This is a genomic window from Wenjunlia tyrosinilytica (assembly GCF_014646055.1).
Classification (GTDB): Bacteria; Actinomycetota; Actinomycetes; order Streptomycetales; family Streptomycetaceae; genus Wenjunlia; species Wenjunlia tyrosinilytica.
Genome location: NZ_BMMS01000029.1, coordinates 1 through 57671 on the forward strand (window position 1 = coordinate 1; position 57671 = coordinate 57671).

The window sequence follows — 57671 nt, forward strand, 5'->3', positions numbered from 1 at the left end:
CATCTCCTCGTTCGCGCGGCCCGTCAGGATGAGCCAGGGATCGCAGATCATGCTGGACGACCTGATCCATGTCCTGAGCGTGAGCGAACTGCGGTCGGCGGCCGTGTCTCCGGACCTTCGGGACCGCCTCGTGACCGCGGCGGAGAAGTGCGACCGCATCAAATCCCTGTCCAACTCCTACTTCACCTGCTACGCACACGAGACGAACCAGCCTGTCGCACGGTCGGGCCAGATCAGGTCCCTGTGGATCAGTGAGATGGCCGGCCATGTCCCCGGCTACGCGCAGTACCGCCTGCAGCTCTTCTCGGGACTGCTCTTCGACAACCACTACGAGTACCAGCGCGGAATCGCCGCGGACCGCCTGGGACTCGAGGTGGCGCACCCTCGACTGGAGGCCACGCTCCGCACCTATGTCACCGGGGCGGTCAGGGATCTGCCGCTCCTTTTCGCCGGATGGTTCTGGCTCGCTGTGGCGCTGGTGCTGGCACTCCGCCCCGGCAGGGGGATCTTCTCGATGCCGGTCCGGGCCCTGGGGGTCAGCTCGGCCGCGTATGTGCTCGGCTATCTGCCCCTGATGCCGACGACCGACTACCGGTACGTCTACTGGCCGGCTATCGCGGGGACCCTCGGCCTGCTCCTGGCGTGGGTGGGGCGTGGCACATCCGCGCCCGAAGGCGACAATGGCGCCAAGGATATGACGGTGGATCAGCCGACCCGCTCCAAGGACGGGTCGCCGAGCGCATCCGCCGGCGCGGAAGGCGCAAGCAGTACGGCATGACCGCGCGGCGGTCCTCCTGATCACTCGGCCCGGGCGGTGCGGTTTCCTGGCATCGCTGTATTGACATGACCATGGTCAGGACTCGACACTCGGGCAGCGGAAGGTCCATACCTTTGGGGCGGCCCCCGCCCCTCTGCCACTGTCTCCCAGTCACTTCCACCCGCGCCGACGCGGTCGGCCGCCTTGGCCGACAACGTTGTCTGAAACGGAGAGCAGGCATGCGACGCAAGAAATCCCTCTGGACCGGACTGTCCGTCATGGCGCTCGTGGGCAGTACCGCGTTGGGTCTGCCCTCGGCGTCGGCCGCGTCGACCGCTGCCTCGGCGGACAAGGTCGAGTACTCGGCCGGCCTGATCCACGCCCTCCAGCACGACCTGGGTCTGACGGAGCGTCAAGCCCGTGTGCGTCTGAAGCGGGAGAAGGCGGCGGCCGAGCTCGCGCCGAAGGCGGAGAAGGCCGCGGGCGGCGCGTTCGGGGGCTCATGGTTCGACCCCGGCACCGGCAGGCTCGTCGTCGGCGTCACCAGCGCGGCCAGGGCCGCCAAGGTGCGCGACGCGGGGGCCGGTGCCGTGATCGTCGCGCACAGCGCGAAGGAACTGGCCGCCACTCAGGCCGTACTGGACGCCCGAGCCAGGGCGCACAAGGCCCCGGCCGGCGTGGCGGGCTGGCATGTCGACCCGCGCTCCTCCACCGTCGTGGTCGATGTCGTCAAGGGCGAGGAACGCACCGCGCCCGTCCGAGAGTTCATCGCCGCGGCGGACAAGGCCGGACCGGTGACCGTAGAAAGCAAGGCCACCGCGGCGCCGCGGACCTTTGCCGCGGGAACGGTCGGCGGCGACCCCTACTACACCGGGAACGTCCGCTGCTCCATAGGCTTCTCGGTGTACGGCGGCTTCGTCACCGCCGGCCACTGCGGCAGTCCCTGGCAGGCCGTCTACGGCTGGGACCGCTCCTACATGGGCAACTTCCAGGGCTCGTCCTTCCCCGGCAACGACTACGCCTGGGTGAACGTCGGCAGTGGCTGGTGGACGGTCCCGGTGGTGCTCGGCTGGGGTACCGTTCCCGACGCGCTCGTGCGTGGCTCGTGGGAAGCTCCGATCGGCTCCTCGATCTGCCGCTCCGGTTCCACCTCGCACTGGCACTGCGGCCAGGTCCAGTCGAAGAACGACACTGTCAACTACGCCCAAGGCGCGGTCTACGAGATGACCGGCACCAGCGTCTGCGCCGAGGGCGGGGACTCCGGGGGCTCGTTCATCACCGGTGACCAGGCCCAGGGAGTGACATCCGGCGGCTACGGCAACTGCTCGTCGGGCGGGCGTACCTGGTTCCAGCCCATCAACGAGATCCTGCGCGTCTACGGGCTGAGGCTGCACACCGCCTGAACGGATCCCTCGACCGGACAGGACGGGACCGGGCGCGCCGATTCGAAGGCCGGCGCGCCCGGACCATTGGTGCTCGGCACCTGAACCCCCGCTTGCGGAACCGGCCGCCGGTGAGTGGATGTCTCACTCACCGGGCCGCGGCGGACGATCGGTGCGGCCTGGAGACGCGCCTGCCGCAGTGGCCGAACAGGCGTCCACCCCCGGGAGGTTGCGAGTGCCCAGGACCGGCGTTGCCCCTGACATGACGGCCGCCGCTCCCCAGCAGCGGCCGCCGGCACGGCGACGCCGCCGGCGGACAGCCGCGCTGCTCGTCTGCGTACTCGCCCTCGTGGCGGAGTCGGCGCTGGTGGTGGTGCGCCTGGCGGGGCTGGACACCGGAACGCCTCTGGCCGTCGTGGTCGTGGGCCTGCCCCACGCCGCGGTCGCCGGGGTGCTCATCCTGCTCACCGTGGCGGCTCTGCGCTCCTGGTGGCTGACGGGGATCGCGGCCGTCCTGGTCGTCGTGGAACTGGTCTGGCTGGTGCCCCGGTTCATCGCGGACGATGTGTCCGTGCCCAACGGTGCGCCGAGATTGAGGGTCGCCACCGTCAACACCCATGTCGCCAAGGTCGACGCCGGGGCGCTGGTCGGGCTGGTCCGCAGGGAGCGGGTGGACGTGCTCGCCGTGGAGGAACTGACGTCCAAGGCGGGCTCCGCCTTCGACAGGGCGGGGTTGGCGGAACTGATGCCCTACCGCGAAGCGCACCCCGAGGCGGGCTCCGCCATCTACTCGCGCCTGCCGCTGTCGGGCGGCGGTCTGCTGCACCGTGACACCACCTGGCCGCAGCCCACCGCCCAGGTCTTCCTCGGCGGTCGCGGGGTGCGGCTGGTCGCGGTCCACACCTTCTATCCGCTGGGCAACGCCAGGCGATGGGCTCAGGACATGAAGGCGCTGCGCTCCGAGGCCGCGGACGACGCCCGGGACACGGTGTTCCTCGGCGACTTCAACGCGACGCTCGACCACGCGTCCATGCGGGACCTCTTGGACACCGGGCTGACGGACACCCACGCGGAACTGGGCCATGGCTGGGCCCCGACCTGGCCCGCCCATGACTCACGCCTGCCACCGCTGATCCAACTCGACCATGTCCTGCACGGCAGCGGTCTGGTGGCGGTCTCGGTGAGTGAACACACCCTGCCCGGCAGCGATCACCGAGCGGTGGTCGCCGAACTGGCGTCGGCCGGGAGCACCTCGTGAACGGACCACGCCGACGGCAGGATCCGTGCCGGCCACGCCCTGCTCCCCTCCGGTGTCGGAGTCCGAAGCCGTGCCCGTGCGGCGCGGACTACCGCAGGTGCCCCAGCACGGATCGCACCGCGCGCTCCACGGCGTCGCGTGCCTCCTCGGTGTGGTCGATCGCCTCGAACCCGTGGCGGCCGTGCGGCACATCGACCACCTCCACATTGGCCTCGCAGTCCTCGGCGGCCGACAGGAACTCATCGACCGTCACCGCGATCTCGGCACGTTCCAATCCCACCCGGGTCAGCACGATGGGCAACCGCCCCGCGTTGCGCACCGCGACCGCGGGGCGGAAACGTGAATCGGTGAGACCCCAGTTCGGCAGCGGCGCGAGCATGGGATAGGACGCCGCCACACACCGCAACCACGGCGCGGGCGCCGCGAGCCAATCCGCCGACAGCAGCCCGCCGCCGGAGAAGTACCACAACGCGACGCGTCCGCCGTCGACACGCGGATCGGCCCGTACGAGCTCGACCGCCTCGGCGACATCCTCGGCGGCGCGCCCGTGGTCGCCGAGATCGTGCAGCCGGTGGTCGACCACAACCCCGACGACTCCCAGGCTCGCCACGTACTGGCCGTAGCCGACCAAGGTGGGCCAGTCCCGCGGCGTCGGCTCCACGTCCGGGGGAACCGGGCCGCCGTGGACGAACACCACCGCTGGACGAGGGCCGTCGGCGTCGGGCAGATGGAGATCGACCCGTCCCACCCGTTCACGACGCCGCTGCGGCACGTCGAGGAGGAATGGCCCAAGATGCGCGGGCCTCCCACTCACCGCCGCGGCCACTCGGTGGCCCTCTCCCGCGGCGCCCTTGAGCAGTACGCCGGCCAGCTCGCCGGGGACGGAGAGCATCGGCCAGTGCCCGGTGTCGAGCTCGAAGAAGCCCACTCGGGGATCGGTGAGCGCCCGGAAGCGCGGATCCCCCATTCCCACCAGGGCCTCGACCAGGGCGATGCTGGACCCATTGGCGGTGCACAGGACGCCCGTCGTCGGCAGCTCGGACGCCGCCCCCGACAGCCGCAGCGGCTGGGAGAGAGTGCCCAGAGGCTGCGGTGCTGCCAGGCGGTCCAGCCGCGCCAGAGCGTCGGCCGGGACTCCCGCGACGCTGCCCCAGCGGGGCCACTGCTCGCGTGGCGGTGGGGGCAGCAGCCAGTCCTCCTCGGTCGGCCCGGTCCGGTCCAGCCGCTCGCGGACCGCCTGGTCCGGCACGAGTGCGAGGGCAGGGTCGCCGTCCTGGGGCATTCCCGCGTCCAGATGGACGATCCCGGCGATCCTCTCCGGACGCCGGTCGGCGGCGCCGAGCACCGGGTGGATGCCGTAGCCGTGACCGACCATCACCACATCCGGCGCGTCCAGGTGGTCGATCAGCTGCGTCAGATCCTGGATATGCGTCTCCAGGTCCGTATCGGGTCCCGCAAGATGACGGCGGTCACCCATGCCCGTGAGCGTCACCGGGTGTGCCTCGGCCCCCGACTCCCGCAGCGCCGCGGCCACTTCGCGCCATGCCCAGCCTCCGGTGAAGGTGTCGCAGACCAGTACCAGTGCAGTCATCGCCATCTCCTCGCATGCCTCGGTCCACGGCCCGGCCGCACAGGCCGCCCGCGCTCGCCGGTACGGTAGGAACTCCCCCTGAGGGAGGTTCAAGTCGTGTCGCCGGACAGCATGTGGAGCATCGGAGAGCTCGCCGAGCACGCCGGCGTCTCCGTCAAGACCGTCCGCTTCTACTCGGACCGCGGTCTGCTGCCCGAAGCCGCCCGCAGCACCGGTGGCCACCGCCGGTACGGCCCCGAGGCACTCGACCGGCTCCGGGTGATCCGCTCGCTGCGCACCCTCGACCTGCCGGTGCCGGACGTCGGACGGATCCTCGACCAGGAGGACGCGCTGGAGGACGTCATCGCGGGGCGGCTGCGGGAGATCGGCTCGCAACTGGCCGCCCTGCGCTGGCGGGACGCCGCCCTTCAACTGCTCCGTGACTGCGCTCCCGAGGACCGCGCGGAGCGGCTGCGCCTGATCGGCGCCGTGTCCGTGCCGCCCAGCACGGCGGCACTGGCGCGTTTCTGGCGGCGCTGGCTGCCGCCGCGGCTGCCGTCCCGGTTGGTCGCCTCCATCCTCGAAGAGGCGATTCCGCAGCCGCCCGCGGAACCCACTCCGTCCCAGGTGCTGGCCTTCGCCGAGCTGCACACCCTCGTCTCCGACGGCTGCGGCAGCGACGATCCCTGCCAGCCGGCGGCGCACCGGACCGAAGAGGGCTACCGCCCGGCGGTTCTCTACGACGGTCTCCGCGAGGCGTATGCGCTGGCGTCGCCGCGGATGCGGGGGCAGCGGCCACCGCACGAGGGCGAGGCACTCGACTGCTTTGTCTCCGCCTATGCCCGGGCACGCGGCGCGCGTGACACTCCCGATTTCCGTCGGCGGCTCAGCACCGTGCTCGCCGCGGATCCCCGGATCGACCGCTACTGGCAACTCACCGCGGAACTGTCCGACCCGTCGGAACCGACCGCCGGCGCCGCCCACGACTGGCTCTGCGCCGCCCTGGACACCCAGGCCGTGCGTTCCTTCTCGGCCTGAGCGGGTGCCGCGTGGCGGCGGAGACCACCGGCATCCGGCAAGGCCGAACGGCGCCGCGCAGGCGCCGGACCGGCCACTGGGCGTGTGGCTCCGCAACGGGCGTGTCCCAGGTGGGTGACAGCATCCTGTCCGGGGCGGGGGGAGTGTTTCCAGCCACTGGCGTGGCGTGCGAAAGTACGGCTCGGGAGCGGCCGGGGCGGTCGCTCGGGGGAGGGGAGATCTCAGATGCGCGCCATGACGTTCGGATCCGTTCGGCGGGGGGCGGTCGCCGCTTGCGCGATGGGCACCGCGATGGTTGCGGTCACCGCCTTGACAGCGGGCGAGGTGCACGCCGCCGGGACCAAGCCGATCGTGTTCTCGCGCTACACAGCCGGCAAGCCGGTCGAGGACCTGTACAGCATCTCCTCCACCGGCGGTACGTTGACCAAACTGACCAACACCCCGCTCGTCAGTGACGTCATGCCGTCCTGGTCTCCGGACGGGAGCAGGATCGCTCTGCTGCGCTACGGATCGGGCGGGGCCATCGACGGCATCTGGACGATGAAGTCCAGCGGCGGCACCCCGGTGCACATCAAGGGCACCGACGGCGCCGCCGATCCTTCCTGGTCCCCGGACGGGCACCGGATCGCGTTCTCCAAGCCGGTCGGCTCCCACACCGAGATCTTCATCTCGGGAACCGGCGGCACCCCGCTCACCCGCCTCACCCACAACTCGGTCGACGACAACAACCCCTCCTGGTCGCCGGACGGCAAGTACCTGGTCTTCTCCCGTACGACCGCCGGGGGGCACAGCCACCTGAAGCGCATCCGCGTGACAACCCACGCCGAGTCCACCGTCACCTCGGTCGGCTCCACCTACGACAGCGCGCCCGACTGGTCGCACGGCAACACCATCGCGTTCAGCCGCTCCGGCTCCTCCGGCATCGCGCACCTGTACGTCGTGCGCCCCGACGGGAGCGGGCTGCACCGGATCACCTCGGGTCGGCTGAACGACATCACCCCCTCCTGGTCGCCCGACGGCACCCGCCTGGTCTTCACTCGCGGTGGCGGTGACGACGCCGACCCCCAGCACCTGTTCCTCGTGAAGTCCGACGGCACCGGGCTGACCCGGCTGACCAAGACCGACTCCCACGACATCGAGGCCGACTGGCGCTCGTTCTGACACCGGGACTCCCTAGCCCGACGGGGGTCCGTCCGAGAGTCCGACGGAGTAGGCGAGGATGGCTGCCTGCACGCGGTTGGTCAGCCGGAGCAGCCGCAGGACCCGGCTGACCTGTGCCTTGACCTGCGACTCCGTCAGGCACAGAAGGGCGCCGATCTCGGCATTGGACAGGCCCCGGGACAGCAGGGCGAGGACTTGTCGCAGTTCCTCGGGCAGAGCGGCGATTTGGTCCTTGACACCGGGCGTCGAGCGGGCCGGGGGCGGGGTGAAGCGCTGGATCAGGGAGCGGGTCATCGACGGCGAGATGATGGCGTCGCCGTTCGCGACGGCCTTGACCGAACTGAGCAGGTCGTGCCGCGAGACGTCCTTGACCAGGAAGCCGTCCGCGCCGGCGCTGAGGGCGGCGTAGAGGTATTCGTCCAAGGCAAAGGAGGTGAGTATGATCACCCGCGGCCGGTGCGGCAGGAGCGCCAGCGCCCGCACGGCTGTGAGTCCGTCCGTGGTGGGCATCCGAATGTCCAGGATGGCGAGATCCGGATGGTGCCGACGGGCGCTGTCGACGGCCTGGGAGCCGTCGACAGCCTCGGCTACGACGGTGATCTCGTCATCGGAGTCGAGCACCAGGCGGATGCCCTCACGTACCAGCGGCTCGTCGTCCGCCACCAGAACCCGGATCATCCGGTTCTCCAAGCTCCCCCGGCGCTTCGGGCGTGCCCTGCGGCGGGATGCGTGCGCGCAGGCGGAAGCCGCCGTCCGGGGTCGCGGAGGCACGCACGTCTCCTCCCGCCCGGGTCACGCGCTCGAGCACGCCGATCAGCCCATGGCCGCCACCGGATGTCCGCGGGGCGATCGGAGCGGACGGGGGACCGTTGCATACGCTGATCTCCAGGCCCTCGGCGCGGACAGCCACCGCGACGCGGACGTCGGCGCCGGGGGCATGTCGGACAGCGTTGGCGACGCCCTGCTGGACCACGCGGTAGGCGATGTCCAGGGCCGCCCGGTCGGCCTCCTCCGGTTCTCCGCTGACCTGCCACGTTACTAGTACGCCGGCTTGGCGGACTTCGTTCAGCAGAGCTTCGACGTCTTCCCGCCACGATCCGGTTCTCCCTGCCGCCTGCACCCGGACGTCGCTCCGCCCGTCGTGCCCTTCGCGTTCGCCGCTGTGCAGAATGTCGAGCAGGGCGCGAAGCTCTCCCATGGCCCGCCGCCCGAGGTCTGCGAGCAACTGAGCCCGCCTGTACGCGTCGGACCGAGGGGGCACGCCCACCTCCAGCGCTCCCGCCTGGATGACGATGAGTCCCACGTAGTGGGCGACCACGTCGTGGACGTCCCAGGTGATCCGGGCGCGCTCCTCCAGCCGAGCGTTGCGCGCGACCAGGTCCTGCTCGCGCTCGAGCTGGTCCGCCCGTTCCCGCAGGCCGCGGATGAGCGTGCGGTGCGCGCGGACCGTCGCGGCCACCAGCACCGGAGCGACGACCATCGGCAGCAGATGGCCCACCGCCGCGTCTTCGACGAACAGCGGAAGGGACGGCCGATCGCCCGGCATCAGAAGGAAGTCGATCGCAGGCACGGTCGCTCCAGCCAAGGCGGCCGCCAACGCCCAGCGGGTCCGCCCGCCGACGACAAGGGTGTAGAGCCCGACGGGGTACGTGACTCCCAACCCGCCCAACCACATGTCCACCAGGGAGGCCGCGACCAGGGCGAGGGGGACCCTGCGGCGGACGATGAGGCACAGAGCCGCCAGGATCTCCACCGCTGTGGTGGCAACGAGGAGGCGCTCGGAGGGCGCGTCGCCGTACAACTGCGGGTCCGTGCGCCGCAGCGGTACGAGGACGAGCGGTTGCAGCAGGCTGTACACGGCCGCGGTCGTCGCCAGAGCCGTGTCGATGACGACGTCACGTCGCAGGTTGGCCGGCACTTGATACTTGCGGGGTGCGCGGGCGAAGAGGCGGTCAATGAGCACGGCGTCGCCGAATGGGTTGGGCAGCGGCGTTGAGCATCGTGCGCGGCAACTCCTCGTCCCTTCGTTGTGGGTCGGAGCCGGGCAGCCGGAAGCCTCGCTGGTCGGACGGAACCCGCACGCGCACGTGACCCCGCGGGGCAGGGCATGAGTCGCCACTGTGTCCGGTCGGTCGTGGGCAAACCTTGCACGAACCTCGATACCCACACTCCGGACGGGGTGCGTGAGGACAGTCGCCTGCCGAGCCACTGCGGTCGCGGCCCCGGGCACCTGGCGAAGGTGCCCGGGGCAGGGGCGCTGTCGGTGACGCCCCACGTCGGCCGTTCGGCTCGGCGAGCGAATGGACAGCGCTGTCCGCCTCGGCACGAACGGCAGCACAGACCTCGCGCTACCGCAGCGCTACCGCCGTCTCAGGAATCCGGCGGGAGTTCGGAGCGTCCTTGGGGCACATTGACGTGCGCTCGGTGCGAGGCGTCGAGTTGTTGCTGAATGTGCGCGGCCGCGGCGGCGCGGTGCTGTGCTCGGTAGAGGTCGAGGGCCTGCCGCCAGAAGTGGCGTGCCGCCCGCTGCCGGTTCAGGGCGTGGTGGGCGTCCCCGAGGTGGGCCAGGACGTTGGCCTCGAACGCGGTGGCGGCGATGCCGATGTCCCGGGAGAGCTCCCGGGACAGGGCGAGAGCCTGGTGGTAGTGGTCCAGGGCCTGGTCATGTCGGCCGTTGAGGTGGTTGATGTAGCCGAGGCTGTCCAGGGTGCTGACCTCGCCACGGCGGTCGCCCTTGTCCCGGCACACGGCGAGAGCTCGGGCGCAGTGGGCGTGGGCCTGCTGGTAGTGGCCCAGTCGGGCGTGGCTCCAGCCTATGGCGTTGAGGATCCTGGCCTCCCACATGGGCTCGCGCAGGCCCTGGTGAATGCGCAGGGCTTGTTCGACACATGACAGTGCCTGCTGGGGATCGCCCAGTTGGTCCCAGGTCCAGCCGAGCGCGAACTGGGCATTGCCCTGGCCGGGTTTGTCACCGGTGTGTTCGAACAGGGTCAGGGCCTTGGTGAGGTGCTCCCGGGCTTCCGCGTACTGGCTTGCCTGGCCGTGGCAGAGTCCGAGGCGCAAGTGGGACAGGGCCAGCACCGCGGGATCGCCCAGTTGTTCGGCCGCGGCGACCGAGGCCCGCCACATGCAAAGGTTCTCCGGGAGGCGGTTCCGGTCCCAGTGCGGGGCGAATATCGATTCGGACAGCTGCCAGGTCAGAGTGTGCCATCCCAGCTCCCTGGTGAGCTGCTGTGCGGCGAGCAGGCAGCTGTGTTCGGTCTCGAACCACGCCCCTGCCGCCGCTGAGTCCGCCAGGGGGTGGGGTGTACAACCCGCGGTCGGCGGGTCGAGGTCGAGCCTGATGGGCCAGAAGGTGTCCATGAGACGGCGGCCGTGGTCGGCGGTGTGGAGGTAGAAGTCGATCAGGCGACGCAGTGCGAGCGTCCGTGCCGCCTCGGACCGGCCGTCCCGGGCGTGCTCTGCGGCGTAGAGGCGGACCAGGTCGTGCATGTGGTAGCGGCCGGGGATGGGCTGGCGCACCAGGTGGGCGGCCTCCAGGGTGCGCAGCAGAGGGCGGGTGCGGGACGGGGTGTGGCCGGTGAGGGCGGCCGCGGCGGGCAGGCTGATGTCCGGGCCGGGAGCGAGGCCGAGCAGGGTGAAGACGCGCGCTGCCTCGGGTTCGAGAGCCTGGTAGGAGGCGGCGAACACGGCACGCAGATCGGCGCCGAGCTCGCCGGCGTCGAGTGCGTCCAGACGGGTCGCGGACTCGGCGAGCTCCGAGGCGAGGTGGGACAGAGGGAAGCCGGGATGGGCGGCAGCGCGCGCCGCGATGATGCTCAGTGCCAGAGGAAGCCCGCCGCAGTGCCGCAGGATCGCGGTGAGGGCATCGGGTTCCGCGGCGATCCGGTCATCGCCGAGATGGCGGGCGAGGAGTTGCCGGGACTCGGCTTCCCTGAGTGTGCCCAAGGTCAGCATTCGCGCTCCCTGGGCGGTGCCCAGGCCCCCCAGGTGGCGGCGGCTGGTGACCAGAACGGCGCAGTTCGGGCTGCCCGGCAGCAGTGGCATGACCTGGGCGGTGTCATGTGCGTTGTCCAGGACGACGAGTATCCGCTTGTCGGCCACCAGACTGCGGTACAGCGCGGCTTGGGCGTCGGGATCCACCGGTACGGCGGACGGTGCCACGCCCAAGGCGCCGAGGAAGCCCCTGATGGCCACCGCGAAGGGCACGGTCTCGCCGGACGGGTCGAAGCCGCGCAGGTTCACGTAGAGCTGGCCGTCCGGGAAGTCCTCCAGATGATTGTGGGCCCAGCGCAGGGCCAGGCAGGTCTTGCCGATGCCGCCGGTGCCCCCGATCGCCGAGATCACCACCGTCGCGCCGACGTCGGCGCGTTGCTCAAGGGCGGCGGAGAGCGCGGCGAGTTCGGCGGTCCGGCCGGTGAACAGCGCGGGAGGCGCGGGCAATTGACGTGGCGTCGGAGTCGGCCCGGCAGCCGGTGCGGTGTCGGCGGTGACTGCGGTGCAGTCGCTCACCTTGGTACCGCCGAGCACGAGCAGCGCGGGATCGCCGGTGAGAACCTGCTGGTGCAGGCGCTTGAGTGAGGGGCCGGGATCGATGCCCAGCTCCTCGGCCAGCCGCTGCCGAGTGCTCTTGTAGCACTCCAGAGCCTCGGCCGTGCGTCCGCACCGATGCAGTGCGAGGATCAGCTGCTCGGCTATGCGCTCGTCCAGAGGGTGCTCACACGCGCGGGTGCGCAGACCGGGTAGCAGATCGGTGTGGCGGTGCAGGCGGAGCCCGATGTCGGTGGCGTCCAGTTCGGCGGCGAGGCGTTCGTGGCGCAGGCTGTCGCGCAGGGCATTGGCCCAAGGGGTGTCCACCGAGCCCAAGGCCTCCCCGCGCCACAGGCCCAGGGCCTGCGCGAGCAACTCCGCGGCCTGCTCGTCGGTGTGGGTCTCTTTGCGGGCCTGGGCCACCGTCCGGCGGAAGCGGTGCAGGTCCACCGTCTGTGCGTCAGCGGTGAGCACATAGCCCGCGGGCCGCCGCGAGATCCGCACGCCGTCGGCGCCCGCCAGAGCGCGCCGCAGGTGTGACAGGTAGCTGTACAGCGTTCCGCGCTGCGCGGTCCGCTCCCCCCAGACCCGGTCGGCGAGCTGGTCGGCCGTCACCTCACGGTTGACGTCCACCAGCAGGGCCGCGAGTACCACCCGCTGACGCGCATGGCCCAGATCGACCAGGCGGCCGTGTATGCGCACTTCTATACCGCCGAGGATCCCGAACTCCACCGCCACCGCGGCCACGCCCCTCCATAGAACGGATCACCGTCAGTGGGGATGATGAGTCCTACCGGCGGGTTTAGCGCGTGTCAGTTGTGAACCGTGAGACGCATTGGTGCGTACCAAGGAGGGTACTTGCTTTCGATGGGGCGCATGAGAGCGCTTTCATGCGCCCCCTGTCGCGAGCGGGCTTGCCCCGGCGCGCCGTTCCCTCGCACGGCCGCGACGCCCTGGAATGGGTTCTGACCAGCAAGTGTCAAGGATCGTCCAAGGTTTGGCCACGGTCGGCCGCCCAGAGTGGCAGGAGACCCGAGGCGCGTGGATTCGGGTTCCGCCGGCGACCGGGCGGGGGGAGTCCATCGGCCGGTCGCGTACGAGAGACCGGGCGCCCTGCCGAGCGGGTCGGACATGGGAGGGGTGGGCAGTGCGCAAGCACAGGATGGATCTTCGTGTCTACTCGGTGGACGGACACGGCAAGGTCACCCGTGAAGGGCCTCGTCAGGAGGTGGAAGTGTACGAGGTGCCCATGGTTCTCAGCTGCCTGGCTCCGTGGCCACGGTGCCAGTGCCCCCACGCGACGGGACGGCCCTGTCCGCTGGACGGGGAAGGTCCGCACGACTTACGCGGCTCCGAGGGGTTACCACCCGCTGGGCGCGAGCAGGCGGACCGGGGAGAAGGGGCGGCGATCGATACGATCGGCTCCGAGCGGCCCGGCTCCACGACGCCCGGCGAGAACGAGAGCGGATGACGGGGGCCGACCGGAAGCCTGTCGACGCCCCTGCGATGCCGCTCGCCCCGCAATGCCTGGACAACCGCCGCGATGCGTCCCGGGAACGCCGCGGAACCGGCGCGGTTGCCCTTCCCCTCCCACGCTCCCGGAGGTCCTCCGACATGCGGCCACGCCGTATCCATCGTTCCCGTGATCGCCTGGAATCCCGCCCCGACGACCAGTTGCTGAGCCTGGTGCGCGAGGGGCGGATCGACGCGTTCCGTACGCTCTACCGTCGCCACTACCCCGCGGCCTACGGCTATGCCGCCCAATGCGTCGTCCGTCCCACTGACGCGCATCAACTCGTCTGCCGGGCCTTCACCCAGGTCCTGAGGACAACCGTGGACGGGACGACCAAGGTGCTCGGCCAACGTCACCGTGGCTGCCTGCGATTAGGACTGCTCGCCGCGGTGCGCCACACCGCCGTACCGCTGTCGGCTCAGGAATCCGGTATGTGCCTCACCCCGAGGTTCCGCCGATGGGTGGCCAACGGCTGCCAGTGGCCTCTGAACGATGGCCGGTCCCTGCTCGCTCCGTTCGTCAGCCTCACGGAATCCGAGCAGTGCCTGCTGTGGCACTCCGTGGTGGAGCAGGACGACCCGGTCCTGGTGGCCCGGATCACCGGGCTGAGCCCGAATCGGCTGGCCCCCATGACCGCGGAGGCAACCGACAGGCTTCGCGAGGCCGTCGCCGACGCCTACGTCGGCCGGCTCCGCGAGGAGTGCCGCGAGACGTTCGGACGTCTGCAAGCCGCGGCGCGGCCGAACGGCCATCGGGCGTTGCGGGGGATCGCCGCGCACCTGCGGTCGTGCCCAGAATGCCTGGCTGTCTATACGGAAATGCACCAGCTGGCTTCCCGGCTGCAACGCCAGCTTCCGCCCCTGCTGCTCGGCTGGTGGCCGGAGGGCGCGTATCGGGCGGCCAAGGCATCCACCACATTGCCCGAGTGCCAGCCCCGGTCCATCGAACGCATGCTGTTCGGACGGGACACGCGAAGCTCGACGCCCGAACCCGTACCGGATCTTCTTCACGACCCGGATTCCGGGTTCGGCCGGCCGGAGATGCCCGCCGAGCGCGGGGGCAGGCGCACGTGGCACCGCCCAACGCGGCCGGGTGGCGCCCCAGCGCCGGGCAGACGGAATCCCCTGCTACGGGCCGGTGGGCTGGGCGCCGCGGGTCTTGCCGCGGTGATGGTCGCCCTGGTGAGCCTGCCGCGGGCAGAGCCGGCCGCACCGGGTATCCGCCTGGTGCCCGCCGACGGGTACGCGGTGCAGGCCTACACGGAGCCCGGCAGCGGCGAGCACACGCGTGCCCGGGTGCTCGGTCCGTCGTCCTGGCTGCGTTACGACAGGCTGGACTTCACGGGGGCGGCGGCCACCCGGCTCACTGCCGGGATCTCGGCGGCAGGTGGCCACGGGGTGCTGGAGGTGCGGCTGGACTCACTCGCCGCACCCCCGCTCACGGAACTGGCGGCCCCCGCCGACGGGTCGCTGAGCGAGGTGTCCGTTCCCATCCCCGCGATCAAGGGGGTGCACTCGGTGTTCCTGACCGCGCGCTGTCCGCCGATGGCCCCCTCGTGCATCGAGGTGCTGTGGTTCGGCGCGGGCCGATGGGCGGCCGGTCCCTGACGGGCCCCAGCGTGCCCACGCCCGTAGTCCTCGACATCTCACCCTGGGATTAGGAGACAGCCGTGATCCACAGGCCATGGCGACGTACCGGGCCACGCTTGGCGACGGGAGGCATCCCACGACCAGAGCGCCGCCTCCAACGGTTCCGGGTCCTGGCGGTGGCCGTGGCGGGATTGGCCCTGATGGGCAGCGCGGTCGGGCTGGCGGTACGGGAAGGCCGGGCAGCCAAGGACGACGACCGGCCATCCGCCGATGCCCCCGCTTCCCCCTCCGCATCCGCCGGTCCCACGCGCGAGAGCGGCGGCAAGGGCGCTTCGCGCGTCGGTCTTTCCCTGCTCAGCCGTGAAGCGGGAGGGAAGTGCCTGACAGCGGTCAAGCGCTGGGAGGAACTGCGGCCCGAGGCGGCCGAGTGCGGTTCGCGACCGGCCCAGTCGTGGGCCGCCGACGAGGAGGGCAGAGGGCGCTATCGGTTGAGGAACCGGATCACCAACGCCTGCCTGACGTTCGCGCCGACGCCCGACGCAAGCGAAGCCGCTCCAGTCCTCGTCCAGGAGTCCGTGGACCCGGTGCCGTCGCTGGAAGTGTGCCGCAATCACGACGGCCGCCAGCACTTCCACTTCATCCCGCTCGGCGACCAGGACCGCTTCGGAGGGCCGGCGAGGCAGGTGCGCGTGGTGAACGCCGGCAACGGACGGGCGTTGGAGGTCGGGGGCGACGGGACCTCACTCGTCGAAGCCGGGCCCGGCAGGGGTCCGCGCCGGGGCTGGGTGATGCGGGTGACCACCCGTCCCTGACAACCGGCGAGCCGTCACGGACCGAACAGCGCTCCATGCGGTCCCAGCACCTGCCGCCGGTTCCGACCGGTGGCAGGTGCTGGGCATCGTCGGCAGCGCCTGCGGCCTCAGAGGGTGCGCTGGAGGCGGTCCGCCATCAGCGTGACGAAGCGCGAGGGGTCGGGGAGCTCTCCGCCCTCGGCCAGGAGCGCCATGCCGTAGACGAGCTCGGCGGTCTCGGCCGGACCGCTGTCGTCATCGCACTCCGCGTGCGCCTTGTTGAGGCCGCTGACCAGCGGGTGGCCCGGGTTGAGTTCGAGGATGCGCTTGACCCGGGGCACTTCCTGGCCCATGGCGCGGTAGATGTTCTCCAGGGCCGGCGTCACGTCGTGCGTGTCCGAGACGATGCAGGCGGGCGAGACGGTGAGGCGGGTGGACAGGCGTACCTCCTTGACGTTCTCGCTCAGCTTGTCCGTCATCCAGGTCAGCAGTCCCGCGAACTCCTCCTGCTGCTTCTCGCGCTGGGTGTCGGCCTCCTTCTTCTCCTCCTCGGTCTCGAGGTCGACCTCACCCTTGGCGATGGAGTGCAGCTCCTTGCCGTCGAAGTCGGGGACGGTGCCGACCCACACCTCGTCGACGGGGTCGGTCAGCAGGAGCACCTCGATGCCCTTGGCCCGGAATGCCTCCATGTGCGGCGAGTTCTCGATCGCCTGACGGGTCTCGCCCGTCATGTAGTAGATGTGCTTCTGCCCGTCCTTCATGCGCTCCACGTACTGCCGCAGCGTGGTCGGCTCGTCCTTGTCGTGGGTCGAGGCGAACGAGGAGGCGGCGAGGATGGCGTCGCGGTTCTCGAAGTCGCTCAGCAGTCCTTCCTTGAGGACGCGGCCGAACTCCCGCCAGAACGTGGCGTAGCGGTCCGGTGCGCCGGACATCATGTCCTTGACCGTGGACAGCACCTTCTTGGTCAGGCGACGGTGCATCAGCTGGATCTGGCGGTCCTGCTGGAGGATCTCGCGCGAGACGTTCAGCGACAGGTCCTGGGCGTCGACGACGCCCTTGACGAAGCGCAGGTAGTCGGGCATGAGCGCTTCGCAGTCGTCCATGATGAAGACGCGCTTCACATACAGCTGGACTCCGCGCTTGTACCCCTGCATGAACAGGTCCTGGGGCGCGTGCGACGGGAGGAACAGCAGTGCCTGGTACTCGAAGGTGCCCTCGGCCTGGAGACGGATGGTCTCGAGCGGGTCGGTCCAGTCGTGGCTGATGTGCTTGTAGAGCTCGTGGTACTCCTCGTCGCTCACCTCGTCCCGCGAGCGCGCCCACAGCGCCTTCATCGAGTTCAGGGTCTCCGGCCTGCCCGGGGCGGCCGCTTCCCTGTCCCCGGAGCCACCGTTTTCGGAGTCACCGTCCTCGGAGTCACCGTCCTCGGAGGCGTCGCCGGAGTCGGCGGCGGCCTCGGTGGCCATCCTGATGGGCCAGGTGATGAAGTCCGAGTACCTCTTGACGATCTCCTTGATCTTCCAGGGGGAGGTGTAGTCGAACAGCTGGTCCTCGGTGTCCTCGGGCTTGAGCCGGAGGGTGACCGCGGTGCCCTGCGGCGCGTCGTCGACGGTCTCGATCGTGTACGTGCCCTCGCCGGTCGACGCCCAGCGGGTGCCCTGGCTCTCACCGGCCCGCCGGGTCACCAGCGTGACCTCGTCGGCCACCATGAAGCTGGAGTAGAAGCCGACACCGAACTGCCCGATGAGTCCCTCGGTGGCGGTGGTGTCCCCGGCGTCCTTGGCCGCCTTGAGCTCCTGGAGGAACTTCGCCGTGCCGGACTTCGCGATCGTCCCGATGAGCTGGACCACCTCGTCGTGCGACATGCCGACGCCGTTGTCCCGGACGGTCAGCGTCCGGGCGTCCTTGTCGGCCTCGATGCCGATGTGCAGGTCCGACACGTCGGCGCCGAGCGTGTCATCACGCAGGGCCTCGAGGCGCAGCTTGTCCAGCGCGTCGGAGGCGTTGGAGATGAGCTCACGCAGAAACACATCCTTGTTCGAGTAGATCGAGTGGATCATCATCTGCAGGAGCTGGCGCGCTTCTACTTGGAACTCGAACGTCTCAGTCGCCATGATTCGCGATTCCTTCTCGGGTCACCAGGTGACGGGAACTTGCCTGGCAGCACTGTAGATCAGCGAGTCATCACAGAATGTCCAGTCTCTGGACCTGGTCACCGATTGACGTTCTGACAATAGTTGATAATATTGTCACCATGTCCGAGATCAAGAGGCGAAAGCGCGAGCAGATTCTGGACGCCGCGCTCGGCGTCTTCGGGCGCTACGGCTACCAGCGGACGTCCATGGATCTGATCGCCCGTGCGGCGAATGTGTCACGGCCCGCGCTGTACCAGCACTTCACCGGCAAGGGCGATGTCTTCCGCGCGGCGGCGGAACGACTGGTCGATCGACTGGTCGATGCCGCCGGCCGGCCCTCCGGCGGCCCGGTGGCCGATCGCCTCCATGGTGCCCTCGCCGTCAAGCTGCACTTCTTCACGGGGACGGTGGACGCACAATTCCGCGGCGAGCTGTTCGCCGAGGCCGCCGACATCGCCCCGGACATCATGGCCTCCTTCAAGGAGCGGCACCTCGCCGTCGTCGAGGGCCTGCTGATCTGCGCACGTGATGAACTCGACCTGCTCGACGTGGCGCTGACCGCGCGCGACGCCGCGGTGCTGCTGCTCGACGCCCTCACCGGCATCTCGCAGGAGGAGGCCCCGCCCGAGGTCCTCGACACCCGCCTCCGGCAGATGGTCGAGCTCACGACTCGCGGCCTGACCTCCTCTCGTCCCCGCCCTGCCTGAGGGCGTCCGCGATCTGCACAGCGCCGTTCAGGGCCAGGAGCACCGAGTGGCCCTTTCTGCTGTTCGGGTTGCCGCATTGGGGTGATGCCGGGACTCGCAGAACGGCACAATTACTGCTGATTGCGCGTAAGGGTGTCGCTACGCAGGGGGTCGCATGACGGCGTCATCGGCTGATGGGGCGGACAGGCCGCTGTACGAGCGGGCGAGTGATCTGCATCGACGAGGGCGGCCCGAGGAGGCGTTACCCCTGCTCCGGGAACTCCTCGAGCAGGAGCCGGACGATGTGGCCGGACGCTACGCGTTCGGGATCTGCCTGACCGACACGGGCAGACATGCCGAAGCGCAAGTCCAGTTCCGGCGCGTCCTGGACGGTGATCCGCGGCATTACCAGGCCGCGTACCGTCTCGGTCGACTGCTCCAAGCCGACGCGGATCGGGAGGGTGCGGCGCAGGCGTACCGCCAAGTGCTCTCGGCCGTGGGAGAGTTCCGCGACACGGCGGCAAGGCTGAGATCGTGCGAGGAGGCCCTCGGCGCCGACGCCGCCCGCGCCCCCGCGCCCGCCCCGTCGGGCCCGGCCCTCACCGGCAGATCGCTCACACCGGGGCCGCCGACCCTGCGGTCCCAGTCCGACGCCCACCGCGTGGCGGACCGGGGCCGGCCGATGATCTCGGTCAGGCTCAAGGCGCGTCACCTTCTGACCATGGTCGCGAAGCGCCTTCTGGTCTGCGCCGCCCTGACGTTGGCATTGCCCCTCATCGGTAGGAACTTGGACCTTTCCCTCGGCGCGGAGGGCGGCCTGTTGCTCGCGCTCGCGGTCCTGGTGGCCTGGATGTACTTTCTTGCCTCCCTCGTCGTCCTGGTGGTGAGGCCGCGGACCAATGGCGCGGACTTCTACGAGTACGGAGTCGACGTGAAGTCGGGCTTCGCCCACCGCAAGGTCCAGTTCATCTGGTACTACCAGATCGTGGAATCGCCCAGCTACGTGAGGACGTTCGGTACGTACTTCACCAGTACCGCCTCTCTCGGCCTGCGCTACAACGAGGCGGGGGCCTCCTCCACGCAGTACCTGGAGTTGTCGGGGATCGGCAGCCCTGACGAGGTACGGGAGATCGGGCGGTACGTCGAGTCACGGACCTTCCCTGAGCGCCATGTGATCCGCGGGCCGTGGACCTGACCGAAGCGGGCCGCGGCGTCGACTACGTCATCATCTCGGGTGGGTTGGCGGAGGCGAAGCCGTCGAACCCGCCGGCCACGGCGTCCGGGTCCGTGAAGCCGGCGGTGTCCGTGTCGGGGCCCGTCGTGCCGTCGGAGTCGGGGCATCCGCCGTCGAAGTCGAACGCGGTGGCGCCGAACCCGGCTCCGGCAACCTCGTGACCTGTCTGCCCTGCCTGGCCTGTCTGCCCCGCGTGCCCTGCCTGGCTTGAGTGCCCTGCCTGGCCTGCGTGCTCCGGCTGGCCCGTGCCGCTGGAGGGGGACGGCTGAGGCTGCCCGGTCTCCTCGTGACTCTTCACAGGGGAAGAGGGCGAAGTCGGCGCGTCCTTCTCGGTCGGCATGACCTGGATCCATGTCCCGCCCACGTCGATGAAGCCTTCGGGGCCCTGCGGCGCTCCGGCGTCCGTGGGCGGACCGAAGGAGCCGCTTGCGTCCGGATCCGCGAAGGCGCCGCCGTCTGCCGTGGAGGGGGGCTGCGGGGTGGGAGCGGGAATCGCCGGGGAATGCGGAAGAGCTGAGGAGGGGCCTGCCGAGGAACCGGTGTGCGCCGGGTCATGTGGCGGCTGCCCGGCGTCGTGTGGCTTCGGGCCCACCGGCGCCTTGTCGGGGTGGGCATGTGGGGCAGTGGTGCCCGATGGGAACGCGGCCTGCGTGACGGAGCCGTGCATGCCGTCCGGGCCCGAGATGCCCATGGGGGTCTTCCCCGGGTCGGCGTGCGGGGGTCCGGCCCCCTTCTCGGTCCAGCCACCCGAAGTGTGGCCCATCGAGTCGTAAGGCTCTTTGTGGTGCCCCCCGAGTCCCGCGTCCGCATGCCCACGGGGCGGTGTGGCCTCCGGGGCGCCTGACGGCGAAGGCCGGACAGGCGCCGCACCGGCATCCGGTGCGGGTGCGGGTGCGCCGGCATCCCGGTGAGGAGCCGGGACCTCATTGGGCGGCGGGCGGTTGTGATGAGTGGCGGCATCCAGATCCCAACTGGCCCCCGCGTCGGAGTCTTGGTGAGGCCGGCCTCCGCCGCCTCCACCGGTCCCGTCGTTCGAACCCCCGCCGCCGGGGGTTGGTGCCTGGTTGTTCCCGGCCGGGGGCGTGGCACCTTGGTGCGGCGGTGCACCGCCTCCCCCCGCGCCTCGCCCCAGGAACCCGGTTCCGAACCGCCTGCGGGCACCGCCCGAAGTCCCTGTGCTCGGAGTCCTGCCCCGACGCCTGTTGCCGCGTCTGCCCATCGCACTCACCCCCAACGGGGCTCCACCGTGCCCCGCTCACCCCAATTGTCCCGAGCGTGGCCCGAATTGTCACCGGCGCGCACACCCTGTCGGGGGTGTGAAGTAGCTTGCGAGGCAGGGAACGGGAGCTGTTGGGGGCAGGGGTATGCGCGGTCTGGACGGGCGTTGGGTGCTGGTGGGGGCCGGGGTGGTCCGTCCCGCGGTGGCGTACGAGCTCCGGGCCGAGGAGGAGTCCTTGGACGCGGTGATCGCCGGGACGCGAATGCCGCTGGACGACATGGTGCGGCGGTGGCTCGCGGGGGAGGTCCTGGGAGCGGAGGCGGTGCTGGTGCCCGCGTCCGGGCTGGTGCTGGAGGTGGCGCGGGACGCAGCGTTCCGGGAGAGCGGGACGGCGCAGGTGGAGTGGTTCAGCGGCGAGGGCGTACTGGAGTCGGCGGCCGAGCCGTTCGGCGGGCGGATCGTGTCCACCCCGGCGGGGCACCATCTCGTGCTGTCCGAGCCGGTGGCATGGGCGCAGCCGTACTCCGCGGAGGACGGCGATGTGCGCCTGCGGCTCGACGACGGGGACACAAGGATCGCGGACACCGTGCACCTGCTCGGTGACCGGCTGCGCCGCACGGTGTCCGTGGTGACGGACGAGATGTACCTCGACCGCCTCGTCTACGACTACGCCCGCGGATAGCCGGAATGCGCGCCTTCTGTCGCTGACAGACGGCGCGCACGGCCTTTCGGTCTACACGGCTTTCGGGTCTAGCTGACGCAGCCCGGTACCACGGTGGGGCTGCAGTTGGTGGGCGTGTTGAGGACGATGGCGGTGAGGTTGTTGGTGACCGTCCCGTTGTTCTCGACGCCGCCGGGGGCGGTGGATGCGGTATTGCGGGTGATGAGGCTCGTGGTGAGCGCGGCGGTGGCGCCTGCGCTGACCTGGATCCCGCCCGCGGGGCCGCTGGTGACGGTGTTCGCGCTGACGGTGCTCGTGCTCAGGGCCAGATTCCCGAGAAGGTGCGAGATACCGCCGCCGCCGTTGCTGCCGGTGGCGGAGTTGCCGTCGATGAGGGTGGTCCTGATGGTCGCGTTGCCGGCGTTCTGCAGCCCGCCGCCACCACTGCTGGTCGCCGTATTGCGCAGCAGCGAGCTGGTGTTGATGTTCAACGTGGTCGCGGACTGGGTCCGGATTCCCCCGCCCGCGGTGGCGGTGTTGTCGGTGACTCGGCTGGTGTTCAGCGTGGTGGTGCCGGCTCGCACGAATACGGCGCCGCCGAAGATCGTCGCGGTGTTGAGGGTCAGGCTGTCGTTGTTGAGGGTGAGCGTCCCGTCGGTGAGGATCGCACCGCCGAGCGAGGCGCGGCCGCCGGTGAGGGTGAGGCCGTTGAGAGTGAGATTGCCGCTCGCAGTGACCTGGAAGAACCGGACTCCGAACGCCGCCGTTTGGGTGATGGTGGTGGCGGCGCCGCTGATGGTGATGGGCGAGCTGATCGTGGGGAAGGCGTTGGAGTCGTTGTCCGCGGCGGTCACGGTGTAGGTGCACAGGGGAGCGAGGGCGATGCTGCCCCCGCCGGATGAGTTGGCGGCGTTGATTGCCGCGATGAGGCCCGGGACGTCGTTGCACGCGACGAACGCCGGGGGCGCGGCGGTGGCGGGGGCGACGGCGGCGCCGACCAGGAAGGCGATGGCGCAGGCAGCGGTGGTGAGGAGTTTGCCGAGCGGAGTCGTGGTGAGGCGGGGGAGATGCATGGGGGCTCCCTGGGATGTGAACTCCGGGTCCCGGCAGCGCGAGGCCGTGCGTTGGGGATCGCCCGGATCCGAAACCGTGTTCCTCTGGGATGGGCGACCCGTCGCACGGATGGCATGAATGGTCCATCACTGGTGGCCCGCCACTCAACGGATTCGCGTTGATTCACCCGTATGGGGGGCGATTTGCGCCCCGTGACCGGCGCGCGTACCCGTGATGGTCGGACGCGTGCGTGCGTTGTGATGTCCGAGAGGAAGTCGGCGTCGGCAGACCGGTGGGGCCCGTGATCCCGGCGATCCGGACCGCTCACTGGGCGAGTGTGTCCATGGTGGCGGCTGGGCAGGATGGACGGACGCGGGTTCCGGCTCATGTCATGGATCGTCCGGGGCCGACAGGGCGAAGTCAGCGACCGCTGTGATCGGACCGGGCCTCGATGGCGTGCAGGACCGCGACCATGTCGGACTGGTCGTGCCCCAGGGCCACGGTCTCGCCGAAGAGGGCATGGCAGACGTCGAGCAACGGCGACGCCAGGCCGGATGCCCGGGCCGCCTCGGCGATGAGGCGGTTGTTCTTGAGGACGTCCAGGGCCGCGGCCTGGACGGCGAAGTCGCGGGCGAGGAGCTTGGGAGCCTTCGTGCGGGAGACGCCGCTGGCCATCGGACCGGCGTCGAGTACGGCCAGGAACTGCTGTCGGTCCAGGCCGTGCCGGTCGGCGAAGTGAAACGACTCGGTGAGGCCGGTGACCATGGTGATCAGGAAGAGGTTCACCGAGAGCTTCATCAGCAGCGCGTTGGGAACCGGTCCGCAGGCGAAGGACTCATGGCACATCGGTCGGAGCAGTGGACGTACCGCCTCCACGGCGGCGTGCTCACCGGCCAGCATGGCCACGAGCCGCCCGGCCTCGGCGGGGCCGCGCGAGCCGGAGACGGGAGCTTCGACGTAGCTGCCACCGGCTGCGCGGACATCGGCTTCGAGCCCCCGTGAGTAGTCGGGCGACGTCGTCCCCATGTGCACGATCGTGTGCTGCGCGACGTTCGCGTCGAAGTCCGGTGTGCCTCGGCCGAGGGCGGAGTCGATCGCGGCGCCGTCGGCCAGCATGAGGATCACGACGCCGGCCTGTTTGAAGACCCCGGCAGGGCTGTCCGCCACACGGGCACCGGCCGCGCGGAGCGGCTCGCTCCTGGCGTCCGTGCGGTTCCAGACGACGAGCGCTGTCCCTGCCTCGGCCAGATTGAGCGCCATGGGCTGCCCCATGACACCGAGTCCGATGAAACCTACCTCCACTGGGCACCGCCGTCTCCGGTCGACATGCTCGTGGAGCCGCCGACCCCGCCGCCTATGACGCGCGTCATAGTAGCGGCTTTCATGACGGGTGTCATAGTGGAGGGAAGCGGCGGCTCGTGCCGAACCGCGGGACGGGCTCATGCTGCGACCGGGGGCGATCCGACCGGCATCGATAGGCTGGCAGAGCCTTCGGGTGAGGGCTGTGCGTCGGGTTGGTCGGGTCCGTCGGGTTGGTCGGGTTCGCGGGGTTCGTTGGTCGATCGGAGGTCGGTGATGGCGGATTCCGGGCGAGGACCGCGTGAGCGAATGGTCTTCAGCGCGGCTCAGCTCATCCGGCGTGGCGGAGTCACCGCGACGAGCATGCGGGACGTGGTTGCCCACGCTCGGGCGCCGAGGGGTTCGCTCCAGCACTACTTCCCCGGCGGCAAGGACCAACTCGTCAACGAGGCCGTGGACTGGGCCGGCCGCTATGCCGCCAAGCGGATCGCCCGATTTCTCGGCGAGATGCCCGAGCCGTCACCCAGCGGTCTGTTCGCCGCCATGGTGCGGCAGTGGACCGACGAGTACGAGACGGTCGGTTTCGCCTCGGGCTGCCCCGTGGCCGCGGCGACCGCGGACTGCGCGGAATCCACCGAATCCACGAGGACCGCTGCCGCGGCGGCATTCGCCTGCTGGAGGCGGCCGGTGGCCGAGGCGCTGACGGAGATGGGCGTGCCTTCCCAGCGGGCCGAGTCCCTTGCGACGCTCATGATCAGCACGCTGGAGGGAGCGATCCTGATGGCCAGAGCCGAACGCGATGCAGGCGCCCTGACAACGGTGGCCCGGGAACTCGCCCCTGTCCTGGACGGTGCCGTCACCCGACGGCGCTGAGGCCGCGCAGTGGATCGGGCCAGGTCGGCGGGCACCGTCCAGCGGTCGTTCAGGCAGTCGGTCGGAAGATGCCGGCCACCACCTCGGACGTTGAGGTCTTGGTGGCGTCGACGAACCATTCGCGGCCGAGCAGTAGGCCGAAGACGGGGACGGGAAGCCGGATCAACGCCCGCATCACCGGCGCCAGTCGGCCGGTTCCAGTCACCTGAGAACGATGGGCGGCGAGTGCTGCCTGCTTTTGGCGGGCGAACCCGCGAACGTCGACGCGGTGCGTGATGGCGGAACGCGGACTGTATGCGCGGGCAGCCACCGCGTCGTGACGAATGGGGATCCTCAATCGGTCCGCCCACCTCAACATCCGGGTCACCACGTCGCTCGGAAGCGTCACCTCGAGCAACTGCCCGACCCCTGCCAGGGCCGCGGCACGTCTGCCCACCTCGTGGACCCTGACATGGTCGCGGTGGCCGTAGCCGCCGTTGGGGTCGTAGCTGAGAAGGACATCCGTCCGCTCTTCCCCGAGGATCGCGGCCAGCCGCTCCGCGGCCTCCTGCGGATCGGCCCGTACGAAGCGCACCCGGTCCGGCGGATCCGGATACAGGGTTTCGCCGTGCCCGCTGTCCGCGTATCCCAGGTGCACGACCCGAGCGACTCCCAACACAGCGGCACTCGCCCGAAGTTCGCCCATCCGGGGCGCTTCTCCTTCGGGGACCGCGCCCATCGTGCCGTCGGTGGCGACGACGATCACCACCCGGTGGCCCTCGGCGGCGGCGCGGGCCAGAGTGCCGCCCGTCATGAGGACCTCGTCGTCCGGATGAGCGTGAAAAGCCACAACCGTTGTCATGGTGGGATATCCTGCACCATCTTCGGCGTCGGTGCTCTCTCGCGTCAGACGCTCACGACGCGTGCCAGCCTCCCAGTCGACCGGCCCACCCGGGCAGTCCGCTCACCCGCTGCCGCCCCAGCTGGATGCTCGTCTCCCACGTGAGCAGGTCCGACGGGCTGTGCCATGCCTGGGCGGCCAGTTGATTGATCCGTGCTTCGACCCCGCGCAAATGCCGGCCGATGCGCTGGATCGCGAGGTTTGTCCCGCGTAGCCACAGCACCGCCAGGACCAGGACGTGAATCGCTACGTACACGGTCGGGGCGTTCAAAGTGATCTTGTTGGACACCGCCAGTAAAGCGGAGATGATGCCGGCGAATCCGATCATCTGCATGCGGGCCGCCACACGCTGGGTAGCCTCCTCGCGCAGTGTCCTGTATTCCTCGAAGAGAGCCGCTATCTCGTTGTCGAGTTGGCGTCGAGGTGTCCGCGGCGCGGGGGCGTTCGGGGGATCGGCGGGATCCTGCGTCAGCATATTTCCTCCCTTGCCGAGGCACAAGCGACATCTGCGGCATACCCATCGCGACTCGCGACGACACGGCTCGTACCTGCCCCCTTGGTGCCGAGAGCCGTAACGCGCTCTGCCGCCTGCGCCTTGATCGTCCTGCCTCGGAGCGGCGGGGAACTGGGCTGGTCGCGGCGTCGTCCTCCCGTGCACGACCCCCTGGGGAGGAGGATTGCCCATGAGCGCCGACCAATCCGGTGAACCGGCGCAGCGCTACGACGCCGTACTGCCGGTCGGGACGACCCAAGGGCGGGTCGTGATCGGCCTGATCCACGGCCCCGGGCCGCGCCGAGGACTCGCTCGCCCGCCGGGCCCCGGGCTGCTGCGGCTTCCCTGGTGGTTCGTTGGGAGAGGGGCAATTTTCACACACCGATGACACTGTGTTCGAAGCACTGGAGTATCGTGCAGGCCCACTGGGCAATCCCCGGCCCCCTACTCCCTGCGGCGTTCACTGGTTCCGGAGCAGTTGATTCCGGCGCGCGGTCACGGCCCACCATGGCCATCGGCCACGCAGCGCCTCCTTCTCTGCCCCACTTCTCCGCCCTCCCCACCGTCTCCCCTCCTCGGTCGCGGGGGCCGCCCCCCTTCTCGCTCCCTCTCCCGCTCCGAAGGTGCCTGCCTTGCGCAATTCCAGACATCGCAAACCCTCCTCCTCCGGCCTCGCCGCCGACGCCCTGGGTCGCTTCGACACCGTCGTCATGGCCGTGGCCGGCAGCGCTCCCGCGTACTCCCTCGCGGCCACCACCACCGCCCTGATCGCCACGGTCGGCGTAGCGAGTCCGGCTGCGCTTCTGTGGTGTGCGATACCCATGCTGGGCATCGCCTTCGCCTTCAACTATCTCGGCCGACTCGATGTGAACGCCGGGGCGAGCTACTCCTGGGTGGCCCGCGCACTCCACCCGGCGCTCGGCTTCCTCAGCGGCTGGGCGCTGGTCGTCTCCACTACCGTGTTCATGGTGGCCGGATCGCTGCCGGCCGGCAGCGCGACGCTTTCCCTCTTTTCCGCGGACCTGGCGTCCAACACCGTGCTGGCGACAGCGGTCGGTGCCGGGTGGTTCCTGCTGATGGCCGGCTTCGTGGCGCTGGGAGTACGGATCTCCGCACACGCCCAGTGGGTCATGACCGGCATCGAGGTCGTGATCCTGCTCGTCGTGGGTGTCGCGGCGATCGCCAAGGGCGGGGTCGGCCTCGCCTTCGACTGGTCCTGGCTGGGGTTCGGCCACTTCGACGGGGCGAAAGGTTTCGCTGCCGGTGCCCTGCTCGCCGCTTTCTACTTCTGGGGCTGGGACGTCACGGCCAACCTGAGCGAGGAGACCCGCAACAGCCGTCGTACCTCCGGCGCCGGCGGTCTGATCGGTGTGGTCACCAGCTTCCTGATCTTCGAGGTCATCACCATCGCGGTGAACACCGTGCTGACCGCGAAGCAGATCAACGGTGCGGAAACCGACGTGCTCACGCTTCTGGGGAACGCGGTCTTCCCGGGCTGGGGCGGCAAGGCGATGGTCGTGGCGGTGATGCTGTCCACCATCGCGACACTGGAGACCACGCTCATCCAGGTGACCCGCTCGCTGTTCGCCATGGGCCGGGACCACACCATCCCCGCCGTCTTCGGCCGGGCGCACACCACCCGGCAGACCCCCTGGGTGGCCACCGGCGCTGTCGCGGTCGTCGCCCTGCTGCTGTTCATCGGATCCAACGCGCTGGGGTCGGTCGGCACCATCATGTCGTCCGCCCTGTCCGCCATCGGCCTGCAGATCTGCGTCTACTACACCCTGGCCGGTCTGGCCGTGGTGGTGGCCTACCGGAAACTGCTCCTGAGGTCCACCGCCAACTTCGTCTTCATCGGTGCATGGCCGCTGTCCGGCGCCGTCTTCATGGGCTGGGTCTTCTTCGAGTCCATTCCCGAGCTGGACAGCACGACTCTGGCCGTCGGACTGGGCTCACTCGCCGCCGGTCTGGTGCCTTTGGCCGTCTACTGGAGCCGGGGGAGCGCCTACTATCGCGGCGCCGCGCGGCTGGATGCCGCCGTGGCGGAGGAGATGGACGCGCGGTACAGCACGGGCCTGGAGGATCTGCCCGCAGTGTCACCCACCGCCGATAGGGAGGGCGGAATGCTGACGGACTTCTGATGCCGGGCCGCGCGCTCCGCGCATGGTCGCGTGTCAAGGCATCACGTCCTCAGAGCAGGGTTTTCCCGGCGATCCGTCCAACACCCGCCCAGCCCTCCCCGTTTCCCGGAGAATCCCCTCATGGCCAGGTTCCACTCGCGCAACCCACCGCCCGTGTTCGACGCCACGGGCGGTGACAAATTCCTGGCCGAGGCCCGCAGGGATCTTGTGATGGGGCGCTGGCAGACCACCCGTGACCTGCTGCGCGACACGGGTCAGGAGTGGGGGCTGCGCACCCACCGGATGCGGCTGCTCGCGGACACCGCGGCTGCCGGGCGGGCCGTCGAGAGCTGGCAGGTCGCCGAACCCGGGAGCACCGATGCGCTGGCTCTGCGGGGCGAGACGGAGGTGGCCCGTGCGTTCGCGGCCGCGGCGGCGGCCGCGCGCTCGGGTTCGCCCCCCTCTCCGCACGAGCACAGCCTCGACCCGGAGACGCTCGATCGGGTCGGCCAGATCTGCTGGGAGGCGACGCAGGCCAACCACGCCGATCCGGTCCCGTGGGTCTCCCTGCTCGCTCTCGCCCGCCTCTACGCGGGCGGCCACCCGAGGGTGTGGGCATGGTGGGACGAACTGCGGGCCCGTGACCCGTACAACAGGGAGGCACACCATCAGGTGCTGCGGCACCTGTCGGCGCGCTGGCACGGCTCGCACGGCGCAACGTACGACTTCGCGCGTGACTGCGCCGCCGTCGCCCCTGCCGGGACGCCGCTGGCCGTGCTCGCTCAAGCCGCCCGGGTCGAGCACTTTCGCCTTCTCGTCCGTGCCGAGGGCACGACGAGCCTCGTCCTGACCCACCACTGGAAGAACGAGGCGGCGCTCGCGGACCTGCGTGTCTCCGTGCGGCAGTGGCTGGCCCATCTGGTCGAGCCCTGCGCGGCCCACGATGTGGCCGACCTCAACCTACTGGCTCACGGGCTGGTCGAGGGCGGGATGCTCGCGGAGGCCGCGACCGCGTTCCATTGGCTCGGCAACAGGGCCACCCAATCACCGTGGGCGTACGGCGGCGATCCCGAAGCGGTGTACGCCTCCTGGCGGGATCGGCTGATCGGCCCACGGCGATAGGACGGTTCCCCACTCGGCTGCCCGGGGGCGCCCGGTCATGACTCCTGGTGGTCCGGGGGTGCGGAAGGTGCGCCGGTAGCCCTGGGGGTGATTCCCAGCAGCCGGGCGAAGTGCCGGGATCGCCGCCGCTGTGCCCGGCAACCGCATGGGCGACATCTCTTACGCCATCGGCGGCGCTACCGGCCGGCCGCCAAGGCGTAGGCGCTCAGCTTTCCGTCAGGCGCTCGGCATGGCTTGCTTCCTCGGCGGTTGTCTCGCTGGGCCGACTGCTGTGCAGCCGCCAGCGGGTGACCACGGTGCCCGGGCCTTGAAGCCGGCCGCCGGCCAGGGCCTGGTCGATTCGGTCCCGAACCACCTGCTCATTGGCGGGCTCGGTGGCGAACAGAGTGCGCACGAGCACGCGGTCCCCGGCCCGTTCCGCCCGGGTGTGGTGAGCGGCCAGCGGGCATGGCGGCGTGTGTTTCCAGTGCCCGCACAGCGCAACGGTGATCGCCGCCCCCGGTGCCCGCGTGTCCGCGTCCGGAGGCATGACCAGGACCGCCTCGTGGGCGTAGGCACGGCGCATGCGGCCAGTATGCCGATCTCCGACGCTCCGCGTCAGCTGCCGACGCCCGACCGGTTCGTGAGGAGTCATGCGGAGCCGGGGCGACCCGGAGGTTTCCCTGGGATCGGTCGGCGGGGCTGTTCTCCGGGGCCGGTTGTGTGCCGGCGCCGTCGCGCACGGACCGGGTGCGGGGCCGGCGCCCGATCTGCGCCAGGCGGGCTTCACCGATGTCCATGCGGTATGGGCTCGCGGCGGCAACGGCCACGAACCCCTGGTCCTCGCCCATCGGCCCGAACTCTGACAGATGCGGCTTCTCGGCGACGTACCGGCACGTGCGGCGGCCACCGGACATGAGCCCGCTCCGGTTCCCCCGGCACGTGCGACCACCTGCGGGGAAACTTGCGGCTTCATCGGCACCTGCGACGGTATGCAGGGAAACTTAGGGCAGTTGGGGCCAACCGGTACACCCGAAGTGCCGTCTTCCCCGTCGATACGGATCAGCGACGAGGAGGACGCGGATGCATGTCCGGGGCTTGAAGGCCGTCACATTGGCCACCGGGATGGCGGGGCTGCTGATGGGCAGCACCATGGCGGCCAGTGCCGCACCGCTCGACGTCCCCGACCTGCGGGTGGACACCAACCGGGACGGGCGCGTGGATGTCTCGGGTGACACCGACACCCCCGGGGAGGACACATGGACTCCGAAGCGCGGCGCGTTGTTCCTGCCCAACGTCGACGACGACGCGAAGCGCTGCCCGACGAAGGACAGCCATGGCAAGCCGCTGCCCGACGCCAAGCTCGCCGCCTGCAACGACGGCCAGGACAGCGTGCTGAACGGGGCGCGTGACGCCGACGATCTCGCCCGGCTGCGGACCGTGCCGCGCTCCGCCACGCCCGACGGGGCCGTCGGCACGGCCAAGGTCGTCGGGGCGGCCGCGGCGGCCAGGACCCGGCTGTGGATCAAGCGCGGCGGCACCTGGTCACCGCTGAAGTCCACCGACCCGATCAGCGCCGCCGAACTGCGCTCCGGAGTGGAGTTGGGCCTCGAGGGCAAGGACGTGGTGCGCGACGCCAAGGTGTGGGACGGCACCGCGGTGGTCCGGCTGACCGTCGCCGCGGACGGCGCGTCGGCCTCCGACGATGTGACGTTGCGGGTCGCCCCCGTGCTGACTCACCACCACCTCCAGCGCGTCCAGCAGGTCCTGGTCACCGAGGAGCAGGACGACAGCCAGCATTCGCAGGAGCAGCGCAGGTTCGTCGCCGAACTGGCGCGGCAGGTCAAGGCCGCGGGCATCGACAGGCCGCTGAAGAAGTTCACCGAGTACGGCGACATCTGGGCCCAGGACTTCGTCGAGCCCGGCTACGCCTCCGTGCCCGGCCCGAACGGCAGGCTCCACACGATGCGGGTGCTCATCCGCTCCGCGCAGCCCGACCGCGCGGCCGGCCGTGAGCTGTTCGAGAAGCTGCGGGGGCCGGACGTGGGGGTGGTCCAGGTCAGCGGAGTACGCCCCGATGAGGAGCAGACGCTCAACTCCATGGGCAATCTCGAGACCATTCCGGCCTACACCCACGGCGGGCGGTCGTACCCCGCCGGGCGCATCATCATGGGACAGCGCCCCGATTCCCGGTCCAAGCCCGCCAAGGCGATGCGTACCTTCCTGGCCTCGCAGGGGATGCAGTCGCCGCTTCTGCTCGACACCTCGTGGCTGTCGGTGGGGCACGTGGACGAGTTTGTGCAGTTCCTGCCCGCGAACACCCCGCGCGGCTGGCGGATCGGTGTCGCCGACCCCCGGGCGGGGATCGAACTGCTGCGCAAGGCACAGCGCGAGGGACACGGGAAGCGGAAGATGTTCTCCGTCCCCGGCAAGATGGGTGTGCCCGCACCCAAGGAGACCATCAACGACGTCCTGTCGTCGAGGAAGTTCCTGTCCGACAACGAGTTCGCCGCGAAGCGGATCAAGGCGAATCTGGAGACCCTGAAGCGGGAAACGGGTGTCACGGACGCCGAGATCGTCAAGGTGCCCGGCCTGTTCACGCGGGACCAGGAAATCGGTGGCGGCCTCACCAACAGCCACAGGCTGCGCCGGATCGGTCCGGACGAGCTGCGGGGGCACGGTGTCCTGCGGGAGGCCGGGACGGCGGGTGGCGGCCGTCACCGCGCCGCCGCGATCACCCGTAGCGCGTACATCCCCGGCGCGGTCAACGGTGTTGTACTCGGGAAGGACCGCTATCTGGCGGCCAAGCAGTGGGGGCCGGTGATCAACGGCAAGGACATCTTCACCCAGGCGGTGAACAGGGCCTACAGCAAGGCCGGATTCACGGTCTCCTACATAGATGACTGGTACACGTACCACATCGGCATGGGCGAGGTCCACTGCGGAACCAACACCCTGCGCGACACTTCCCAGCCGTGGTGGCCCACCACATAGCTCGGCCGGGCCCCGTGTGCCTGCCACCTGCGGCATCCGGAGACCTCGAAGGCCGGTACGCCTTGGGACAACTGCCCAGCGCCAGTGCGCAGCGGATCAACGGGCCGCCCATTCGCGGCCGTGTGACGCTGAATGACGTAGCGGACCCGCGCGCACGGGCGTCCTGGAGAACGAGACCAGGCCCGCGGCCGGCGGCCGAGCACGCCGGTCCCGCGGGCGGGTTGCACTCGTGCAGCGCTTCGCCTGTCCTCAACCGCAGCGTGTCCGCCCCCGCCGGCCCCGGTCCCCGCGCCGGGCGCGGGCAGGCGTGCGCCGTCGGCGCGGACGCCGCTGCGCGGGTACGAGTTGTTCATCCGTTCGTGGGGCGCGCGGGCGTCGCTGCCGGATGCAGCGCCCTGTGCTGCCCGATGATCCCGTCATGGGGATGAGCGGCCGCACACGGCGCGACGGTCTGGTCTGCCTGGCACTTGCCCTCGGCGGGACAGCGCTCGGGGCATGGCTGACGTACCGATTCCAGCTCCCCGCGCTGGAGAGCGTCACGGCGTTCCTTCCCTCGCTGGCCGGGCTGTACCTGTCATGGGCGGCGTTCCGCGCCGAGCGCGCCGGGGCCGAGGCCGCACCGGACCCGGCACGGTTGGCCGATCAACTGGCCGTGGCCGTGCGCGGTCAGTGGGAGGCGGAGCTGCGGGTGCGCCGGATCAACGACCCCTATCCGCTGCCCGTGTCGTGGCGCGCAGCCGCTCCCGACCTGGCCGAGCCATGGCCCCTGCTGCGTCAGACGGCCGTCGGCTGGCCCGGCGGTCCACCGTCGGATCCCGAGGGCTGGGCGGGTGGCCCGTCCGGTCTGGCGGGCACCGGCGGGGAGTTGGGCGATGTCTTCCTGCACCGTGTGCCCACGCGGCGGCTGTTGCTCCTCGGCCGTCCGGGGGCGGGCAAGACCATGCTGCTGCTCCGCCTTCTGCTGTCCCTGCTGGCCCGCCGTGCGGAAGGTGCCGCGGTCCCCGTGCTGTTCCCGCTGGCCTCCTGGAATCCCGACGAGTCGCCCCTGCGGGACTGGATGGCCGAGCGGCTGGCCCGGGACTACTCCGGCCTGGCCGATCCCACCACGACCGGCTCCGAACGGCTGGGCCGGGCCAGGACCCTTCTGGAGCGCGGACTGGTCCTGCCGATCCTCGACGGGTTCGATGAGATCCCCGGGCCCTTGCGCGGGCAGGCCCTGGACGCGATCAACGCGTCACTGCCGCTGGGGCAGGAACTCATCCTCTCCAGCCGGGTCGCGGAGTACCGGGATGTGCTGTTCCCGGTGGCCGGGCTGCCGGTCCGGCTGGCCGGGGCCGCGGCCGTCGAGCTCGCTCCCCTGGACGCCCGGGACGCGGCCGAATACCTCCGGCGGGACGCGGGCGGGCACGGGACCGCGGCGGCATCGCGATGGGAGGCCGTGGTCGCCCGCCTGGGCGACATGGACGATCCGGTGGGGCAGGCCCTGAGAACGCCGCTGATGCTCGGCCTGGCCCGCACCGTCTACAACCCCCGGCCGGGGGAGCACAGTTCGGCGCTGCCCGATCCCGCGCTGCTGTGCGACCGCGCCCGCTTCCCGACCGCCGGTGCGATCCAGGGGCATCTGCTGGAAGCCTTCATCCCTGCCGCCTACCGCTCCCACCCGCGCTATCCGTGCCGTTGGACCGTCCAGCAGGCGCGGCGCACCCTGACGTTCCTGGCCCGGCATCTGGACCGCGATGTGGGCGGCAGCACCGACCTGGCCTGGTGGCAGCTGTACCGCGCCCTGCCGGCCCGTCTGCCCCAACTGGTCGCCGCGGCGGTGATCGGCGCCGTCGCGTGGTTCACCTCGGCGCCGCTCGGCAGGCTCATCGCCGAGCTGGCCGGGCTGGACAGCGGTTGGCTGACGGGACCGCCCGCCGGAGTCGTCGGCGGGCTGGCGGGAGGTATCGCCGCGGGCACGGGCTGCGGAGTCGCCGCCGGCTCGATCGCAGGGGTGGCCGAGGGGCTCACCACCGCGGTGGCCACGGGCAGTTGGCATGCGCTGCTGACGACGACCGCCAATGGCCTCGCCTATGGATTCGTCGGGGGGATCGTCGGCGCCCTGTGCGCAGGACCGTCGGCCCCCCGAGCGGCGTCCGACCCGGAGCCGGGGGACGGCAGCGCCAGGAACCGCGGGGCCGGGGCCCGGCGCGGTGGGAGTCGATGGCCGCGCGGTCGCCGTGTCCCCAACCGGCGCGGTCTGGCGCTCGGTCTGGTCTGCGGCGGCGCGCTCTGGTTCGCCTTCGAGCCCGTCTACGGACCGTTCGCCGCCTGCGCCGGAGCCGTCGTGAACGCCGGAGTGTACGGCCTCGCCGGAGCGGCACTCACCCGGCCGGTCGGCCCGCTGTCGGCGCGCGGCGCCGGTCCGGCGCCGGCGATCCGGCCGCGCTGGGCCTGGGACCGGCGCGGTTTCACCGTCGGCCTGCTCAGCGGCCCCGCCGTCGCTGTCACCCACTGGTCGGTCATCAGAATCCAGGCGGAGCTCACGGGTGAGCCCGGCTATCCGACAGCGGCCATGCTCTCCTTCATGTGCGCGTACGCCCTGGCGGTCGGCCTCGCCTGCGGAATCAGGAGCAGGCCCGCCGACCTCGCGACCGCCGTCGGCCCGGCGGTCCTGCTGGCCCAGGACCGCCGTACCCACAGAAGGCTCTGGACCGCCGTCGGCGCCGCTGTCGGCAGCGCGTTCGCCCTCTGCTACGGAGCCGAATACCTCCTCGACGCGGGGCTCCCTTATGGCCTGAGCCGAGGCACCTCCGACGCCGGCCCACTGGAGATGGGCCCCGCGCAGATCCTCGTCCGCACCCTCGCCTACGGAACCACCGTCGGCCTCGCCACCGCCCTCGGCCGGACCGCTTGGTGGTACTACGCGCTGGCCCGGCACCATCTGGCACTTCGGCGAAGGATCACCACCGACCTGACCGCCTTCCTCGCCGACGCCCATGAACGGCGGGGTGTGCTGCGCCAGGTGGGCGCGGTCTACCAGTTCCGTCACATCGATCTGCAGCACCACCTCGCCGGCACGGTTCCGCCCGCCGTACCGGCGGCACGACGGCGGGCAGTGCCGGGCGCCCGGTCGGGTGCGCCGACGCGCAGGAGCCGGGCCCGCCCCTGATCGGGCCCGCCCTCGGGAATGCGCTACCGGCCGGGCCCCGGACGTCAGGCGACCGTCAGCCGCGGGGGGCGATGTACAGGCTCTGGACGCTCCGGCCGATCGGGCCCTTCTCGTCGTGCAGGGACGCCTCGGCGACGCCGAGCCCGGCGGAGTCCACACTGGTGCGCGCGTCAAGGCAGACCCACTCGGCGACCGGCTGCCGGTGCAGGTTCACGGTGAGGTCCGGGTTGATGAACACATAGCGGTGGTAGTCGAGTTCGGCACTCACTCCGTTGACGGAGTCCGCGGCGGTGAGCACCCGGCTGAGCGGTGTGGTCTCCTCGCCCGCGACCAGAGGCTCACGCATGCGCATCCAGGCGGTCGCCGGGCCCGGCTCCAGGAACGAGCCCGAGGCGAAGCGCAACTCCATGGCCGTGTGATAGCCGATGTCCCACGGGACGGGGAAGAACGCTTTCGAGGGGGACTGCTCCGGGCCGGGTACCCGCGGTCCCCGGGACACCTCGGGTACGGAGTCCGGCACCGCCTTGATCAGCAGCGCCGTCGCCCGCATCACCTCCTGGCCCCCTTCCGGAACCAGGGACGCCTCGACGATCTCGACGCTGCGGCCCGCACGCAGCACGCGGGTGGTCACGGTCAGTGGCTTGATCGGCACCGGTCGCAGGATCTCGTAGGTGATCCGGGCGAGTCGCATGTCCTCCCGGGCTCCGGGGCGCCGCTCCACCGCCAGCCCGAGAAGAGCGGCGGGTGGTCCGGCGTGCTGGGAGTCGGGGTCCCACGGTCCGCGGGTGAACTCGGTGGGCGCGAATCTGTCGGCTTCCAGCCGCTCGAAGAACCCCCTCGGCTGCGACGCCATCGTCACGTTCCTCCCGCCGTAGATGTCCACCATCGAGGTTACTTTCCGGTAGGAGGCTTGTCACCAGAATGCTTTCAGGCCATCCGGCGTTCCGCGACGGCCGAACCGCCAAGTGGCTGGCCGCGGCGTGCGGGGTGGCGAATACGCCGCAGAACTCATCCTTGAGGCTGATCCCCCTGTCTTTCGTTCGCCGTTGAATGCCCCGCGTTCCTTGCATCCGCCGGAGAGGACGTGACGCATGGCAGGAGTGCGTGTCAGCGCGGTGTCCGAAGGGACGGGCGCTGCGCGCCCGCCCGACCGACGGCAGGACGGGGACGGACGCCGTCTCCGCCACCGCCCGGTGAACCGGGGCCTGTGGGGCCGGACGCCCTCTCGCAAGCCGCGCCGGGCCAAGGGCGGGCCCGCCGCGTTCGTACGCAGGGCACTCACGGCCGTGCGCGATCGTCCGGCGCTCTCGGGGCAGCATCGGCGGTGCAGGACCCGCCCGCGGCCGAGGATCAGCCGGGCGGTGGCCATTGACGCGTCGCTGGCGGCGGGCGCGATCGGCTACAGCCTCCTTCTGCACTTCCTGCTGATTCCGCTGCAGATCGCCGCCTACCCCGACTTCTCCGACGAACTTCCGACGGGCGCGGACATGGCGGTCATCACGGTGGCGGAGGTGGCGGCCGCCCTCGCCCTGCTGGTCCGCCGCCGCCACCCCCTGCCGGTGGCGGCGGTCTGTACGGCCGTGATCTGGCTGGGCGGCCCCGCGAGCACGTTCCCGTTCGGGCTCTACACACTCGTCGTGCAGCGCCGCAACCGCTGGGCAGTCGCTTACGCATTGGCGGCGGCCGCGATCCCGATCCGGGCGCTGTGGTCCACCACCGCCGTGTGGGGCGGCGGTGGACCCGCGGAGCCGCTGCCGTTGTACCTCGAGGGCTTCCTACTCGGCTACGTCAACCCGACGATCGTCGTTCCCGTGCTGGTGGGCATCACGATCCGCAAGCACAGGGTGCTCATCAGCACCCTCGACGACCAGGCGAAACAGCTCCAGCGCGAGCAGGCACTCATCTCCCGCAACGCGCGGCTGGAGGAGCGCACACGGATCGCCGGGGACATGCACGACGTGGTCACCCACTACCTCGGGCTCATGATCCTGCGGGCCGGGGCGATGGAGGCCCAGGCCGGTCGGGAGTCCGAAACAGGCAAAAGCGCCCGGCTCGTGGGAGACCTGGGGCGGCGTGCCATGAAGGAGCTCCGGGACCTGCTCGGGGTGCTCCGCTCGGACCCCGAAGCCGACGGCGAGCCGAGTGCGGGCGATGATCCGGGCGCCGGCGAATCGCGCTCCGGGACCTGGGGCGCGCAGGTCGTGAAAATGCTGAACGCGGCGCATCTCGCGGGCGTACCACTAACGTGGCAGGTCGACGGAGAACCCGAAGAAGCGGACGCGGCCGTACTGCGGGCCGCTTACCGAGTGGTCCAGGAAGCACTGTCGAACGCGTCCCGGCACGCACCCGGAGCCGAGGTCCGGGTGGCGGTGGAGACGGCCGACCAGCGTCTGGAGATCAGCGTCCACAACGGGCCCTCGCCGTTCCCGGCGATCGAGTCCGAACGGGACGGCGGACGCGGCCTCACCGGGATGCGCGAGCGGGTGGCCCAAGTGGGCGGCACCTTATGGACCTTCGACACACCGGACGGCGGCTTCGACGTCTGTGCGAGCTTCCCCCTCGGTGCCCCCGTTCCCGCGGCGCCTCATGATCAGGACCCTGGTCGCGGACGACGAGGCGCTGGCCCGGCAGAGCATCCGGCTGGTACTGGAAGCCGATGACGAGATCACGGTCGTGGACGAGGCCGCCAACGGTACCTACGCCGTCGAGTCGGCTCGCCGACATCGTCCGGACATCGCCATCGTGGACGTCCACATGCCTCATGACGGACTCGTCGCCGCCCGTGAGATGCTGCGCCTCGAACACCCTCCCCGTGTCATCATGCTCACCTCGTTCGCCCTCGACGAGTACCTCTACACGGCGCTGGAAGCGGGGGTGGACGGATTCCTCACCAAGGACGTCCAACCCGAGGATCTGATCAGCGCGGTCAAGGTCGTCGCCCGCGGCGAGGCCATCATCTCGCCCTCGATGACCCGCTCCCTCATCCAGCGGCACACCTCGTCGCTGCCGGCCCGCGGTATGCAGGAGCGGCTTCGTGCCCTTCCGGAGGTGCAGAGGGACATCCTGGCGCTGCTGGCCGAGGGCCAGTCCAACGCGGAAATAGGCGCCTGCCTGGATCTCACGGAGTCTCAGGTCAAGGTCCACATCAGCCGGATCCTGCGCCTGCTGCGGCTCACCAACCGGGTGCAGGCCGCCATCCTCGCCTACTCCGCGGGGCTGGCCCCGCGCCGCTGCGAGGACGGTAGCGACAAGCCCCGCATCTGACACCTGCCGGTCTGGACGGCACACCGTGGAGCGCCACGGTGTGCCGTCCACGGCTTTCGCCACGCCGTTCGTTGACCTCCCCTTCCTTCTCCGGGGTGATCCGGCCGACTTTCGTTGCAACTTGACTTCTCCGCGTCCGGAAAGCCCGATCACGCAAGGAGAGCTGATGAGACGGCGACGACCACCATCCCTCAACAGGCTGCTGTCGCTCATGGGCGTGCTCGCCCTGGTCGCGGCCGGCCTTGTGGTCATCCGGGTCACCGCGGCGGCCAATGAGCAACGGCCGCGGGACATCCGGGGACTGGCCTACGAAGCGCTGAAGGAGAACCCGGAACGGACGCACTACCGGAAGGGTCAGAGCTTCCGAATCCTTGGCATCAGCGAGGACGACGACGGCGGCCGCCATGTCCGGCTGGACCGCTACTACCAGGGGCTGCCGGTCATCGGCGGCGACCTCGTCCTCCACCTGCGCAGGAGCGGGCAGCTCAAGGGCACCAGCCAGACGCTCACCGCCGCACCCGACCTGCCGGTCAGGCCGAGGCTCTCCCGCGAGGACGCGTGGAAGCGCACCTTCGCCCACACGCCGGTGTCCGAGAAGGCGCCGAAGGGCAAGGACGCCAAGAAGGCCGGTGCCTCCAGGAAGGCGGAGAAGCAAGCCCGTGCGGGCAGCCGACTGGTCATATGGACGAACGGCGGGTCGGCCCCGTTGCTGGCCTACGAGAACGTGGTACGTGCCCAGCACGGGGACGGCGCGCCCGCCGAGGTGCACACGTTCGTCGACGCGGGCAACGGCAAGGTCCTTGGCTCGCGCGACAGGTACATGGACGAGGAGGGCACGGGCAAGACGCTGTACAGCGGAGAGGTGAAGCTCGAGACCAGCGCGGCCAAACAGGGCAAGGGCTTCGAACTCATCGACGCGAAACGGGGTGGGCTCACCACCCTGGACGCGAACAACCAGTGCATCCAGGGCGACCCCTCCTGCCAGCAAGGCCCGGGCGGGTCCGGTGGTCCTGGTGACCCTGGTGGTTCCAGTGGTGGCTCCGGTGGTGGTTCCGGTGGTCCTGGTGACCCTGGTGGTTCCAGTGGTGGTTCCAGTGGTGGTTCCAGTGGTGGTTCCGGTGGTCCTGGTGACCCTGGTGGTTCCAGTGGTGGCTCCGGTGGTGGTTCCGGTGGCGGCTCCGGTGGTCCTGGTGACCCTGGTGGTTCCAATGGTGGCTCTGGTTCGGGTGGTTCGGGTGGTTCCGGTGACCCCGGTGACCCCGGTGATCCTGGTGACCCCGGTGACCCCGGTGACCCCGGTGACCCCGGTGACCCCGGTGACCCCGGTGACCCCGGTGATCCTGGTGACCCCGGTGGTTGTGATCCGGTCGATCCGTTCTGCGATCCCGGCGATCCCGGCGATCCTGGCGATCCCGGCGATCCCGGTGATCCTGGCGACCCCGGTGATCCTGGTGACCCCGGTGGTTGTGATCCGGTCGATCCGTTCTGCGATCCCGGTGATCCTGGCGATCCCGGTGATCCTGGTGACCCCGGTGATCCTGGCGATCCTGGTGACCCCGGCGATCCTGGTGACCCCGGTGACCCCGGTGACCCCGGCGATCCTGGTGATCCTGGCGATCCCGGTGACCTCGGGGACCCCGGTGATCCTGGTGATTTCAGTGACCCCGGGGACTGTGATCCGTTCGATCCGTTCTGCGGGGTGGGGCCGGTGTCCGGCGCCCAGCCGAGGTCGGACGAGGCGTGCATCAAGGGTGTTCCCGTCTGCTTCGGCAGCCCGGCGCAGCTCAAGTGGTCGGACGAGAAGAAGGGGAGCGCCGCGCGGCGCAGCGGCACCGGAGGTTCCGACGGATCCGGTGGGCCCAGCGATCCCAGCGATCCCGGTGGTTCCGGTGGTTCCGGTGGACCTGGCGGACCTGGCGGACCTGGCGGACCTGGTGGACCTGGTGGGCCGGGAGCCCCCGGTGGCCAACTGCCGGTCCAAGGAACCCCCTTCGTCAGCGAGACGAACACCTTCGGGTCGGGCAGCGAGGACGACCGCTCCTCCGCGGCGGCCGACCTCCACCATGGAGCCGAGCAGGCATGGGACTACTTCCAGCAGAAGTTCAAGCGCAACGGCTTCGGCGGTGACGGCAGGGGGCCGACCCTGTTCGCGCATTACGGGCAGGGGCTCGCCAATGCCTTCGCCGATCCCAACTGCTTCTGCGCCCTCTTCGGCGACGGCGACGGGCAGAAGGCCAAGTCGATGACCCAACTGGACATCGTCGCCCACGAGATGACGCACCTCGTCTCGCTGTCGAACAACGCCCTGTCCGGGCAGGGCGAGCCAAGTGCGCTCAATGAGTCCACCAGCGACATCTTCGGCACCATGACCGAGTTCTTCACCAACAACCCCCAGGACCCGCCGGACTACACGATCGGCGAGGCCGCGGTCCCCGGCGGCGGTCGCTGGATGGACCGTCCGTCCAAGGACGGGGAGTCGCCCGACTGCTACTCGCCCGACATCGGCCAGAAGGACGAGCACATCGGGGCGGCCATCTCCAACCACTTCTTCTACCTGCTCGCCGTCGGCAGCGGGAAGTCCAAGTTCGGCGACAGCCCGACGTGTGACAACTCCAAGGTCAAGGGCCTCGGCAATGAGGCCGCCGAGAAGATCTGGTACCGGGCCCTGACCACGTACTTCACCTCCAACACCGACTTCGCCAACGCCCGCGAGGGCAGCCTGAAAGCCGCCGCCGACCTGTTCGGACAGGACAGCACGGAGGCCAGGACCGTCGCCCAGGCCTGGGACGCGGTCAAGGTGAAGTAGCGGCCCGAACACGCACCGACTCATCGCCCGTCAGCGGGTGGGCGAGGCGCCCACCCGCTGGCATCGCGACCATTCCCTATCCAGCGCATCGGCCTCCCACCACGGTGAGGCGGAACAGGACATTTCGATGAGGACCGCTTCCAGTACCTGCCTCGCTCGCCACCTGCTCACCGGAATCGCGCCTCCTGAGCCGCTTCGGGTTCCACCGCCGTCGTTCCCGCCGGCCAGGGCTGCCGCGTGGCTCATGCCGGCCGACCCGGCCGCTGTCCCCGTGGTGCGCGCAGCCTGCCGTGCCGTTTTGGAGGAGTGGAAGGCGGAGGCAACCGCGGATGTGAGTTGCCTGGTGATGACCGAACTCGTCACCAACGCCGTCACCCATGGCGGCGCTCCCATCCATGTCCTTCTCGCACTCCAGCGCCAAGGGCTCATGATCGCTGTGTACGACGCCGGGGAGGGGATGCCCCAAGCGCGGCAGACCGACGCCGAACCGGCACCCGAGGGCGGCATGGGCCTGTCGCTGATCGTGAGTACCCTCGCCTGCCATTGGACCGTCGCCAAGGCACTTCCCACCGGGAAGGTGGTGACCGCCCTCGTGCCGCCGCCCGATACGCGTGCCGAGAGCGTCTACAGCGAAACGGCCGGTGAGCACGCGGCCACCCGTCTGCCGCCCCTGTCCGTCAGGAAACTCCTGCCCAGGCACCGGATCAGGATCGGATTACCCGGGCACATGGACGCCGGTCCGGGGAAGGCGGTCCGCGCCCCTTCTCCGCTGATGGCCGACGCCCTGCCAGGGCAGGCGCCGCACATGCCGAGCCACCCCCGTTCGGAGTGAAGCCGGAGAAGGAGTCGACTCACGTGGCCAGGATCGGTTCGTCCACTCCCGCCGCAGGAGGACCGGCACAGTCCGCCGAGGCAGCGCAGTCGACAGAGGCCGCGAAGGTACTGCGGCGCAGGCACGGACCCGCGGTCCTCGACTACGCCCGCGTCTGCGCCCGTGACGAGAAGACCGCCGAGGACCTGGCCGCCATGACCCTGAGCCGGGCTCTCCACACCCTCAACGGCTTGGGCCGGATCGCCCGGCGGCCCCGTCTGCTGGGACTCGTCCTGCAGATCGCGGCGGACAGGGCCGACGGCGACTGCCGCCATGAGCTCGCGTCCGGCCTTGCCGACTGGCTCGAGGACGTCGTGGAAAGGGGCCGCGGCCTCGACGTGGATACCCTGCGCGGCCGCTCCCCGGTGGCGCGTGCCTTCCAGGCGCTGCCGGCGCGCAAGCGCGTGGTCCTGTGGCAGAACGAGGTGGAGCACGACGGCGAGGCGCAGCTGAGTTCGCTGCTCGGAATCGCCGAGTCCTCGGTGGCCCGTGCCGCGCACGCCGCCCTCGCGGCCTGGCGGGCGGCGTATGTGCGTTCGTACCCGGAACGCGTTGGTGACGACGGGTGCCGGCGCTACAGCAGGCTGGTCGACGCCGCGGCGTACTGGTCGGATGCGTCGGCGTCGGCCGGTCTGGGAGGGCATGTGGCGAACTGCCCCCACTGTTCACGGGCCTTGGACGACCTCACGCGGATGCGGCAGTGCCCGGGCGAGCTGCTGGCGGAAGCGATGCTGCCGTGGGGCGCTGCGCCATACCTGACGGCACGCCACAACCGTCAGGCCGAACACCGCGCGCAGGCCGTTTCCGGCGTGGCGCCACGTGAACGGACATGGCGGTCGGCGGCGTGGGCCGCGTTCGCCGCCGTGCTGGTGGCTGGGGCCGGGGCCTCCATCGTCGATGTGTTCCCGTGGGAGGACGGCGGCCCCTCCGGCGGCGGGCAGCACCGCCTGCCGCGCCCGGCGAACAGCGCCGCCACCGGCACGACTGCCACCGCCACCGCGACGGCCCGCCCCACCCCCACAGCCGGGAAGACCCCTGTGCCCAGTACCTCGCCGCCCAGGACCCACCCGTCAAGCCCGGAAACCTCCCGGGACACGCCGCGGCCCGGCCACTCGGTCCCTTCCGGAAACGTGCCGGTTCTGGACTGGCGGTTCAATGAGTCCTCGGACAAGCCGGTGCTCGACAGCTCCAAGCGGGGAAACGCGGGAAGGCTTGTCGACGGTGCCCAGCGCGTGGGGCGCGGAGACCGCGTCCTGATCCTCGACGGGTTCCGGCAGTATGCCGAAGGGCCCGACGAAGTGGTGGCCACGGACCGCAGTTTCACCGTCTCGGCCTGGGTCTTTCTGGACGATCCCTACCGGCCGCAGGCCGCGGTGAGCCAGGACGGCCACGAGATCAGCGGCTTCTCCCTGGGGTACTCGCCCGTCGGAGAACGGTGGACGATGGGCATGTACCCCTCCGACCGCGCCCGCGGCCATCTGGACCAGGCCTTGTCGCGGTGTCCGGCCCGACCGCGGACATGGGTCCATCTCACCGGCGTCCACCAGGACGCCGACAACCAATTGCGCCTCTAGTCAACGGCGGGCTGGAGGGCGTCGCGTCCCACACCGGCGACTGGCGGGCCGCGGGCGCGTTCGCTGCCGGGCGTGCCCTGTGGGCGGGTGCGCCGATCGGCGAGCTGGCCGGTGGACTGGGCGACGTACGCGTCCATCGCCGGGCCCTGTCCTCGGCCGAAGTCTCCAAGGCCTACCACGAATTGCGCGAGCGCTGACAACCGCGGCGCGGCCTTCCCGCCGTGCCTCGGGCGGCACCAGGCTCAGGCATCGCGGTGCACGGCCAGGTGGGCCAGGGCGGCCAGTTGCCGCTTGGCGGAGGGGCCTGGGCGGCCGGCGGACAGTGCATCGAGCGCCGCCTCCAGCTCGGCCCGCGCCGCCCGGGCGGCTGCGAGGCGGCCGCCGGCTTCGTCGACCAGTGCTGTGGCCTTCTGGACCTGTGCCGGGTCCAGCGGCGTGCGCTGAGCGTACAGTTCGGCCAGCCGCCGACCGGCGGCGCTGCCGTCGGCCAGTGCTGCCAGGACGGGGTAGGACTTCTTCCGGGCGGCGATGTCCGCGCCGACCGGCTTGCCGGTTCGCGTCGTCTCGCCGAATATCCCGAGCAGATCATCGGTGATCTGGCCCGCCACTCCCATGGCGCGGCCGAACTGTTCCAGTCGGCGCGCCCGGTCGTGCTCGGCACCTCCGGCGAGGGCTCCCAGGTAGCAGGCCACTCCCAGGCCGGCTCCGGTCTTGGCCTCGGCCATGGCGCGGTATTCGGCGACGGTGACGCTGCCGCGCCGCTCGAAGGCCACGTCGTCGGCCTCGCCCTGAGCCATCTCCAGCACCGCCTCAGCCAGAACGGCGCTGGAGCGGGCGGCGAGACCGTCGCCGGGCTCGGCGACCACCTGGTGTGCCAGGGCGAGCAGGGCGTCCCCGAGCAGGACGGCGGAGGCCACGCCGAAGGCGGCCCAGACCGTGGGGCGGTGGTGGCGCAGCCGGTCCTGGTCGATGACGTCGTCATGGATGAGGCACGAGTTGTGCGTCAGCTCCACGGCCACAGCGGCGGCAAGGGCCTGTTCGGCCGTGCCACCCACGGCCTCGGCACAGGTGAAGGCCAGTGCCGGGCGAGCCGATTTCCCCGCCGGGCCGTGTGTCGCGGGGTGTCCGTGCTCGTCCCGCCATCCGAAGTGGTAGTCGGCCAACGGCGCGATCGCCGAGGGAAGTCGACAGGTCCACTCGCGCAGCGCGGGGATGAGGAGTCCGCGCGCACGTACCAGCAATTCGATGGCTGCCGCGCGGTCGGCGGGGCCGCCGGGCTCGAAAGGAGTCACTGTCGCCTGTGGGGTAGCCGGCACGCTGTCACGAAAGGACCAGAATACCCCTACCGCACGTTGCGCCTTCGTGCGGGCCCGGGGGTGTGCGGATCCACATCGCGGCACCCGCACACCCAACGGCGCCCCCGGTGGGGGCCGGCCCGTGTCACATCACTGCTGGACCACCAACTGGTTCACCGACCAGTCCGGCAGGATGACGTAGACGGAGACGAGACGCTTCTTGACCTCGTTCCTGAGTCCGGCGACCTGTGTGGCGAAGTCGCGCATGACGGCGGCCCGGTCGAACTGGGCAACGTGCTGTCCCGCCCACAGACAGGGGTTGTCACAGGCGTCCAGGACGACGATGACGTCCTTGGTGGGGTAGGCGGCCAGTTTCTCGGTGACGCCGCCGAGGAGACCCGTGGGCAGCTCGGCGAGGGTTTTGACCCCGCTCACCTTGAGACTGTCGCCCACCAGGCTGCACTTGTCGTAGAAGGTCCCCGCGGTGTGTCCGGACGCGTCAGGAGAGTGCCCCGCGATGCAGAAGTCCGGCTTCAACTTGGTCTCGTTGAACGGCCACGGCAGGAACTGCTGGTGCCCCGCCAGCCACAGGGCCTTGGCGGCGATGAGCTCCAGGACCGCGGTGTAGTTGGCCACGTTGAGCCCCGGGGGGACGAACGAGCCGTTGGTCTTCACCTCGTCCGGGATGGCCTGGAGCCTCTTGTTGTCGGCGACCGCGTAGCACAGGCGCAGCAGGACGGCCTTGGCGTGGCTGGCGGGCAGGGCGGGATCGAGCAGGCTGACCACCAACTCCTTGGACGCATCGGCGAATGGCTGGGTCGGCCCGTCCCCTTTGAGGAGCGCTTTGATGAGTGAGTTGTCGGGTCCGAGGCCGTTCGTCCCACAGGTGATCAATAAGATCTCCTGCTCCCAGGAGGCGGGCCAGGTATGCGGGGTGGGCGTCAGCATGCGTACCAGCTCCTTGTGGATGTGCGCGAGTGTGTGCGGCCGCCGGGCGCAGGCGCGCTCCGCACGCCTGCCGCGAACGGCGAGGTGCGGTACGAGACGAGACACGGAACGGGGAGCGCGGGCCGACCGGCCGGGCGCGCTGAACATCAACGTGACGGCGTTGCCACGCGGCAGCGCGCGTCACCCCACCTCTCCCCCCTCGCGCGCCCATTTGCCCCATTCGCCCGGCGCGCACCTCAAAGAATGCTCGCGCATGTCACTCCACGTCAATAGCCCGTAACGCATGGCTTGTGAGCGAGCTGCGGTGCGGGGTGCGGGCCCCGCACCCCTTCGTGGTGAAACGGACGTCGGGGAGGCGGCACTCCTACGGCGTCAGCACCACCTTGCCGGTGCCGGTGACGGTGACGGTGCCGGTGACGGTGACTGTGCCGGACTCGGCCAGGCACAGGGCTTCCGCTACGCGGGCGAGCGGCAGTTGGGCCGCGATCTGCGGGTGACCTCACCACGTTGCGGCGATGCGAAGACCTGAGTGGCCGGCAGTGGCTGTTCCGGCCCAACCACGCGTGGGTCAAGACGCTGGAGCAGAGTCCGGCCCCGTTCACATACACGCCCTCCCTGTCAGGGGACGTTGACGGAAGCCGCCGGGGTCCGGCCGTTCTGGGCCTGCTGGGCGCGCTCGGCGATCATGCGGGTCATGGCCTCAAGGGTCGCGGGATCGAAGCCTCCGCCCGCGCCCCCCGTGCTGGTGCTGCCCTGCCCCTCGACGCCGACCACGACGCTGCCCACCAGGACGAATGTCTCGAACTTGGCTTCGGAAACCGACTCGACCGCGCTGCTGCGGTCACCGATGGCCGGCAGCGACACCGGTCTGCCATGGTTCTGCCTGACGATCACGTCATACCCGGCGGCGGCCTTCTTGGCACTGGAATACGCCGCGACTCCGAATTCGGCCTTGTCGACGTTCCCCGGCTCGGTGTACTGGACGCCGCCGCCGAAGAGCATTCCCTCGCAGTTGGCCTTCGAGCACCCTCGCGCCGATTCCACATCGGGCCCGGTGTCCAGGGTCCACCCCGAAGGCATGCTGCGCAGGTCCGGCAGAACCGCCTTGACCTGTTCGGCCCTCGTCAGCGTCACCTGCTTGCCCCCGCCTCCGCCGCCCCCGCCGTCTCCGGTGGCGTCCTGCACCCCGCCGGGCAGACCTCCGTCCCTCGCCCTCGTCCCGGGCGCCGCGCCCGGGGTGTCGCCCCCACCGATCATGTGCACGCCGCCGTAGGTGGCCAGCGCCACCAGCGCGACGAAGAGCGAGGCCAGGGCCACCAGCAGGCCGCGGCCGCTGCGTGTGTTCGAGATGGTCAGCGGCCCCAGGGAGATCTGGCTGCCGCGCAGGCTGCTGCCACCGATCACCACGCTTCCCGTGGTGTGGCCGGGCGGCACAGGGGGCGCTCCGCTCGGCGCAGGACCCGCCAGGGCGGCGGCGACCAGACCGGCGAATTCCGTGTCGGCCGCCAGCGCGTCCTGAAGGGCCGTCCGTAAGCCCTGCGCCGCTGTCGGATCCGCGGGGGCGGCGTCGGATCCCGCCAAGGCCGCCCTGCCCTGCTCGGAGCGGCCGAGCCGTTCACGGACCAGATCGGACACCGCCTGACCGACCCCGTTGCCTGCCGCCGTCGCCGCCCCGGACATCACCTGCACCACCAACGACGCGAGATTCGCCGCCTCCATGGGCACCCCCTCCGAATGACGGTAAGCGTTCGACGGCCCGTCAGGAACCGCGCGATGCCGCTCGTTGGGGAATGGGGTGTGCGCTTGCCGGTATGGGAGACGCCGGCAGTCCACGAGCCCCGACGGCAGCGGAGGTCCTCGATCAGCCACGCGATGGGTCGCAGCCCCTCGGAGGCGGTGCGCGATTGGTGCGCCGGGCTCAGCGGTTGAAGCACACCACCTTCGGTTGCGTCATCTCCTCGTAGGCGAAGCGCACTCCCTCGCGACCCATGCTGCCGTATTTGAACCCGCCGAACGGCATGGCGTCGAGGCGGTAGTCGGACGAGTCGTTGACCATGACGCCCGACGCGTCGATGCGCTCGGCCAACTCCAGCGCGTCGTGCAGCCTCGATGTGAAGATGCCCGCGTGCAGGCTGTACTCGGTCTGGTTCGCCACCGAGAGCGCCTCTTCCAGGTCATGGAACCCGCGCAGAGCGACGATCGGGGCGAACGTCTCCTCCGCCCACACTGCGCAGTGCTCGGGCACGTCCTCCAGGACAGTGGGGGAGTACAGGGATCCGGTCCGGTCGTTGCCGCACAGCAGGCCGGCTCCGGCGGTCAGGGCCTCGCCGACCGCCGACTCGGCCCGCTTGGCGTGGAGTTCGGTGATCATCGGCCCCACGTCCGTTGCCTCATCGAGTGGATCGCCCACGCGCAGACGGCGGGTGGCCCGCAGGAACTGCGCACGGAACCGGTCCATCACCGAGTGCTCGACCAAAATCCGTTGGGTGCCGACGCAGTTCTGACCGGCGGCCCAGAACGCTCCGGAGACACACGCCCGCACGGCCTCACCGATGTCGCTGTCCGCCATCACGATGACCGGTGCGTTGCCGCCCAGGTCCATCGCGAGCCGCTTCAGGCCGGCGGTCCTGGCGATGCTCTCGCCGGTGGTGAAACCGCCGGTGAACGACACCATGCGCACCTCGCGAGCACGCACGATCGCCTCACCCAGATCCGGACCACCGGTCGCCACTGTGACCACCTCGGGCGGCAGGCCCGCCTCGATCAGTGTGTCGACGAGTCGGACGGCCGAGAGCGGCGCGAGGTCGGACGGCTTGGCGATGACGGAGTTGCCACCGGCGATGGCCGGACCGAGCTTGTGGGCGACCAGGTTCAGCGGGTCGTTGTACGGGGTGATGGCCGCGATGACCCCCAGCGGCTCGCGAGTGAACCAGCCCCGCCGGTTCTCCGAACCGGGGAAGGCGGTGAAGGGGACCAGTTCGCCGGTGTTCCTGCGGGCCTCCTCCGCCGAGAGTCTGAGGGTGTTCACACAGCGGGCCACCTCCTTGCGGGCCTGCCGGATCGTCTTGCCCGACTCTTCGACGACCAGGCGGGCGAACTCCTGCGACCTCTCACCGACGAGCGCCGCCGCGGCTTCCAGAGTCGACGCCCGACGGTGCCGCGGGGTGCTTCCGCTGTACGCCGCGCCGACCTCGGCCCGCATGACCACGACGTCGATGTCGTCGGCCTCCATGGCCGGTACTGTGCCCACCAGATCTCCGGTGAACGGGTTGAGCACCGCGGTGGTCCGGGTCATTCGAGGGGTCCTTTCCGGGCTTGCCTGCCGTGCCTGCCGTGCCTGCCGTGCCTGCTGCGCGGACCGCGGACCGCGGACCGCCGTCCGCGGACGCGTGCTCAGCGTGTTCTGGATTCATGGATGGCGATGACGTCCGACAGCAGCGCGTACGCCGTCTCGACCCGGCCCGCCCCCGGTCCCGAGACCGTCACGGGTCCCAGCAGATCTGTGTCGAAGGACACCGCGTTGGCGGCCCCCGAGACACCGGCCAGGTGATGGTTCAACGGCAGAGCCCTCGGGGCCACCTGCGCGCTGATGCCCCCGCCGGGTGTCCGGCGCGCCGAACCCACGAGCTTCCAGCGCAGCCCCTGCTCGGCGGCCTTCGCGGTGTCCGCGGGCGTCAGGGCGGTGATGCCGGTGGTCGCCACGTCGTCCGGAGCGAGTGCGCCGCCCAGCAGTTCGTTGGCGAGGACGGCCACCTTAAGCCGCACGTCGTGGCCCTCCAGGTCGGCGGTGGGATCGGCCTCCGCGTATCCCAGAGACCGGGCCTCGCGCACGGCCGCGCCGAGGTCGAGTCCGGACTCCATCCGGCCGAGGACGAAATTGGAGGTGCCATTGAGGATTCCTTCGAATCCCTGGATTTCCAGCCCGCCGAACATGCGCTCGGCCAGGCGGATGACCGGTGTTCCGCTCATCACCGCGCCCTCGAACTCGAATGCGACGCCCTGCTGGGCAGCCAGCGCCTTGAGCTCGGCAGCGGCCAGCGCCACCGGCCCCTTGTTGGTGGTGACGAGGTGCTTCCCCGACCTCAGCGCCCACCGGCAGTGCGACAGGGCCGGCTCGCCGTCCAGCGGGTTCGTGAATGTGGCCTCGACGACGATGTCTGCCGGTACATGGTGAATGATCCATTTGTTCCGGGCGTCGGTGCTTCCTCCCAGCCGGCGAAAGCCCCCGTTGCCGGGGTCGGCCGCGAGTACGTCGGGGACATCAACCCCTTCCTCCGCGACGATGGAGCCGAGTCGTAGATCCGTTATGGCCACGACTCGCAAGCGGAAGCCGAATTGCTCGAGGAGTTCGTCGTTGCGCTTTTCCAGCAGTTCGAGAAAAGCTCGGCTCACACCGCCGAAACCGATGAGCGCCAGGTTGTAACACGTCATGAGCCGTATCCCCCTCTGGAGTGACGTGACGATGCTCGCTCATGACAACCCCCTCCCGCGCCTGCCGATCCGTTCGACTGTGTGGCCGATTCGGCCATGTGCCGAGCAGATCGACCAGTGCCTGATCGGGGACCGGTGGTGAGCCAGGGGGGCGGGGCTCCTACCCCAGGGTGTGCGTGAGGGCTTCCACCTCGTCGAGCCTGTCGGCCGATCCCGGCGCGGCGCCGGCACACCCGACCAGGACCAGTTCGGTGACCGCGATCTCGTAGGTCAGCGGAGCGATCGGCCCGGCGGCTTCGCGCGGCAGGGCGATCAAGTGGTCCGCATGCGGGGCCGGCGGGGCATCCCAGGCGTCGGTGACCAGCACGACGTGGGCGCCACGTTTGCGGGCCTCGGCAACGAACCGAGCCGTCGCGGCGCTGTAGCGGCGGAAGTCGTACGCCACGATCGTGTGGCGGGGACCGATGTCGACCATGGTACGGGCCCGGGCCTGGGGCGGTCCGGGAACCCGGGAGACACCCGGGCGAAGGCCGGCCAGCTGGCGCGCGAGGTATTCGGCGGCCAGCTCGCTGAGCGGCCCGCCGATCGTCCACACCGCGCCGGAGCCCATCAACAGCTCGGCCACGGCTGTCAGCACCGGCTCGCTGACCGAGCCGAGTGTGCCGCTCAGCCCGCTCCGGAGGGTGTCCGCTGCCTGCTCGAAGGTGGATGGTGCGGCGCTGCCGCCCGAGACGAATTGCCGCAGCCGCGAACGGTCCTCCTCGCGCGCTTCGGAGCGGATCGCCTTCTGGAAGTCCGCGTATCCGTCCCACCCCAGCCGGGCGAAGAGCCGGGTGGCGGTCGGCGGACTGACCGAGGCCCGGGCGGCCAGTGACCGCAGCGATTCGAGAGCGGCGTACGGATAGTCGTCGAGGAGCACACGGACGATCGCGCGTTCTCCCTCCGGGAGTGCGCTGTACGCCTCGGTGAGTCTCTCCGCGATCGGCCCCTCTGCCACAGGCCTCATGTTACACAGCCGGCCGGATGTGGCACCGGGTGTAACGAACGTTACGGGCAGCTTAACGTTTGTTCCGCCATTGCGAAAAGTGGGGAGTCAATGTAACGATTGGATCGAGCCGGAGGCCGGGGGAGTGGCCGCGAGCGGAGACAACGCCCACGGCCGGGCGGCCCCGAGGCACCCAGCCCCGAGCGTCCCACTCGCTCAGCCACCCGTCCTCACACCCACCACGGCTGGGGCGCCGCAAGCCATCAGGGTCTCGACCGGGCACCGGCACGGCCGGTCCCACCCACTCGGATTGGATCACCACATGACCACCACCCGCTCCACCGCGCATTGGCGAGGGTTGATCGAGGAGTACCGCCAGTGGCTTCCGGTGACCGATGACACCCCCGTGATCACGCTCAACGAGGGCAATACGCCGCTCGTGCGTTCCCGTGAACTCTCACGGGTCACCGGCTGCGAGGTATGGCTCAAGGTCGAGGGCGCCAACCCCTCCGGCTCCTTCAAGGACCGGGGGATGACCGTCGCGGTGAGCAGGGCCGTCGAAGCCGGTGCCTCGGTCTTCGTCTGCGCTTCCACGGGGAACACCAGCGCCTCGGCCGCGGCCTACGCCGCCCGCGCCGGGGCCACCGCGGCGGTGCTGGTGCCTCGGGGCAACATCGCCGTCGGCAAGCTCGCCCAGGCCGTCGTGCACGGAGCGCGGATCGTGGAGATCGACGGCAACTTCGACGACTGCCTGCGCGCCGCGCGCAGACTGGCCGAGCAGTACCCGGTGGCGCTGGTCAACTCCGTCAACGAGGACCGGATCGCGGGGCAGCAGACCGTCGCTTTCGAGGTCGTCGACGCACTCGGCGACGCCCCCGACATCCACTGCCTGCCCGTCGGCAACGCGGGCAACATCACCGCGACCTGGCTCGGGTACACCACGTACAACAAGGCCGGACGATCCACCCGCACCCCTCGTATGTTCGGATTCCAGGCTTGCGGAGCCGCCCCCCTGGTCAATGGCACGGTCGTCGAGCGCCCGGACACCATCGCCACCGCCATCCGCATCGGCGATCCCGCTTCCCGCGACGGCGCGCTCGCCGCCCGGGACCAGTCGGGCGGGATCATCTCCGCGGTGACCGACCAGCAGATCCTGGCCGCCCACCGCATGCTGGCCACCGCCGAAGGACTCTTCGTCGAGCCCGCCTCCGCGGCCGGCGTCGCGGGACTGCTCGCCGAGCACGAGGCCGGGCGCGTCACAAGCGGCCGGACCGTCGTCGTCACCGTCACCGGCAATGGGCTCAAGGACCCCGACACCTGCCTGTCCATCGGGCACGCCCCCGTTACCAGCAGTGCCGACCCCGACCGGGTGGCCCACGCTCTGCAACTCGCCTGACCGGCGCGGACGGCCGGGCATGACATGTGAAACCGACCCGCGCGGGAGGACCGGTGGCCGGACGACCCCTGGACGACATCGACAAACAGATCCTGGACGAACTCACCAGGAACGCGCGCATCCCCCACGCCGAACTCGCCGACCGCGTGCTGCTCTCCCGCAACGCCGTGCGCCAGCGCGTGGAGCGGCTCGAGAGGGACGGACACATCCAGGGGTACACGATCGTCCCCGGAGAGGGCGATCGCGCCGCCGCCCCGGTCGCTGCGATGATCTTCGTCCACCGGCACGACAGGGTGCGGGGCGGGGACGTCATCATGGCTCTCAGGAGGATGCCCGACATCGTCACCTGCGATGTCATGAGCGGCGAACTGGACCTGGTGCTTCGCGTGGAAACCGCCAGGCCCGACCGCATACAGGAGATCTGGTCCGAGATCAGCGCCCTTCCGGGAGTGCGCGACACCGTGACCTCGGTGGTCCTGTCCACCCTGATCGGGCGTTGGGCCCCGGTCCCGCCGAGCACCGCCGGTCAGTGGCCGGGCGCCGGCCCTGCTCGAGCGTGAGGAGCCCTGGCATGAGCGATGCGGAGAAGCAGGCCGTCCGAAGGCGGTTGCGCCCCAAGCGGGATCGGCGCGCTGCGCACAAGGTCTCGGTGGCCGCCCCGAGCTCTGCCGTCGGCTGTGCTTCGTCCTCTACGGTGGCTGAACACAGGAGCTCAGTGAGTAAGGGGAGACGAGTCCATGGCCACGCTCGAGAACCGGCCGAACACCGCACTTCTCGTCGTTGACGTGCAGAACGGCGTCGTCGAAGGAGCGCACGAGCGCGACGCGGTCGTCGCGAACATCGGCAGCCTCGTCGAGAGGGCGCGGCAGGAACGGATCCCCGTGGTCTGGGTCCAGCACTGCGACGAGGGCCTTGCCAAGGGGAGCGAGGGCTGGCGGATCGTCCCCGAGCTGACTCCGGGCGACACCGAGCCGCTCGTCGAGAAGACCTACGGCGACTCCTTCGAGGAGACCACCCTCGAGACCGTGCTGGCCGGCCTCGGTGTCGGACGACTGGTCGTCGTGGGCGCACAGACCGATGCGTGCGTCCGCTCGACACTGCACGGCGCTCTTGTCAGGGGGTACGACACGACCCTCGTCAGCGACGCCCACACGACGGAGGACCAGTCGGCTTGGGGGGCGCCGCCGCCCGACCAGGTCATCGCGCACACGAACCTGTACTGGACCTACCAGACGGCACCGGGGCGGACGGCCGGCACGGTCGAGACCAAGGGTGTCGACTTCCGCGGCACCTCCTGAACCAGCCGACTCGCAATGACTCCCGCGGAGCGACAACCGCGACGGGGATCGCTACGTCATACGACGTGAACGGACCGGCATGGCCAGGTCCGAGGCAGCGACCCCGAGGAGTGTCTGGTGGACGGTTCTTCTCCCACCCCCGGCAGCGGTCCCGGGGACGGTGTGCGGCGGCAGGAGTTGCCGCGTCGCAGGATTCTCGTCTACGCGTTGGCGGCGTCCACGCTGACCGTGGCGACGCCGGTCGGTATCGGCGTCGCGGCGGAAGGCGGGCAGCGCGGCGAGGACCCGGAATCGGCCCTCCGCAAGCCGTCCGATGTCGTCGTGATCGGCGACGACGACGAGATGCTGGTTCTCGAGGTCACCGCGGCCAACCGGGTGGTGGTGCGGCTGCCGCGTGCCGAGGTCGGGCAGGGCATCACCACAGCGGTCGCCATGATGATCGCCGAGGAGTTGGACGCCCGCCTTGCCGACGTCGACATCCCCCTCGCGGGAGCCCGGGCCAAGGGAAATCAGTTCACCGGTGGCTCCGACTCGGTGCGCTCGCTGTACGGCCCGGCCCGCGAGCTCGCCGCTGTCGCACGCGCCAAGCTGGTCACCGCGGCGGCCAGGCGGTGGCACGTCCCCGCACGGACGTTGCGCACCAAGCACACCATGGTGGTCGCGCCGGACGGGCGCACCGCCACCTTCGGGTCCCTGTCCGCGGCCGCCGCGCAGGTCCACACTCCGGCCGTGCCCAGCAAGCCCAAGCCGGCCTCCCAGCACAGCGTGATCGGGCGGCCGACGCCCCGGATCGACGGCCGGGACCTGGTCACGGGCAAGGCGAAGTACGCCGGGGACCTCGCGGTGGCGGGAGCGAAGCCGACCGTGGTGGCCCGCCCGCCGACGGTCCTGGGGAAGGTCGTCTCGGTCGACGATGCCGAGGCCCGGGCCATGCCTGGCGTGCTGGCGGTGGTCAGAACCGCCCATGGTGTGGCCGTGGTAGCGGAATCGTTCCACTACGCCTTCAAGGCGAGGGACGCACTGAAGGTCAAGTGGGCCCCCGGCCCGCTCGCGCCGCTGTCCGATCGTGCCATCCGGTCCCGGCTGCGGGCTGCCGTCCCGCGGCTCGGCGCACCGCCGCACGGGTCGGCGCAGGTGGAGGGCGAGTTCGAGTTCGCCTTCGTCAGCCATGCCCCGATGGAAGTGCTCACCGCGGTCGCGGATGTACGGGCTCGCAGTGCCGAGATCTGGTTCTCCTCGCAGACCCCGGGCGACGCTCGGGCGAGCATCGCCTCGGCGGTCGGACTGCCGCAGTCGTCGGTCCGCGTCCATGTCGTTCGAGGCGGGGGTTCGTTCGGACGTCGGCTCGCCTACGACGCCGCGATTGAGGCAGCACTGATCTCCAAGGCGGCACGCCGGCCGGTGAAGCTGATGTGGAGCCGCAGCGACGACATTCGGCACGGCCGGATGCGCCCGGCCAGCCACCACAGGATCCGGGCGAGCCACGCGGGAGGAAGGGTGGTGGCCTTCAGCCATGCCATGGCCTCGGTCGGCGAATCCTCCGAATCGCTGGGCCCACGCCCTCAGGGCGGTATGACCACCACCGCCCACGTCGACGCACGCAAGGTTTCGGCGGGACCGATGCCCAGCGACAGCGGCTTGTACAACTTCGGTGCCATTGACCAGAAGGGGGGCGGGATCGAGCTGGCCATACCTCTCGGCGCGTGGCGTTCCGTGGACTCGGGGACGATGAGGACCGCGGAGGAGATCATCGTCGACGAGGTCGCCCACAGCCTCGGCAAGGACCCGGTCGCGTTCCGGCGTGCCACCCTCAGGAGCAAGGCAGCGAAGGCGGTTCTCGACAAGGTCGCCTCCGCGGGCAAATGGGGCCGCCCCATGCCGAAGGGACGTGCGCAGGGCGTGGCCCTTCACGAGGAGTACGGTTCCTGCGTGGCCTGCCTGGCCGAGATCGACGTCACCGACCCGCACCACCCTCGGGTGGTCAAGGTGGTGATGGCAGCCGATGTCGGAACGGCCGTCAATCCGCGAGGACTTCAGGCCCAGCTCATGGGCACCGCCATCGACGGAATCTCCACGATTTTGCAGGCCGGCCTCCACATCGACCGGGGCGCGGTGCGCGAAGGCAGCTTCGCCGACTTCCACTACGCGCGCCAGCGGCACAGCCCATTGCGGTTCGAGGCGCACATCATGCCGTCGCGCAAGGCCCCCGGCGGTGCCGGAGAGCTCGGCGTTCCGGCGGCGGCGGGAGCCGTCGCCAATGCCTACGCCCGCGCGACCGGTACCCGGCCGCGCCGGTTTCCGATCAACTTCTGAGAGGGTAGCGATGCCGCACTACTCCTTCGTGCTCAACGGGAAGCCGGTCACCGTCGAGGCACCGTCCGACATGCCGCTGCTGTGGGTGCTGCGCGACCTGCTCGGCGTCACCGGCCCCAAGTACGGCTGCGGTGTGGGGGTCTGCCGCGCCTGCACCAGCCACCTCGACGGCGCGGAGATTCAGCCCTGCGTCGTCCCCGTCGAGGACTGCGCAAGCCGTAGGGTCACCACCATCGAGGGCCTGGCCGACGGCGAAAAGCTGCACCCGGTGCAGAAGGCATGGCTCGACTGCGACGTGGCGCAGTGCGGCTTCTGCCAGCCGGGGCAGATCATGGCCGCGGTGGCGCTGCTGAAGAAGAAGCCCCACCCGACGGACGCCGACATCGACCGCATCGAGAACGTGTGCCGCTGCGGTACGTACCCCCGCGTCCGCGAAGCGATCAAGAAGGCGTCGGCCGAGGGCTGATCGGCACCGCCGGCCGGTCTCGGTCGGCGCGATGTCGATGACGACGACCAGGTCGAGGGCGGCGCTCTCGCCGCCCGGCCTTGCTGAACGCGGCGGAGTCCGCCAGGGAATGCGCAGGGCGTCTCGGCCTGGACCACTCGCGCGAGCGGGCTGAAGAGTTGCCTGCTCGGCCTGGGGGCGGCGATCCCGAGCGCCGCTCCGAACTGACGGACGGTGGAGGTGACTCCGCCCGCGACGCCTGCTCGGTCCGCGGGCAGGCCGCTGACCGCGTCGAACACCCGGCATCGCCCCACACGATCGGCGATCGCACCGGAGGAGATCAGAAAGCTCGCCAGGCCAAGAGTGTGGGCATCGACCGTCCACTCCAGAGCGCGGGTCCCGAACGTGCAGACCGGACCCGATCGAGGGCAGCGCCACATTGAAATTTGCGGTATCTGCAAATGGGGGGAGAAGCTGGGGCGGTGGACGACGACCTGGACCGCATGCTCACCGCCATCGGACCCCGACTGCGCTCACTGCGCCGCGACCGTGGCATC

General features: G+C 70.4%; 44 protein-coding genes and 1 pseudogene (1 of these 45 running past the window's edge). 26 read left to right on the plus strand and 19 right to left on the minus strand.

The window, feature by feature from the left end:
• The 3 genes and pseudogenes from IEY86_RS27515 to IEY86_RS27525 form a co-directional block, all read left to right on the plus strand.
• A pseudogene (locus tag IEY86_RS27515) lies at positions 1 to 778 on the plus strand (hypothetical protein); the annotation flags it as partial.
• Positions 779 to 996: 218 nt separating this feature from the next.
• Complete coding sequence (locus IEY86_RS27520; RefSeq protein ID WP_189134578.1) at positions 997 to 2160, plus strand: alpha-lytic protease prodomain-containing protein; 1164 nt, start codon at positions 997 to 999, stop codon at positions 2158 to 2160.
• A 214-nt stretch (positions 2161 to 2374) separates the two neighbouring features.
• Entirely contained in the window at positions 2375 to 3397 is a 1023-nt protein-coding gene (locus IEY86_RS27525) for an endonuclease/exonuclease/phosphatase family protein (RefSeq protein ID WP_229698809.1), read from the plus strand.
• An 88-nt stretch (positions 3398 to 3485) separates the two neighbouring features.
• Here IEY86_RS27525 and IEY86_RS27530 read toward each other — a convergent pair whose 3' ends face one another.
• Positions 3486 to 4988: an alpha/beta hydrolase gene (locus tag IEY86_RS27530; protein WP_189134579.1), complete on the minus strand. Its 1503-nt coding sequence runs from the start codon at positions 4986 to 4988 to the stop codon at positions 3486 to 3488.
• A gap of 96 nt (positions 4989 to 5084) precedes the next feature.
• Between IEY86_RS27530 and IEY86_RS27535 the strand changes: the two genes are divergently transcribed.
• Both IEY86_RS27535 and IEY86_RS27540 read left to right on the plus strand, forming a co-directional pair.
• The gene (locus IEY86_RS27535; protein WP_229698810.1) at positions 5085 to 6005 is read left to right on the plus strand and encodes a helix-turn-helix domain-containing protein; all 921 of its coding nucleotides are present in this window, start codon (positions 5085 to 5087) and stop codon (positions 6003 to 6005) included.
• Positions 6006 to 6239: 234 nt separating this feature from the next.
• Complete coding sequence (locus IEY86_RS27540; protein ID WP_189134580.1) at positions 6240 to 7166, plus strand: beta-propeller domain-containing protein; 927 nt, start codon at positions 6240 to 6242, stop codon at positions 7164 to 7166.
• A 12-nt stretch (positions 7167 to 7178) separates the two neighbouring features.
• Here IEY86_RS27540 and IEY86_RS27545 read toward each other — a convergent pair whose 3' ends face one another.
• From IEY86_RS27545 to IEY86_RS27555, 3 genes are all read right to left on the minus strand, one after another.
• Positions 7179 to 7844, minus strand: a complete 666-nt coding sequence (locus IEY86_RS27545; protein ID WP_189134581.1) for a response regulator — start codon at positions 7842 to 7844, stop codon at positions 7179 to 7181.
• Positions 7801 to 9129, minus strand: a complete 1329-nt coding sequence (locus tag IEY86_RS27550; RefSeq protein ID WP_189134582.1) for a sensor histidine kinase — start codon at positions 9127 to 9129, stop codon at positions 7801 to 7803. The genes IEY86_RS27545 and IEY86_RS27550 overlap by 44 nt, the downstream gene beginning before the upstream one ends.
• Before the next feature lie 407 nt (positions 9130 to 9536).
• Complete coding sequence (locus tag IEY86_RS27555) at positions 9537 to 12443, minus strand: AfsR/SARP family transcriptional regulator (protein ID WP_229698811.1); 2907 nt, start codon at positions 12441 to 12443, stop codon at positions 9537 to 9539.
• 867 nt (positions 12444 to 13310) lie between these two features.
• Between IEY86_RS27555 and IEY86_RS27560 the strand changes: the two genes are divergently transcribed.
• Positions 13311 to 14816, plus strand: coding sequence for a carbohydrate-binding protein (locus tag IEY86_RS27560; protein WP_189134583.1), 1506 nt, complete (start codon positions 13311 to 13313; stop codon positions 14814 to 14816).
• A gap of 182 nt (positions 14817 to 14998) precedes the next feature.
• Positions 14999 to 15610: an RICIN domain-containing protein gene (locus IEY86_RS27565; RefSeq protein ID WP_189134584.1), complete on the plus strand. Its 612-nt coding sequence runs from the start codon at positions 14999 to 15001 to the stop codon at positions 15608 to 15610.
• A gap of 107 nt (positions 15611 to 15717) precedes the next feature.
• On the opposite strand, the gene htpG is transcribed toward IEY86_RS27565, so the two are convergent.
• Positions 15718 to 17703, minus strand: a complete 1986-nt coding sequence (htpG, locus tag IEY86_RS27570) for a molecular chaperone HtpG (RefSeq protein WP_189134585.1) — start codon at positions 17701 to 17703, stop codon at positions 15718 to 15720.
• 140 nt (positions 17704 to 17843) lie between these two features.
• On the opposite strand from htpG, the gene IEY86_RS27575 reads away from it, so the two are divergent.
• Positions 17844 to 18431: a TetR/AcrR family transcriptional regulator gene (locus tag IEY86_RS27575; RefSeq protein WP_189134586.1), complete on the plus strand. Its 588-nt coding sequence runs from the start codon at positions 17844 to 17846 to the stop codon at positions 18429 to 18431.
• 154 nt (positions 18432 to 18585) lie between these two features.
• The gene (locus IEY86_RS27580) at positions 18586 to 19605 is read left to right on the plus strand and encodes a tetratricopeptide repeat protein (protein WP_189134587.1); all 1020 of its coding nucleotides are present in this window, start codon (positions 18586 to 18588) and stop codon (positions 19603 to 19605) included.
• 22 nt (positions 19606 to 19627) lie between these two features.
• Here IEY86_RS27580 and IEY86_RS27585 read toward each other — a convergent pair whose 3' ends face one another.
• The gene (locus tag IEY86_RS27585) at positions 19628 to 20407 is read right to left on the minus strand and encodes a hypothetical protein (protein WP_189134588.1); all 780 of its coding nucleotides are present in this window, start codon (positions 20405 to 20407) and stop codon (positions 19628 to 19630) included.
• 601 nt (positions 20408 to 21008) lie between these two features.
• On the opposite strand from IEY86_RS27585, the gene IEY86_RS27590 reads away from it, so the two are divergent.
• Positions 21009 to 21545, plus strand: a complete 537-nt coding sequence (locus tag IEY86_RS27590) for a hypothetical protein (protein WP_189134589.1) — start codon at positions 21009 to 21011, stop codon at positions 21543 to 21545.
• A 68-nt stretch (positions 21546 to 21613) separates the two neighbouring features.
• On the opposite strand, the gene IEY86_RS27595 is transcribed toward IEY86_RS27590, so the two are convergent.
• Positions 21614 to 22597: a hypothetical protein gene (locus IEY86_RS27595; protein ID WP_189134590.1), complete on the minus strand. Its 984-nt coding sequence runs from the start codon at positions 22595 to 22597 to the stop codon at positions 21614 to 21616.
• Between the two features lie 400 nt (positions 22598 to 22997).
• Positions 22998 to 23879 carry an NAD(P)-dependent oxidoreductase gene (locus tag IEY86_RS27600; RefSeq protein ID WP_229698812.1) on the minus strand — a complete coding sequence of 294 codons (882 nt, stop codon included), beginning with the start codon at positions 23877 to 23879 and terminating at the stop codon, positions 22998 to 23000.
• A gap of 273 nt (positions 23880 to 24152) precedes the next feature.
• Between IEY86_RS27600 and IEY86_RS27605 the strand changes: the two genes are divergently transcribed.
• Positions 24153 to 24749: a TetR/AcrR family transcriptional regulator gene (locus tag IEY86_RS27605; protein ID WP_189134592.1), complete on the plus strand. Its 597-nt coding sequence runs from the start codon at positions 24153 to 24155 to the stop codon at positions 24747 to 24749.
• A 49-nt stretch (positions 24750 to 24798) separates the two neighbouring features.
• On the opposite strand, the gene IEY86_RS27610 is transcribed toward IEY86_RS27605, so the two are convergent.
• Both IEY86_RS27610 and IEY86_RS27615 read right to left on the minus strand, forming a co-directional pair.
• On the minus strand, positions 24799 to 25590 hold the full coding sequence (locus tag IEY86_RS27610) for a PIG-L deacetylase family protein (protein ID WP_189134593.1): 792 nt from the start codon (positions 25588 to 25590) through the stop codon (positions 24799 to 24801).
• Positions 25591 to 25642: 52 nt separating this feature from the next.
• Positions 25643 to 26104 (minus strand): hypothetical protein, encoded by a 462-nt coding sequence (locus tag IEY86_RS27615; protein ID WP_189134594.1) that lies wholly within the window; start codon positions 26102 to 26104, stop codon positions 25643 to 25645.
• Between the two features lie 650 nt (positions 26105 to 26754).
• On the opposite strand from IEY86_RS27615, the gene IEY86_RS27620 reads away from it, so the two are divergent.
• Together IEY86_RS27620 and IEY86_RS27625 are read left to right on the plus strand one after the other, a co-directional pair.
• Positions 26755 to 28263, plus strand: a complete 1509-nt coding sequence (locus IEY86_RS27620) for an APC family permease (protein ID WP_373287105.1) — start codon at positions 26755 to 26757, stop codon at positions 28261 to 28263.
• A 120-nt stretch (positions 28264 to 28383) separates the two neighbouring features.
• Entirely contained in the window at positions 28384 to 29364 is a 981-nt protein-coding gene (locus tag IEY86_RS27625; RefSeq protein ID WP_189134595.1) for a hypothetical protein, read from the plus strand.
• 205 nt (positions 29365 to 29569) lie between these two features.
• Here IEY86_RS27625 and IEY86_RS27630 read toward each other — a convergent pair whose 3' ends face one another.
• A complete protein-coding gene (locus tag IEY86_RS27630; RefSeq protein ID WP_189134596.1) occupies positions 29570 to 29929 on the minus strand; it encodes a hypothetical protein in 360 nt (119 codons plus the stop codon).
• Positions 29930 to 30426: 497 nt separating this feature from the next.
• On the opposite strand from IEY86_RS27630, the gene IEY86_RS27635 reads away from it, so the two are divergent.
• Together IEY86_RS27635 and IEY86_RS27640 are read left to right on the plus strand one after the other, a co-directional pair.
• Positions 30427 to 32337 carry a protein-arginine deiminase domain-containing protein gene (locus IEY86_RS27635; protein ID WP_189134597.1) on the plus strand — a complete coding sequence of 637 codons (1911 nt, stop codon included), beginning with the start codon at positions 30427 to 30429 and terminating at the stop codon, positions 32335 to 32337.
• 424 nt (positions 32338 to 32761) lie between these two features.
• Positions 32762 to 35488 carry an NACHT domain-containing protein gene (locus tag IEY86_RS27640; RefSeq protein ID WP_189134598.1) on the plus strand — a complete coding sequence of 909 codons (2727 nt, stop codon included), beginning with the start codon at positions 32762 to 32764 and terminating at the stop codon, positions 35486 to 35488.
• Between the two features lie 55 nt (positions 35489 to 35543).
• Here the strand turns inward: IEY86_RS27640 and IEY86_RS27645 are convergent, their stop codons facing one another.
• The gene (locus IEY86_RS27645; RefSeq protein WP_229698813.1) at positions 35544 to 36374 is read right to left on the minus strand and encodes a thioesterase family protein; all 831 of its coding nucleotides are present in this window, start codon (positions 36372 to 36374) and stop codon (positions 35544 to 35546) included.
• Positions 36375 to 36849: 475 nt separating this feature from the next.
• Here IEY86_RS27645 and IEY86_RS27650 point away from each other — a divergent pair, with 475 nt between their 5' ends.
• The 5 genes from IEY86_RS27650 (at position 36850) to IEY86_RS27670 (ending at position 44003) form a co-directional block, all read left to right on the plus strand.
• Positions 36850 to 38148, plus strand: coding sequence for a sensor histidine kinase (locus IEY86_RS27650; RefSeq protein ID WP_189134599.1), 1299 nt, complete (start codon positions 36850 to 36852; stop codon positions 38146 to 38148).
• Complete coding sequence (locus IEY86_RS27655; RefSeq protein ID WP_189134600.1) at positions 38075 to 38752, plus strand: response regulator; 678 nt, start codon at positions 38075 to 38077, stop codon at positions 38750 to 38752. The genes IEY86_RS27650 and IEY86_RS27655 overlap by 74 nt, the downstream gene beginning before the upstream one ends.
• Before the next feature lie 166 nt (positions 38753 to 38918).
• Entirely contained in the window at positions 38919 to 41558 is a 2640-nt protein-coding gene (locus tag IEY86_RS27660) for a M4 family metallopeptidase (protein WP_189134601.1), read from the plus strand.
• A gap of 244 nt (positions 41559 to 41802) precedes the next feature.
• The gene (locus tag IEY86_RS27665; RefSeq protein ID WP_189134602.1) at positions 41803 to 42390 is read left to right on the plus strand and encodes an ATP-binding protein; all 588 of its coding nucleotides are present in this window, start codon (positions 41803 to 41805) and stop codon (positions 42388 to 42390) included.
• A 23-nt stretch (positions 42391 to 42413) separates the two neighbouring features.
• A complete protein-coding gene (locus IEY86_RS27670) occupies positions 42414 to 44003 on the plus strand; it encodes a LamG-like jellyroll fold domain-containing protein (RefSeq protein ID WP_189134603.1) in 1590 nt (529 codons plus the stop codon).
• On the opposite strand, the gene IEY86_RS27675 is transcribed toward IEY86_RS27670, so the two are convergent.
• The 7 genes from IEY86_RS27675 to IEY86_RS27705 all read right to left on the minus strand — a co-directional run bounded on the left by IEY86_RS27675 (position 44000) and on the right by IEY86_RS27705 (position 51674).
• Complete coding sequence (locus tag IEY86_RS27675) at positions 44000 to 44140, minus strand: hypothetical protein (RefSeq protein ID WP_189134604.1); 141 nt, start codon at positions 44138 to 44140, stop codon at positions 44000 to 44002. The two genes, IEY86_RS27670 and IEY86_RS27675, sit on opposite strands and share 4 nt — an antisense overlap.
• Before the next feature lie 105 nt (positions 44141 to 44245).
• Positions 44246 to 45295 carry a polyprenyl synthetase family protein gene (locus IEY86_RS27680; RefSeq protein ID WP_189134605.1) on the minus strand — a complete coding sequence of 350 codons (1050 nt, stop codon included), beginning with the start codon at positions 45293 to 45295 and terminating at the stop codon, positions 44246 to 44248.
• A gap of 153 nt (positions 45296 to 45448) precedes the next feature.
• Complete coding sequence (locus IEY86_RS27685; RefSeq protein ID WP_189134606.1) at positions 45449 to 46246, minus strand: hypothetical protein; 798 nt, start codon at positions 46244 to 46246, stop codon at positions 45449 to 45451.
• Between the two features lie 618 nt (positions 46247 to 46864).
• Positions 46865 to 47965 (minus strand): hypothetical protein, encoded by a 1101-nt coding sequence (locus tag IEY86_RS27690; protein ID WP_189134607.1) that lies wholly within the window; start codon positions 47963 to 47965, stop codon positions 46865 to 46867.
• Between the two features lie 199 nt (positions 47966 to 48164).
• On the minus strand, positions 48165 to 49541 hold the full coding sequence (locus tag IEY86_RS27695) for an aldehyde dehydrogenase family protein (protein WP_189134608.1): 1377 nt from the start codon (positions 49539 to 49541) through the stop codon (positions 48165 to 48167).
• A gap of 98 nt (positions 49542 to 49639) precedes the next feature.
• Positions 49640 to 50677, minus strand: coding sequence for a homoserine dehydrogenase (locus tag IEY86_RS27700; protein WP_189134609.1), 1038 nt, complete (start codon positions 50675 to 50677; stop codon positions 49640 to 49642).
• A 160-nt stretch (positions 50678 to 50837) separates the two neighbouring features.
• A complete protein-coding gene (locus IEY86_RS27705; RefSeq protein WP_189134610.1) occupies positions 50838 to 51674 on the minus strand; it encodes a MurR/RpiR family transcriptional regulator in 837 nt (278 codons plus the stop codon).
• 310 nt (positions 51675 to 51984) lie between these two features.
• Between IEY86_RS27705 and thrC the strand changes: the two genes are divergently transcribed.
• The 6 genes from thrC to IEY86_RS27735 form a co-directional block, all read left to right on the plus strand.
• Entirely contained in the window at positions 51985 to 53058 is a 1074-nt protein-coding gene (thrC, locus tag IEY86_RS27710; RefSeq protein ID WP_189134611.1) for a threonine synthase, read from the plus strand.
• A 53-nt stretch (positions 53059 to 53111) separates the two neighbouring features.
• A complete protein-coding gene (locus IEY86_RS27715) occupies positions 53112 to 53618 on the plus strand; it encodes an Lrp/AsnC family transcriptional regulator (RefSeq protein ID WP_189134612.1) in 507 nt (168 codons plus the stop codon).
• Positions 53619 to 53795: 177 nt separating this feature from the next.
• Positions 53796 to 54356 (plus strand): cysteine hydrolase family protein, encoded by a 561-nt coding sequence (locus tag IEY86_RS27720; protein WP_189134613.1) that lies wholly within the window; start codon positions 53796 to 53798, stop codon positions 54354 to 54356.
• 177 nt (positions 54357 to 54533) lie between these two features.
• Entirely contained in the window at positions 54534 to 56669 is a 2136-nt protein-coding gene (locus tag IEY86_RS27725; RefSeq protein WP_189134653.1) for a xanthine dehydrogenase family protein molybdopterin-binding subunit, read from the plus strand.
• A gap of 10 nt (positions 56670 to 56679) precedes the next feature.
• Positions 56680 to 57135 (plus strand): (2Fe-2S)-binding protein, encoded by a 456-nt coding sequence (locus IEY86_RS27730; protein ID WP_189134614.1) that lies wholly within the window; start codon positions 56680 to 56682, stop codon positions 57133 to 57135.
• Positions 57136 to 57575: 440 nt separating this feature from the next.
• Positions 57576 to 57671 carry the 5' portion of a helix-turn-helix domain-containing protein gene (locus IEY86_RS27735; protein ID WP_189134615.1) on the plus strand. The gene runs 525 nt beyond the window's last position, so only the first 96 of its 621 coding nucleotides appear in the window; the start codon lies at positions 57576 to 57578; the stop codon falls past the right edge of the window.

What these genes read in the sequence shown, in the direction of transcription:
- IEY86_RS27610 (WP_189134593.1), bottom strand. Translation starts at nt 25,590, where the DNA reads ATGACAACGGTTGTGGCTTTTCACGCTCATCCGGACGACGAGGTCCTC.
- IEY86_RS27585 (WP_189134588.1), bottom strand. Translation starts at nt 20,407, where the DNA reads ATGGGCCACACTTCGGGTGGCTGGACCGAGAAGGGGGCCGGACCCCCG.
- IEY86_RS27625 (WP_189134595.1), top strand. Translation starts at nt 28,384, where the DNA reads ATGGCCAGGTTCCACTCGCGCAACCCACCGCCCGTGTTCGACGCCACG.
- IEY86_RS27635 (WP_189134597.1), top strand. Translation starts at nt 30,427, where the DNA reads ATGCATGTCCGGGGCTTGAAGGCCGTCACATTGGCCACCGGGATGGCG.
- IEY86_RS27530 (WP_189134579.1), bottom strand. Translation starts at nt 4,988, where the DNA reads ATGACTGCACTGGTACTGGTCTGCGACACCTTCACCGGAGGCTGGGCA.
- IEY86_RS27700 (WP_189134609.1), bottom strand. Translation starts at nt 50,677, where the DNA reads ATGACGTGTTACAACCTGGCGCTCATCGGTTTCGGCGGTGTGAGCCGA.
- IEY86_RS27615 (WP_189134594.1), bottom strand. Translation starts at nt 26,104, where the DNA reads ATGCTGACGCAGGATCCCGCCGATCCCCCGAACGCCCCCGCGCCGCGG.
- IEY86_RS27540 (WP_189134580.1), top strand. Translation starts at nt 6,240, where the DNA reads ATGACGTTCGGATCCGTTCGGCGGGGGGCGGTCGCCGCTTGCGCGATG.
- IEY86_RS27675 (WP_189134604.1), bottom strand. Translation starts at nt 44,140, where the DNA reads ATGGACGCGTACGTCGCCCAGTCCACCGGCCAGCTCGCCGATCGGCGC.
- IEY86_RS27655 (WP_189134600.1), top strand. Translation starts at nt 38,075, where the DNA reads ATGATCAGGACCCTGGTCGCGGACGACGAGGCGCTGGCCCGGCAGAGC.
- IEY86_RS27645 (WP_229698813.1), bottom strand. Translation starts at nt 36,374, where the DNA reads ATGGTGGACATCTACGGCGGGAGGAACGTGACGATGGCGTCGCAGCCG.
- IEY86_RS27730 (WP_189134614.1), top strand. Translation starts at nt 56,680, where the DNA reads ATGCCGCACTACTCCTTCGTGCTCAACGGGAAGCCGGTCACCGTCGAG.
- IEY86_RS27605 (WP_189134592.1), top strand. Translation starts at nt 24,153, where the DNA reads ATGGCGGATTCCGGGCGAGGACCGCGTGAGCGAATGGTCTTCAGCGCG.
- htpG (WP_189134585.1), bottom strand. Translation starts at nt 17,703, where the DNA reads ATGGCGACTGAGACGTTCGAGTTCCAAGTAGAAGCGCGCCAGCTCCTG.
- IEY86_RS27695 (WP_189134608.1), bottom strand. Translation starts at nt 49,541, where the DNA reads ATGACCCGGACCACCGCGGTGCTCAACCCGTTCACCGGAGATCTGGTG.
- IEY86_RS27560 (WP_189134583.1), top strand. Translation starts at nt 13,311, where the DNA reads ATGCGGCCACGCCGTATCCATCGTTCCCGTGATCGCCTGGAATCCCGC.
- IEY86_RS27640 (WP_189134598.1), top strand. Translation starts at nt 32,762, where the DNA reads ATGAGCGGCCGCACACGGCGCGACGGTCTGGTCTGCCTGGCACTTGCC.
- IEY86_RS27665 (WP_189134602.1), top strand. Translation starts at nt 41,803, where the DNA reads ATGCCGGCCGACCCGGCCGCTGTCCCCGTGGTGCGCGCAGCCTGCCGT.
- IEY86_RS27660 (WP_189134601.1), top strand. Translation starts at nt 38,919, where the DNA reads ATGAGACGGCGACGACCACCATCCCTCAACAGGCTGCTGTCGCTCATG.
- IEY86_RS27580 (WP_189134587.1), top strand. Translation starts at nt 18,586, where the DNA reads ATGACGGCGTCATCGGCTGATGGGGCGGACAGGCCGCTGTACGAGCGG.
- IEY86_RS27520 (WP_189134578.1), top strand. Translation starts at nt 997, where the DNA reads ATGCGACGCAAGAAATCCCTCTGGACCGGACTGTCCGTCATGGCGCTC.
- IEY86_RS27720 (WP_189134613.1), top strand. Translation starts at nt 53,796, where the DNA reads ATGGCCACGCTCGAGAACCGGCCGAACACCGCACTTCTCGTCGTTGAC.
- IEY86_RS27595 (WP_189134590.1), bottom strand. Translation starts at nt 22,597, where the DNA reads ATGCATCTCCCCCGCCTCACCACGACTCCGCTCGGCAAACTCCTCACC.
- IEY86_RS27545 (WP_189134581.1), bottom strand. Translation starts at nt 7,844, where the DNA reads ATGATCCGGGTTCTGGTGGCGGACGACGAGCCGCTGGTACGTGAGGGC.
- IEY86_RS27590 (WP_189134589.1), top strand. Translation starts at nt 21,009, where the DNA reads ATGCGCGGTCTGGACGGGCGTTGGGTGCTGGTGGGGGCCGGGGTGGTC.
- IEY86_RS27685 (WP_189134606.1), bottom strand. Translation starts at nt 46,246, where the DNA reads ATGCTGACGCCCACCCCGCATACCTGGCCCGCCTCCTGGGAGCAGGAG.
- IEY86_RS27690 (WP_189134607.1), bottom strand. Translation starts at nt 47,965, where the DNA reads ATGGAGGCGGCGAATCTCGCGTCGTTGGTGGTGCAGGTGATGTCCGGG.
- IEY86_RS27630 (WP_189134596.1), bottom strand. Translation starts at nt 29,929, where the DNA reads ATGCGCCGTGCCTACGCCCACGAGGCGGTCCTGGTCATGCCTCCGGAC.
- thrC (WP_189134611.1), top strand. Translation starts at nt 51,985, where the DNA reads ATGACCACCACCCGCTCCACCGCGCATTGGCGAGGGTTGATCGAGGAG.
- IEY86_RS27575 (WP_189134586.1), top strand. Translation starts at nt 17,844, where the DNA reads ATGTCCGAGATCAAGAGGCGAAAGCGCGAGCAGATTCTGGACGCCGCG.
- IEY86_RS27565 (WP_189134584.1), top strand. Translation starts at nt 14,999, where the DNA reads ATGGGCAGCGCGGTCGGGCTGGCGGTACGGGAAGGCCGGGCAGCCAAG.